Raw genomic sequence first — 56969 nt, 5'->3', positions numbered from 1 at the left:
ATCAACTCCATCTGCCACGCGATCGGCTCCCGCCCGTTCAGGTCCCGCGACCGCTCCGGGAACGTCTGGTGGCTGGCGGTGCTCTCCTGCGGCGAGTCCTGGCACAACCTGCACCACGCCGACCCCACCTCCGCCCGGCACGGTGTGCTGCGCGGGCAGCTCGACTCCTCCGCCCGGCTGATCCGCTGGTTCGAGCGGGCCGGCTGGGTCCACGACGTGCGCTGGCCCGATCCGGAGCGGATCGCCGCGCGCCGTGCCGCATGAGCGGGCGCCTGGGACCGGGCCGACGAATCGAGCTGGGGCATGAGCCGCTCCCTGCAGCATGATGTAGGGGTGAACGGGAGCAACGGAGACAGCGCAGGCGGCCAGCACCGGACCTCAGGAGCGGGGGCCGCGAGCCCCGAGGCCCCCCGGAACCGCTCCACTGCCCCCACCCGCGCGGCGAAGGGCGGCCGGGTCCGGATGACCGGCAAGCAGCGCCGCGAGCAGCTGCTGGACATCGGCCGCTCGGTCTTCGCGGAGCGCGGCTACGACGGCACCTCGGTCGAGGAGATCGCCGAACGGGCCGGGGTGTCCAAGCCGGTGGTCTACGAGCACTTCGGGGGCAAGGAGGGGCTGTACGCGGTCGTGGTCGACCGCGAGATGCAGCTGCTGCTCGACATGGTCACCGGGGCGCTCACCGGCGGGCACTCCCGCGAACTGCTGGAGCAGGCCGCCTTCGCGCTGATGGACTACATCGACACCTCCACCGACGGCTTCAAGATCCTGGTCCGGGACTCCCCGGTGGCCCAGTCCACCGGCACCTTCGCCTCGCTGATCAGCGACATCGCCACCCAGGTCGAGGACATCCTGGGCCTGGAGTTCAAGGCCCGAGGTTTCGACCCCCGGCTGGCGCCGATGTACTCCCAGATGCTGGTCGGCATGGTCGCGCTGACCGGGCAGTGGTGGCTGGAGGTGCGCAAGCCGCAGAAGGCCGAGGTCGCCGCCCACCTGGTCAACCTCGCCTGGCACGGGCTGGAGGGGCTGGAGCGCCACCCCAAACTGGTCGGCGAGCGGAAGCAGTAGTTCCCGGCGGGGCTCCCGACCGGGGGACGGGTGGGTGATTGGCAGGGAAACGGGGGGTTTGTCGATACCCGGAGCGTTCATCTTGATGTCAAGAGGCTTCATATCGACACACCCACCGATACACTGATCCACATGGAGGACGAGGTCGACCGGCTGGTCGCAGCATGGCGCCGCGAGCGCCCCGACCTCGATGTCGGGCCGCTGGAGGTGCTCAGCCGGGTCAGCCGGCTCGCACGCCACCTCGACCGCGCCCGCCGCACCGCCTTCGCCGAGCACGGTCTCGAACCCTGGGAGTTCGACGTGCTGACCGCCCTCCGCCGAGCCGGCTCCCCCTACCAGCTCTCCCCCGGCCAGCTGCTCACCCAGACCCTGGTGACCTCCGGCACGATGACCAACCGGATCGACCGGCTCACCGGAAAGGGCCTGGTCAAGCGACTGCCCGACCCGGACGACCGGCGCGGTGTGCTGGTCCGACTCACCGACGACGGCCGCGACCGCGCCGACCAGGCGCTCGCCGGGCTGCTCGCCCACGAGCGCGCCCTGCTCGCCGAGCTCAGCCCCGACCAGCAGCACGACCTGGCCGCCCTGCTCCGGCAGTTGGTCGCCCCCTTCGACAGCGCGGGGTGAGGCTCCGCCATCGGCGGCGAAGGCCGGGCCCCGGAGGTGTCGCCTACGGCGTGGCCGAGTGGGCCGGGAGCGGCGGCTCGGAGGGGCTGACGCCCGCTCGGCGGGCCACCGCGACGGCGGCGAGGGTGGAGTGGACGCCCAGCTTGCCCAGGACGTTCTGCATGTGGGTGCGGACGGTGTGCGGCGAGAGGTACAACCGCTCCGCCACCGCCTGCCGCCCGAGCCCGGCCACCATGCAGCGGAGCACCTCCTCCTCGCGGGGCGTCAGCGTCTCCACCAGCCGTTCGCTCTCCGTGCGGTCCCGCCGCGCTGAGGTCAACTCCCGTACCACGCCGGTCAGCAGGGCCGGCGGCAGGTGCGTCTCGCCCCGCAGCACCCCCCGGATCACCGCCATCAGCCGGGGCAGCGAACTGTCCTTGGCCACCCAGCCGCAGGCCCCCGCCTGCAGCGCACGCACCGCCCGCCCCGTGTCGTCCTCGGTGGCGAGCACGATCGCCCGCAGCGCCGGGTGGGCGCGGCAGGCCCGGGCGAGCAGGGCCAGCCCGTCCCCGGCCGGGGCTGCGGGGCTGGTCGCCGAGGGGGGCGGGACGCGGTGCGGCGCGCCCGTCGACGGGCCGGGCTGGCGGCGGCCGGCCGGTGCGGCGGGGAGCCGTCTGGTGCCGGGCTGCGGCTCGGACTCGGCGAGCGGACGGGGACGGCACGGCGGCGGGCCGGCCGGGGCCAGGTCGGCGTCGATCAGGACCACGTCGAAGGCCCGGCCCTCGGCGGCGGCCCGCTCCAGCGCGCGTTCGGCCGCGAGCGTGCTGCCGGCCGCGCCGACCTCGACATCGGGTTCGGCGGCGAGCGTGGCCGCCAGCGCTTCGGCGAAGATGCGGTGGTCGTCGACCACCAGGACCCGGATCCGCCCCATCGTCGTACCCTCCTGCTCAGGCGCCCGACCCCCACCGGTACCGCACTCAGCGTACGGCGCGCGGGGCGACTCGGCGGAGGTTTGGTGAACTTTCGGACCTGGCCCCGCGCGACGTCAGGATGTACCGAACCAGACTACGCGCACACCTTCCTGATGCAGCGCCAGGACAGCCGCGCGCCCCCTTCGGCCGCCCCCGACCGGTGTGTCCGCCGATCAGGTCACCCCCGCCGGGGCGGCGCCGCACCCGCTGCGGACGCCGGTCACGGTTCCCCGCGTTCCCGGGTCAGGAGGCCGCGCCGTCCAGCGCCAGGGTGAAGTTCCAGGCGTCTGCCACGATGTCGTCCAGCTGCGGGCGGCTGGGGCGCCAGCCGAGCACCTCCTGGGCCCGCTGCGCGGAGGCGACCAGCACGGCGGGGTCGCCGGGACGGCGCTCGGCGGTGACGACCGGGATCTCCCGGCCGGTGACCCGGCGGACCGACTCGATCACCTCGCGGACCGAGAAGCCGCTGCCGTTGCCGAGGTTGCAGACCAGGTGCTCGCCCGGCCTGGCGGCGTCCAGGGCCAGCAGGTGGGCCTCGGCGAGGTCGGCGACGTGGATGTAGTCGCGGATGCAGGTGCCGTCGGGGGTCGGGTAGTCGTCGCCGAACACGGCGATGTGCGGACGCTTGCCGAGGGCGGCCTGGAAGACCAGCGGGATCAGGTGCGACTCGGGCTCGTGCCGCTCGCCGTAGGAGCCGTACGCCCCGGCCACGTTGAAGTACCGCAGGCTGACGGCGGCGAGGCCGTGGGCGGCGCACTCACTGGCGATCAGGTGGTCCACGGCGAGCTTGGTGGCGCCGTAGGTGTTGGTCGGGGAGGTGCGGGAGGTCTCGGCGATCGGGACGCTCTCGGGCTCGCCGTAGACGGCGGCGGTGGAGGAGAAGACCAGCTTGCGCACCCCCGCCTTGCGCATCGCGCTGACCAGTTCGAGCGAACCGGCCACGTTGTTGCGCCAGTACTTCTCCGGGTCGGCGACCGACTCGCCGACCTGCGAGGAGGCGGCGAAGTGCAGCACCGCGTCGTAGGAGCCGTCCAGCACCTCGACGGCGTCCTGGATCCGCCCCCGGACGAACTCGGCGCCGGACGGCACACCGGCAGGGAACCCGGTGGAGAGGTCGTCGAGCACGGTGACCTGGTGGCCGGCCTCCAGCAGGTGGGCGGCGACCACACTGCCGACGTAGCCGGCTCCGCCGGTGACCAGGTACTTGCTCACGATGCGACCTCCCGCAGGCGCTGTGCCGCCGCCTCGGGCGACACGTCGTTGACGAACGCGTCCATGCCGGATTCCACCCCGGCCAGGAACTTGAGCTTGCCCACCGTACGCCGGATCGTGAACAGCTCCAGGTGAAGCGCGAGTTCGTCACCCCCAAGGGTGGGTGCCTGGTGCCAGGCCGCGATGTACGGCGTCGGTGCGATCGGGGCAGTCTGGCCCGCTTGGATGAAGAGCCGGTCAAAACGACGCAGCAATTCCAGGTAGAGCTTGGGAAACTCTGAGCGTTCGGGCTCGCTCAGCCAGGTCAGGTCGGCGACCCGGCGGTTGGGGTAGAGGTGCACCTCGTACGGCCAGCGGGCCGCGTACGGGACGAAGGCCGTCCAGTGCTCGCCCGCCAGCACCACCCGGGCGGGATCGCCGAGTTCGGCGGCGAGCAGGTCCTCGAAGAGGTTGCGGCCGGTGCGGGCGCGGTGGGCGGCGGCCTGCCCGGCCATCCGGGCGGTGCGCGGGGTGGTGAACGGGAAGGCGTAGATCTGACCGTGCGGATGGGCCAGGGTCACGCCGATCTCGGCACCCCGGTTCTCGAAGCAGAACACCTGCCGGACGCCCGGGAGGGCGGAGAGCTCGGCAGTCCGGTCGGTCCAGGCGTCCAGCACCAGGCGGGCTCTGGCCTCGGTGAGGTCGGCGAACGAGAGGTCGTGGCCGGCGGTGAAGCAGACCACCTCGCAGCGGCCGGCGCCGGGGAAGGCGAGGTGCAGCGGGTCCGCGCCGCCGCTGTCGGCGACCGCCGGGTGCAGGGCCAGCGCGGGGAAGCGGTTCTCGAAGACCACGACGTCGTAGTCGGCGGCGGGGATCTCACTCAGGCGGCCGTCCCTGGAGGGGCAGAGCGGGCACTCGTCCGCCGGCGGGTGGTACGTGCGGGCCTGGCGGTGTGCGGCGATGGTGACGTGGTCACCGGTCACCGGATCGCGGCGGATCTCGGAGAGCGGGGTGACGGCGGCGAGCGGGCGCAGGTCGCGGTCGTCCCGGGACGCGGTGTCGTCCGCGTCGAAGTAGATGAGCTCGCGGCCGTCCGCGAGCTTGGTCGTGGTCTTCTTCACGGCCTCGCCCTCCTCATCGCAGGATCGGAAACACATTCCAACAAGACCGATCACAAGTCAACAAGTCCGGGGTGCGAAAACGGAGCCGCGGGGCTCCGGACGTCAACCGCGGGTCCGTGAGACCCAGCCGCTCGCGCAGCGGTGGGCAGCGGTGGGCACCCGGGCGGCCGGATACCGCCCGAGGATGCGGGGAGCCGCCCTCCGGCGCTTCACGGGGCCAGGGGCGGCCGTGCTGCCCGGGCGCCCCTCGGTTCGCCTACGCGCCCGACACCCGGTCGAGAAGCCCCGTACGGGCGGCGACCGCGGTGGCCTCCAGGCGGGTGCGCGCGCCGAGCTTCATCAGGACCCGCTGGACGTGGGTACGGGCGGTGCTGGGGGCGATGCCCATGCCGGCGGCGATGCCGGCGGTGTCCTCGCCCTCGGCGATCCTGAGCAGCACCTGGACCTCACGCCGGGTCAGCAACCTGAGCAGCCGCAGCGCATCGTCGTCCGGCTCCACCGCGGGCCTGAGCAGCCGTTCGAAGGCGCCTTGCAGGACGTCCGCGGCGACCGCCGCCTCCCCGGCCCGGACCCGGGCGATGGCCCGCTCCACGACCTCGATCCGCTCGTCGCTGCGGACGTACCCGGCGGCCCCGGCGGCGAAGGCGGCGGCCACCCGCCCGGGCTCGCCGACCGGCCCGAGGACCACGACGGAGATCTCGGGACGCTCCCGGCGCAGCCGCCGTACGGGATCGAACGTGTCCGGCTCGCCCGACCCGGACACGCCGAGCAGACAGACCTCGGGGCGGCGCCCGACGATCAGTTCGCCGACCGTCCGGGACGGCGAGCCGATCGCGAGCACCCGGTGCCCGCGCAGCTGCAGGGCCGCCGCCAGCGCCTCCGCCAGCAGCCGGTGGTCGTCGACCACCACGAGTCGAACGCCCATGGCGCCCTCCCAGTCCCCGTCCGGCCTGCCGCGGCATCCGTCCGCACGGCCGACCGCCAATGACGCACCATCACAGCGCATACCCGGCCGGGACCGCTAGGCCGCGTACTCGCCGCAAGCCATGTGGCGGACCCCGGACGGAACGGGCCGCGCGGAACAGGCGACACGAAACGACGAAGGCCCCCGCCTTACGGCGAGGGCCTCGTTCTACTGAGCCCCCAAACGGAATCGAACCGTTGACCTTCTCCTTACCATGGAGACGCTCTACCGACTGAGCTATAGGGGCCTGTCCTGCGGGGCTTTTCCGTCCCGCTCGAACGAGGAAGACATTACCCGGTCAGCGGCCCGAAAGTGAAATCGACCCCGGTCGCCACCCCGCGGCCACCCCCGCCACCTCGCGGCCACCCCGCCGCCCCGCGGCCACGCCCCCTCGACTGCGACCTCAGTCCGCGACGGAGGAGCAGCGCGAGCCGTCGAACACCCTCCGGGCCTCCAGCACGGAGCCGCTGTTCTCCTCGACCCACTCCGCGACCGGGACCAGCCGCTCGGCGAGCGAGCGCCCCAGCGGCAGCAGGCCGTAGACGACCCGCGGCGGGGTCTCGGGGTGGACGGTGCGGCGCACCAGCCCGCTCCGCTCGAGCTCGCGCAGGGTCTGGGTGAGCATCTTGCGGCTCACTCCGGTGACGGACCGCTGCAGTTCGGAGAACCTCTGCTCACCCAGCTCGTGCAGGCTGAGCAGGAGGAGCAGCGACCACTTGTCGGCGAGCTCGGCGAAGACGTTCCGACTGGGACAGAAGGCGGCGAAGACGTCGTACTCGGAGTGCTGCTGCGGATGGGCCATGTGATCCAGGGTACGCGCGCAGGTCTCTATTCCATACTTGGTATCTGATGGAGACCTGGTCTACATTAGAGACCGCAGGGGTCGGGGAGCGCCAGAGCGCCCTCCCCGACCCTCCCGTTCATCCCGACGCCACAGGAGTCATCGCGCCATGACCACCGCCACCCCCACCGTCGCCATCGCCTACCACTCCGGCTACGGCCACACCGCCGTGCTCGCCGAGGCCGTTGCCCGCGGTGCCGCCGCCGGTGGGGCCGAGGTCGTCCGGATAGCCGTTGACACCATCACCGAGGAGCAGTGGGCCCAGCTGGACGCCGCCGACGCGATCGTCTTCGGTTCGCCGACCTACATGGGCACCGCCTCGGCCGCCTTCCACACCTTCGCCGAGAACTCCTCGAAGCGCTGGTTCACCAATGCCTGGAAGGACAAGCTGGCGGCCGGCTTCACCAACTCCGCCTCGAAGAGCGGCGACAAGCTGCACACCCTGCAGTTCTTCACCGTGCTGGCCGCCCAGCACGGCATGCAGTGGGTCAACCTGGGCCTGCACCCGGGCTGGAACAGCTCCACCGCCTCCGAGGAGGACATCAACCGCCTCGGCTTCTTCCTCGGCGCCGCCGCCCAGAGCAACAACGACCAGGGCCCGGAGGGCGTCCACAAGGCCGACATCGCCACCGCCGAGCACCTGGGCGAGCGCGTCGCCAAGCAGGCCGTCGTCCTGGTCGCCGGCCGTACCGCGCTGGGCCTCTGACCGACCGGCAGACCAGGTCCCGGGGCGCGGGGACCGCACGATCAGCCCTCCACCGAGGTGCTCGGCTGGTCGGACGGCTCCCCGCGCCCCTGGCGCACCACCCTCGCGCCGAGAGCGGGCCCACGCGTCTCCGGCAGCGCGTACAGGCACAGCAGCGACGCCACCCCGATCCCGGCCAGGTACCAGCCGACCGGCTCGGCCGTCCCGTACATCCCGGTGAGCCGGGCCGCCACCAGCGGCGCCGTCGCCCCGCCGACCACCCCGCCGAGGTTGAAGGCGAGCGAGGCGCCCGTGTAGCGCACCCGGGTCGGGAACAGCTCCGGCAGATACGCCGCCACCGGCCCGAACAGGCAGCCGAGCACCGCCATCGCACCGATCACCCCCAGCGCCACCAGCGGCGTACGCGCCGTCTGCAGCAGCGGGAAGAGCAGCAGCGACCAGCCGACCGCGAGCGCGCTGGCCAGCCGCAGCGTCCGGCGCCGACCCCAGCGGTCGCTGAGCCCGGCGCAGTACCAGGCGGCCGCGCCCTTCGGCACCGCGCCCGCCAGCAGCAGGGCCAGCATCAGCCCCCGCCCGATGCCCAACTGCTCGGTGGCGTAGGCCAGCGCGTAGGTGGTGGTCAGGTAGAACAGCGCGTACCCGATCATGATCGCGCCGCCCGCGGACAGCACCGTGCGGCCGTGCCCGCGCAGCACCTCGGCGGCCGGCGCCTTGGCGCGCTCGGTCTGCCGCGCGAAGACCGGCGTCTCGCCGATCCGCAGCCGGACGAACAGACCGGTCGCGACCAGCCCGACCGAGGCGAGGAACGGCACCCGCCAGCCCCAGTCGGCGAAGGCACGCTCGCTCAGCACCTCCGAGAGCAGCAGGAACACCCCGGTGGCGGCGAAGAAACCCAGACAGGGCCCGAGTTGGAGGTAGCCGCCGTACCGGCCGCGCCGCTCCGCCGGAGCGTTCTCGGCCAACAGCAGCGCCGCGCCGCCCCACTCCCCGCCCAACCCGAAGCCCTGCAGCGCCCGCAGCGCCACCAGCGCCACCGGCGCCCAGATCCCCCAGGACCCGTACCCGGGCAGCACGCCGACGGCCACCGTGGAGACGCCCATCAGCAACAGCGAGACCACCAGGGTCGTCTTGCGGCCCAGCCGGTCGCCGAAGTGCCCGAACACCAGGGCACCCAGCGGACGCCCGACGAAGGCCACCGAGTACACCGAGAATGATGCCAGCAACCCACCGGCGCGCCCGAGTTCGGGGAAGAAGACCTTGCCGAAGACCAGCGCGACGGCCGTCCCGTAGATGAAGAAGTCGTAGTACTCGATCGTGGTGCCGATCAGCGCCGAGACGGCGATCGGGCGCAGGTCCGGTACCGCTGTCGGCGACTGTTCGGACGATGCGTCAGAAGTGCTCTCTGGTGCAGGAGTCATGCAACCCACAGTGACGGCGCGACAGTCAGTGGTGACAGCGCGCACACGGGTGAACCGGGAGCATACGAACCGTCACCCGCCGGGGTGGTGCGCCGATCCGCCACACCCGTCCGGTACGGGGAGGCCACGCCGATAGACTGAGCCCGAACCGGATTCGCCCGGTCCGGTCCCATCTGCCGCGCAACGTCGCACAGCAGCGACGTCCCGACGCCCTCCCGGCGGACCGGGGCATCAGCGGAAGGCACACGACCCTTGTCAGCCCCTGGATCCTCCGGACCCGACAGTCCCGGCCCCGACCGCTCGCCCGCCTGGTGGGCCCGGGCCGCCCGGCCGGTCAGACCGCCGATGCCCCGGACGCTGATGCTCCGGGCCGCCCTCGGGATGGCGACCCCGCTCTTCCTCGGCCTGCTGTTCGGCCGGCTCGACCTGGGCGTCTTCGCCGGCCTCGGCGCGATGCACGCGACCATGAACGACCGCGTCGAACCGGCCCGGCTGCGCGCCCCGAGGATCGCCGCCGCCCTGTTCGCCTCCTCCCTCGGCATGCTGATCGGCACCGCCCTCCAGTACGAGGGCGGCGACCCGCTCACGGTCGGCCTCGCGCTCACCGCCGTCGCCTTCGCCTCCGGAGCGATCAGCGCCACCGGTCCGCGCGGCTCGTCCTCCGGCATGCTGCTGCTGGTCTCGGCCTCCCTCGGCAGCGGCATGGCGCTGCCGCGCCCCTGGTGGGCGGCGCCGCTGATGATGCTTGCCGGCGCCGCGTTCGTGGTCCTGCTCGGGCTGCCGCACCGCGCCCACCGCAGCTTCCCCCGCTCCGACCCCCGCCGCCGGGCCCTGGCGGCCGCGTACGAGGCGCTCGGCGACACCCTCGCCGCACTCGGCACGCCGCAGGGCGCCGCCCGCCGCCAGGTGCTGACCGCCCGGCTGAACCAGCTTCAGGACCTGCTCCCGCACGCCCGCCCCGGCCGTCAGGAACCGGATCACGTCCAGCGGCTGCGCCGGATGTACGAAGCCGGACTCGCCGCCACCGAGACCGCCACCGGGCTGCTCTGGGCCTGGCGCCCGGTCCCGCCCGCGGTGGCCGAACTGCCCGGCCGGCTGGCCCGCGCGGTACTCGGCGGCCCGCAGCCCGAGTACCCCGGCTGGGAGCCGGACACCCCGGCCCTCAAGGCCCTGGACATCGCCCTGCGCGCCGCCACCGACACCGTCGCGGGCCGCCCGGCCGAACCCGGCACCGCGCCCGCGCCGCCCCCGGACCCCTGGCGGCTGCGCGTCCGTCTGCTCTCCGGGGGCTCGGTCCGGTACGGCCTGCGGGTGGCGCTCTGCATCGCGGTCGCCGAACTGGCCGGCGCCCTGCTGCCGCCGGGCCGCACCTACTGGGTGCCGATGACGGTGGCCTTCGTCCTCAAGCCGGACCTCGGCTCGGTCTTCCTGCGGGCGGTCAGCCGCTCGGTCGGCACCGTGCTCGGCGTGGCGGTGACGGCGGCGCTGCTCCTGGCCACCACCGACAAGTGGGCGTTGGCGCTGATCGCCTCGGGCTGCGTCGCGCTGCTGCCGTACTCGGCGGCCGCGCACTACGGGCTGAACACGGCCGTGATGACCCCGATGGCCCTGGTCCTGGTCCAGCTCGGCGGGGAGAGCGGGATGGCCGAGTTCTGGCCCCGGGTCCTGGACACCGCCCTGGCCAGCGCGATCGTGCTGGTCTTCGGCTACCTGCTCTGGCCCGAGCGACCCCCGCACCGGATCGAACCCCGGCTGGTCACCGCCGCCACCGCGCTGCGCGAGTACCTGGCCTCGGTGGCCGGGTCCCCACAGGCACCGGTCGCCGAGGTCTGGCTGCGCCGAACCGCCTACCGGGCCCTGGCCGACGCCCGCCAGGAGGTGCAGCAGGGGCTCACCGAACCCCCGCCCGCCGGCCGGCTCGCCAGCCAGTGGCTGCCCGCGACCGCCGCCCTGGAACGCCTCAGCGGTGCGGTCGCCGCCTACGCCGCCCAGATCCGCTACGGCGGCCGAACCCCCGAACCCGCCGAGATCCAGCGGGTGTTCGACGCCCTCGACCACCTCACCGCCGCTGCCCGTGCCCACCAGCCGCCGACCGGAAGGGCCGCCCGGCCGACCGGACCGCACGATCCCTCGCGCAGCGCGATCGGCCGGGCGGCCGACGAACTCGACGTCCTACTGGGCTGACGGCCGCTCAGCTGCAACTCCCGCCGGTGGAGCCGTCCTTGTGGACAGCCGGCACCCCGGCGGCAGCGGAAGTCGGGGCACCACGAACCACCCGGACCCCGACGACCGGCCGACCGGATCGAACCCGGCCGGCCCGGGCCGCCGACGGCACGGTCCGGTCAGACCTGCTCGGCCAGCTCCAGCCAGGCCATCTCCAGCTCCTCCTTCTCCTCCCGGACCTTGCGCAGCTGGGCGTCCAGCTCCGCGACCTTGGAGAAGTCGGCGGCGTGCTCCGCGAGTTGGGTGTGCAGCTTGGACTCCTGCTGGTCCAGTTTGGCGATCTGCCGCTCCAGCTTCTGCATCTCCTTCTTGGCGACCCGCACGTCCGCGGCGGACTTCTCCGCCACCGGAGCCGCCACCGTCGCGGCGGCGACCGCCGCCGTCGCCGACACCGCCTCAGCCAGCTTCGCCCGCCGGTCCAGGTACTCGTCCACCCCGCCCGGCAGCATCCGCATCCGCCGGTCCCCGAGCAGCGCGTACACGGTGTCCGTGGTCCGCTCGATGAAGAACCGGTCGTGGCTGATCACCACCATCGACCCGGGCCACCCGTCCAGCACGTCCTCCAGCTGGTTCAGGGTCTCGATGTCCAGGTCGTTCGTCGGCTCGTCCAGGAACAGCACGTTCGGCTCGTCCATCAGCAGCCGCAGCAGCTGCAGCCGCCGGCGCTCGCCACCGGACAGGTCCCCGACCGGCGTCCACTGCTTGTCCTTGCCGAAGCCGAACTGCTCGCACAGCTGACCGGCGCTCATCTCCCGGCCCTTGCCGAGGTCGACCCGCCCGCGCACCTGCTCCACGGCCTGCAGCACCCGGGTGGCCGGGTCCAGCTCGTGCACCTCCTGCGAGAGGTACGCCAGCCGTACGGTCTTGCCGACCTTGATCACGCCACCCGACGGCTGCACGTCGCCGTCGGTGGCGTAGGCGGCCTGCATGGCCCGCAGCAGCGAGGTCTTGCCGGCGCCGTTGACGCCGAGCAGGCCGATCCGGTCGCCGGGGCCGAGCTGCCAGGTGAGCCGCTCCAGCAGCAGCTTCTCGCCGGCCTTGACGGTGATGTCCTCGAGGTCGAAGACGGTACGGCCCAGCCGGGCGTTGGCGAACTTCATCAGCTCGCTCTTGTCGCGAGGCTCCGGCACGTCGGCGATCAGCGCGTTGGCGGCCTCGATCCGGTAGCGCGGCTTGGAGGTCCGGGCGGGGGCGCCGCGGCGCAGCCAGGCCAGTTCCTTGCGGGCCAGGTTCTGCCGCTTCTGCTCCTCGGTGGCCTCGATCCTGGCGCGCTCGGCGCGGGCGAACACGTAGTCGGAGTAGCCGCCCTCGTACTCGCGGACCCCACCGCGCTGGACGTCCCACATCCGGGTGCAGACCTGGTCCAGGAACCAGCGGTCGTGGGTCACGCAGACCAGCGCGGAGCGGCGCTTCTGCAGGTGCTGGGCGAGCCAGGCGATGCCCTCGACGTCCAGGTGGTTGGTGGGCTCGTCCAGCACGATCAGGTCCGGCTCGCCGAGCAACAGCTTGGCCAGCGCGATCCGGCGGCGCTCGCCACCGGAGAGCGGACCGATCACGGTGTCCAGGCCGTCCTTGAACCCGGGCAGGTCGAGGCCGCCGAACAGGCCCTGGATGATGTCGCGGATCCGGCTGTCGCCGAGCCACTCGTGGTCGGCGCGGTCGGCGATCACCTCGTGCCGGATGGTGGCCTTCGGGTCGAGCGAGTCGTGCTGGGTGAGTACCGCCAGCTGCAGCCCGCCGGACCAGGTGATCCGGCCGCTGTCCGGCTCCTCCAGCTTGGCGAGCATCCGGATCAGGGTGGTCTTGCCGTCGCCGTTGCGGCCGACGACGCCGATCCGGTCCCCCTCGCTGACGCCGAGGCTCACGCCGTCGAGCAGGGCCCGCGTGCCGTAGACCTTGGTGACGGACTCGATGGTGGCGAGGTTGACGGCCACTGCTGCTGCGCTCCTGGGAGGGGTCGGGGAATGTTCTCCGCCGTACCAGCCTAGTGGTCGCCGTCCCCCGGGTGGACTAGAAGAAGATCGCCCCGATCACACCCAGCACCACCGCCCCGAAGAGGGTCAGCATCGCCGCCGCCCCGAAGAACACGAACAGGCCGAGGAGCAGCGGTACCAGCGTCCCCCAGGGCTGCGGGTTGGCCCGCAGCGGAACGCCCGTCTCTACCTTGACCCTCCGCGGCCCGGCTGCCGGGAACATCAGCAGGAACGCGGCCCCGCAGAAGATGCCGAAGACCCCCGCCAGGTCCATCCCGGCGTTCAGCACCCCGGGCTGGACGTAGCCGCCGCCGTCCGTGCGGCGCAGCTCGGCGGGCTTGCCGACGTCCACCCGGGCGTTGGTGATGTGCGCGGCCGGGTCGGTGGGCGAACCGTTGTGCGGGACGAAGGGGCCCTCGCACTGGCGGGTGCGGCTCTTCCCCGCGCCCTCGTTGTGGCAGTGCGCGGCCGTGAAGGTGCCGGGCGTGCCGGCCATGTCGGACGTGTAGCGGAACTCGTCCGCCGGGAAGCGCACCAGCCAGCCCGCCAGCGCCAGCACCCCGATCGCGAACAGCGTGCCGACCGCCGTCAGCGCCCAGTTGGGCCCCGGGTCCCGCGCCGGCACGCCCTCCGCCCCGGCACCGTCCTCCGCACCTGCGACCTGCTGTTCCATCCCCCGTACCTCCCGCGTCTCGGCGGGAGCGTACCGGGGCTTCCTGACAGCCCCGACGCGGCCGGGGTCGAAGTGATGCCGCGATCAGGAAACCGCACGGAACAACCGTCCGCGCGCGGGCGTTCCCCGCTCATGGTGCGCTTACTGACCGGCCCGTTCGCCGTCCTGCTGATCGTGGTCCCGCTCTTCCTGGCCGCCGCCCTGAAGACGGCCGTCGCCCGCGCCCAGCGCCACGGGCTGTTCCCCGGCCGGCTGCAGGTGCACGCCGATCCCGGGACGCGCGGCGCCGGGGCGACCGCCACCGAGGAGTTGCACGCCCTGCTCTACCCGGGCAAGCGGGTCCAGCTGGAGGAACGACGGATCGCCCTGGTACTGCGCGACGACGAGCACGACGGCGCCCCGAAACGCACCGGCATCGACCTCGCAGCGGGCACCGCCAGGATCAGCAGGCCGCCCCGCCCCGAGCAGTCCTGAGCCGCCTGCGGGACGGCTCCCCGGCGAACCCCTTCGTCAGCTGACCCGGGCGCCCGGCACCGGACCGTACGTCGCGTGGGCGGCCCGGCAAGTCCCGGACTCCTCAAGGGACTTGGCGATGGCAGCCGCCGCCTCCGCGTCCTTCGCCAGGAACGCGCAGGTCGGTCCGGAGCCGGAGACCAGGGCGCCGATCGCGCCGGCCTCGGTGCCGGCCCGCAGGGTCTCCGCCAGCGCGGGACGCAGCGAGATCGCCGGGGCCTGCAGGTCGTTGGTGAGCGCGGCGGCCAGTGCCACCGGGTCGCCGTCGGCGAGTGCGGCGAGCAGCGCCGGGTCGGCGTCCGGGGTGGGGACGTCGGCGTCCGAGGAGCCGGTGCCCGCCTCCTCGCGCAGCCGGTCGCACTCGCGGAAGACGGCCGGGGTGGAGAGCCCGCCGTCGGCGACCGCGAAGACCCAGTGGAAGGTGCCGGCGACCGGCAGCGGCTCCAGGATCTCGCCTCGTCCGCGCCCCAGCGCGACCCCGCCGACCAGCGCGAACGGCACGTCCGAGCCGAGCTCCGCCGCCAGCTCCAGCAGCGTCTCGAACGGGGTGTCCAGACCCCACAGCGCGTCGCAGGCCACCAGTGCCGCGGCGCCGTCCGCGCTGCCGCCCGCCATGCCGCCCGCGACCGGGATGGCCTTGGCGATGTGCAGCCGGACGTTCGGTGTGACGCCGTGGTGGGCGGCCAGCAGCCGGGCCGCCCGGGCTGCGAGGTTGCTGTCGTCCAGCGGGACGCTCGCGGCGTCGGGGCCGGTGCAGGTGAGCGTCACGCCCTCGCCGGGTTCGGCCGTCACCTCGTCGCCCAGGGCCACGGCGAAGAAGACGTTGGCCAGGTCGTGGAAGCCGTCGGCGCGCAGGCCGCCGACCCCCAGCTGGACGTTGACCTTGGCGGGCACGCGTACGGTGACGGTCACTCGGAGTCCTTCACGGGCTTGTGCTCGGCGATGGCCGCGAACTGTTCCACCGTCAGCATCTCGCCGCGCAGCCGGTGGTCGATCCCGGCGGCGGCCAACGCCTGCTCGGCGGCGGCCGGCGAGCCGGCCCAGCCGGCCAGCGCGGCGCGCAGGGTCTTGCGGCGCTGGGCGAAGGCGGCGTCCACCACGGCGAAGACCTCCTCGCGGCTGGCGGCGGTCTTCGGGGGCTCCCGGCGGATCAGCGAGACCAGGCCGGAGTCCACGTTCGGCGCGGGCCAGAAGACGTTGCGGCCGATCGCGCCGGCGCGCTTCACGTCCGCGTACCAGTTGGCCTTCACCGACGGCACGCCGTACACCTTGTTGCCGGGCTTGGCGGCGAGCCGGTCGGCGACCTCGGACTGCACCATCACCAGGGTGCGCTCGATGCTCGGGAAGGTGGCCAGCATGTGCAGCAGCACCGGGACGGCCACGTTGTAGGGCAGGTTGGCGACCAGCGCGGTCGGCGCCGGCCCCGGCAGCTCGGTGACCTCCATCGCGTCGGAGAGCACCAGGTTGAAGTTCTCGGCCTTCTCGGGCATCCGGGCCGCGACCGTGGTCGGCAGGTGCTGGGCCAGCAGCGGGTCGATCTCCACCGCCGTGACGTGCCTGGCGACCTCCAGCAGCGCAAGGGTCAGCGACCCGAGCCCGGGCCCGACCTCGACCACCGCGTCCTCGGGCGTCACCTCGGCGGCCCGGACGATCCGCCGCACCGTGTTGCCGTCGATGACGAAGTTCTGCCCGCGCTGCTTGGTCGGCTTCACGCCGAACGCCTCCGCCAGCTCGCGGATGTCGGAGGCGCCGAGGAGGTGACTGTCGGAGGGGGTGGGGTCAGTGCTGCTCACGCGCCAAGGATACGGGCGTGGGGGTGGTCAGAGTTCGACGGCCTTCCTGAGGTCGATCTCGACGGGGTAGGGCAGCTCGGTGCGGAGCACGTGCTCGTGCTGGGCGACCGGGAGGTAGACGCCCTTCTCCTCGTCGCGGTGGAACTCGTGGACGATCGGGAGGTCGTCGATGCCGCGCTCGACCCGCCAGTAGTACGGGATCTTCTTCTCGGCGTACTGGCCGGGCTTGCGGAAGCGGTCGGTAGCCCGCGTACCGTGCGAGACGACCTCGACCGCCAGGACCACGGACTCCGGCGGAAGGCATTCCAGCTCGAAGACATCGATGCCGGTCTTGTCGAACACCACGACATCCGGCTTGGTCGTATTGGCCTCGTCGAGCAGGACGCGGCGCTCGACGTTCGTCGCGTAGGGCGCGACCCGCGCGGTGCGGAGAGCCGAGTACAGCTCATCGCGCACCTGGTCATGCCACTGATTCGTCTGCCCCCGGACCACGATGACTCCGTCCACCAGATCCCATTCGAACGGCAGATCGACGTCCTTGACCTGCTCGTACGTCCAGCCCTGGGACGGCGCGTTCATCCAGTCGATCGGCTCGGCGGTCATCGCCACCTCCCTCACTGCACTCATGCTAGCCAGCATGGCAGCGCGGCAAGAGTGCCGAATCGTTTCTCCACGACCCGATCTTCGCGCGAGTCGCACCCGTGCGTCAGTACCCGAACGCCCGCGCCGTGTTCGCCGCGATCGCCGTGGCCAGCTCGTCCTCGTGCAGGTCGAGCGTCGCCGCCATCGAGCGGACCGTGACCGGGATCAGGTACGGCGCGTTGGGGCGGCCCCGGTACGGGTGCGGAGTGAGGAAGGGGGCGTCGGTCTCGACCAGGATCCGGTCCAGCGGGGTGGCGGCCAGGGCGTCCCGCAGCGGCTGGTTGGCCTTGAAGGTGACCGGGCCCGCGAAGGAGAGGTACCAACCGTGCTCGGCGCAGGTCTTGGCCATCGCGGCGTCGCCGGAGTAGCAGTGGAAGACCGTCCGCTCGGGCGCGCCCTCCTCCAGCAGGACGGCGATGACGTCCTCGTGGGCGTCCCGGTCGTGGATGACCAGCGCCTTGCCGTGCCGCTTGGCGATCTCGATGTGCCGCCGGAAGGACTCCTTCTGCAGGTCCACGCCCTCGGGCCCGGTACGGAAGTAGTCCAGCCCGGTCTCGCCGACGGCCTTCACCTGCGGCAGCGCCGCCAGCGCGTCTATCTCGGCGAGCGCCGCGTCCAGCGCCGTCATCCCGCCGGCCGGGCGCTGCTGCCCGGACCAGCCGTCGGGGTCGCCGAGGAAGATCCTCGGCGCCTCGTTGGGGTGCAGCGCCACCGCGGCGTGCACCTGCTCGAACTCCTCGGCCAGGGACGCCGCCCAGCGCGAACCGGGCACGTCGCAGCCCACCTGGACGACCGTGGTCACCCCGACCGAAGCGGCCTTGGCCAGGCCCTCGGCGGGGGTGCCGGACTGCATGTCCAGGTGGGTGTGCGAATCGGCCACCGCCACCGCCAACGGCTCGGGCAGCGGCGGCGGGGTCGACCGGTCGGCGTCCTTGGCCATCAGGCGGCGGGCTTCTCTTCGAGACGGGGGAACAGGATGTCGCCCTTGGTGACGGTGGTCCCGGCGGGCAGCCGGCCCCAGTCGGCGACGGTGGCGATGGTCTGCTCGCCCAGCGCGCCCAGCGACTCCTCCGCGCCGAGCGAGTCCCACAGCTTCTGCGAGGCGACCGGCATCAGCGGGTTGAGGAGCACCGCGGTGGCCCGCAGCGCCTCGGCCGCGGTGTAGAGGATGGTGGCCAGACGGGCCTGGCCCTCCTCGGACTCGTCCTTGGCGACCTTCCACGGCTCCTGCTCGGTCAGGTAGCCGTTGACCAGCTTGATGAAGTCGAAGACCGCCGCGATGCCGCCCGCGAAGTCCAGCTCCTCGCCGATCTTGCGATCGGCCAGCTCGGCGGCCTTGGCCAGCCCGTCACGGACGGCCTGCTCGGCCGCACCGGCGGCGGTCGCCGCCGGCAGCGTGCCCTCGAAGTACTTGCCGACCATGGCCGCCACCCGCGAGGCCAGGTTGCCGAAGTCGTTGGCCAGCTCGGAGGTGTACCGGGCGGTGAAGTCCTCCCAGGAGAACGAGCCGTCGGTGCCGAACGGGATCGCCCGCAGGAAGTAGTAGCGGTACGCGTCCACGCCGAAGTGCGAGGTCAGGTCGGTCGGCGCGATACCGGTCAGGTTGGACTTGGACATCTTCTCGCCGCCGACCATCAGCCAACCGTTGGCGACGACCCGCTTGGGCAGCGGCAGACCGGCGGCCATCAGCATCGCGGGCCAGATCACCGCGTGGAATCGCAGGATGTCCTTGCCGACCAGGTGTACCGAGGCCGGCCACAGCTGCTCGAAGCGCGCCTGGTCCGCGCCGTAACCGGCGGCGGTGATGTAGTTCTGCAGCGCGTCCACCCACACGTACAGCACGTGCTTCTCGTCCCAGGGCAGCGGCACGCCCCAGTTGAAGGTGGACCGGGAGATCGACAGGTCCTTGAGGTCCTGCTCGACGAAGCGCAGCACCTCGTTGCGGGCGGAGGCGGGCGCGATGAAGTCGGGGTTCTGGGCGTAGAACTCCAGCAGCTTCGGACCGTAGGCGGACAGCCGGAAGAAGTAGTTCTCCTCCTCCAGCCACTCGACCGGCCTCTTGTGCACGGCGCAGAGCTTCTCGTCGTCGCTCGCGCCCGGCAGCAGCTCACCGGGGAGCTTGTACTCCTCGCAGGCCACGCAGTACGGGCCGGAGTAGCCGCCCTTGTAGATCTCGCCCTTGTCGTACAGGTCCTGGACGAACTCCTGGACGCGGTCGGTGTGCCGCTTCTGGGTGGTCCGGATGAAGTCGTCGTTGGCGATGTTCAGGTGCTGCCAGAGCGGCTTCCACGCCTCCTCGACCAGCTTGTCGCACCACTCCTGCGGGGTGACGCCGTTGGCCTCCGCCGTGCGCAGGATCTTCTGACCGTGCTCGTCCGTACCGGTCAGGTACCACACCTGCTCGCCGCGCTGGCGGTGCCAGCGGGTGAGTACGTCGCCCGCGACGGTCGTGTACGCGTGGCCCAGGTGCGGGCGATCGTTCACGTAGTAGATCGGGGTGGTGACGTAGTACGCCGAGTCGGAGCGCTCGGTGGTGCTGTGGTCTTCAGTGGCCGCCATGCTCCGAAATCTTAGCCGCGCGAAGGAACCGCCCTCGACCGACTTACTCGGGGGTGGCCCCTTCGGTTGCGCGTTTCCCGCTACCGCCCTCCGCTGCGCGGATCCGCTCAGGCGGCGCGGCCGAACATGCCCCGCAACCACGCTCGGAACCCGCGCCGCACCCGGACGGGGCGGTCGATCGGCGCGTCCTCCGGCTCGGCGTGCCTGGCGTAACCGGGACCGTGGTGCCAGGGCTGCTCGGCGGTGGCGACCCGGCCCGCCCGCATGATCCGCACCTTGTGCCCGCCACATCCCGGGCAGGTCGGCTGGCGCAGCGGCGACGGCACCCGGACACCGTTCGCGTGGTACTCGAACACCGTGTGTCCGTCCTTGGCCACGTGGTGCTCGATCTCGTAGGCCTGCTCCCACCCGTAACCGCAGCTCAGGCAGGCGAAGGAGTACGCCTCCCGGACGGTCTCCACGGGGGTGGGCGGCCTGCTCGTCAGGCCGAGACCGGCCGACGCGGTGTCGCGCACTGCACTGCCACTCAGAGGGCTACCGATCGTCTCGCTCATAGCCGTCTCCCAGCGCCCGCCGGACGTCCGTCCGGCTCGGGTCTTTCCCTCTCAGGGAATGCCCGGGACATGCCTTTCGCTACCCGGCTTGCCAAGTCTTGGCGCCGAATTGGAGAGGGCTGTAGAAAGCCGTCGACGACTGGTAGCTCGGGGGCGTGTCCCGGGTCTTCCTTCCAGGGTAGGACCGGGTGAACACCTCGGCACCCGCATCCTGAGCTGCGGCGTTCGGGTGAAGTCGGCCGCCGCCGGTCAGGCGCCGTGCTTGGCCGCCACCACCGCGTCGAAGACCTCCCGCTTCGGTAGCCCGAGCTCCGCCGCCACCGCTGCGATGGCCTCCTTGCGGCGCTCCCCGGCCTCCTCGCGGGCCGCCACCAGCTCGGCCAGCTGCGCCGGGCCGTACTCCTTCGGCGCGGCCGGCGGCGCGCCCGCGACCACCACGGTGATCTCGCCCTTGACGCCGTCCGCCGCCCACTCGGCCAGCTCGCCCAGCGGGCCGCGCCTGACCTCCTCGTACGTCTTGGTCAGCTCGCGGCAGACCGCGGCCGGACGGTCCTCGCCGAAGGCCGCCGCCATCGCCTCCAGGGTCTCGGCGATCCGGTGCGGTGCCTCGAAGAACACCATGGTGCGCGGCTCGGCCGCGATCTCCGCCAGCTGCCGGGAGCGGTCGCCTGCCTTGCGCGGCAGGAAGCCCTCGAAGGTGAACCGGTCCACCGGCAGGCCGGACAGCGCCAGGGCGGTGAGCACCGCGGACGGCCCCGGCACCGCGGTCACCTTGATCTCGGCGTTCACCGCGGCGTCCACCAGCCGGTAGCCCGGGTCGGAGACCGAGGGCATCCCGGCGTCCGTCACCAGCAGCACCCGCGCGCCGCCGCGCAGCGCCTCCACCAGCTCGGGTGTCCGGGCCACCTCGTTGCCCTCGAAGTACGAGACCACCCGCCCGACCGGGGTCACCCCCAGTGCCTGGGTGAGCCTCCGCAGCCGCCGGGTGTCCTCGGCGGCGATCACGTCCGCCGTCGCCAGCTCCGTCAGCAGTCTGGGCGGCGCGTCCGAAACATCACCGATGGGCGTCCCTGCGAGAACCAGTACTCCTGTCACACCCCCATCCTCCCAGAGCGGCGGCCCGGCCCTTCCCGGTGAACGGCGACGCCCGGGGGCGCGCGCGGCCGGGCCGGCGCAACCGTACGGCCTGCGGCCCCGCGGCCCGGACAGTCGCCCCCGTCCCGGGGCACCGACCCGGCCGACCGCCGTGGAAAGCCGCCCGTGCCGCCCCCTCACCGGCCGAGTACCCCTTGCCTGATCATGCCCCGCCCCTACGATGTGGCGGGTGAGCGGCGAGAAGGCACCCGAGAGGCCCATGGGCGTGGACCACCCCGAGCAGGGCGGCCTCGCCGTACTGCCCGCGCCCGACCACCGACCGCCCGCGGCGGGCGTCCCGGCCCCGCGCGCGGCGGCCGGTCCGCGCTCGGTCTGGGCGCGCCGGCTGGCCGGGTACGGCTACCGTGCCCCGGTCCGCCCAGAACCCGCCGAACAGCTGGTCCCCCCGATGCCGGACGGCCCCGGGGTCACCCCGCACCGGGTCGAGCCCTCACCGCTCCTGGCGAGGTTCGGCGTCACTCTTCCGGCCCCGCTCTGGTCCTGGCTCTGCCGCTGGTCGGGCTGGCTCGGCCCGCTCGCGGTGGCCCTGTTCGGCGGAGTGCTGCGGTTCTGGGGCCTCGGCGAACCGAACTCCCTGATCTTCGACGAGACGTACTACGCCAAGGACGCGTACGCGCTCTGGCACGTCGGCTACGAGACCAGCTGGCCGGACGACGCCAACGCGCAGATCGTGGCCGCGCACCCGAGCGTCCCGTTCCGCACCGACGCGGCGTACATCGTGCACCCGCCGGTCGGGAAGTGGTTGATCGGCATCGGGGAGCAGCTGTTCGGGATGCACCCGTTCGGCTGGCGGTTCATGGTGGCGGTGCTCGGGACGCTCTCGATCCTGATGCTGGCCCGGATCGCCCGCCGGCTGCTGCGCTCGACCCTGCTGGGCTGCGTCGCGGGCCTGCTGCTGAGCGTCGACGGCCTGCACTTCGTGATGAGCCGCTCCGCGCTGCTCGACCTGATCGTCATGTTCTGGATGCTGGCGGCCTTCGGCTGCCTGCTGCTGGACCGTGACCGCACCCGGGCCCTGATCGCCCGACGCCTGGAGACCCGGCCGGGCGGCGAGTGGCTGAGCCTGGGCTGGCGTCCGTGGCGGCTGGCGGCCGCCGTCTGCATCGGCCTGACCTGCGCCACCAAGTGGAGCGGGATGTACGTGCTGCTGGCGTTCTGGCTGCTCGGCGCCGGCTGGGACATCGGCGCCCGGCGACTGGCCGGGGCCCGGCACTGGCTGCGGCTCGGCCTGTGGGACGCGACGATCGCGCTGCCGGTGCTCACCCTGATCTCGATCGGGGTGTACCTGGCCTCCTGGACCGGCTGGTTCCTCAGCAGCGACGTCCCCGGCCAGGGCGGTTACGGCCGGGACTGGGCGGTGCACCGCGCCGGGCTGTCGCCGGAGTACGTGTTCGGCGTGAAGATGCCCTTCCAGTTCGACATGACCTGGGTGCCGGACGCGCTGCGCAGCCTGTGGCACTACCACGCGACGATGTACAGCTTCCACGTCAACCTGCGCGACCCGCACACCTACCAGTCGAACCCGTGGAGCTGGCTGTTCCTGGGCCGGCCGGTCTCGTACTTCTACGACTCCCCGAAGTACGGCCAGTCCGGCTGCACCGCCAACGAGTGCGCCCGCGAGGTGCTCGGCATCGGCACCCCGCTGCTGTGGTGGGCGGGCATCGCCGCACTGGCGTACTGCCTGTACCGCTGGGCGCTGCGGCGGGACTGGCGGGCCGGCGCGGTGCTCTGCGGCGTGGCGGCGGGCTACCTGCCCTGGTTCATGTACCAGCAGCGGACCATCTTCCTCTTCTACGCGGTCGCCTTCGTCCCGTTCCTGGTGCTGGCCGTGACGATGCTGGTCGGCGCGCTGATCGGCCCGCCGGACGCCACCCACGACCGCCGGGTGATCGGCACCACGGCGGCGGCGCTGCTGGTGCTCGCGATCATGTGGAACTTCCTGTACTTCCTGCCGCTGTACACCGGCGAGATGATCCCGATGAGCGACTGGCGCGCCAGGATGTGGTTCACCAGCTGGATCTGACACCGGATCCGCCGCAGAGGTCGAGACCTCCGGTACCGAATGCGTCACGAGCGCGGACGCTCCGTGGGGCTGCCGAGACCGCCCGCCTAGGGTAGGTCGGACACCGTCTGAACGCGGGGGGAACCGCAGCATGCACAAGGGCGTGAAGATAGGGATCGGCGTCGTCTGCACCGGGATGCTCTCGGTCGCCGGCTACGGCGTGTACAACGTCGCCGATGCGCTGATGGACGGGAGGACCGGTCAGTCGGACGCGCAGCCGCAGGTCCGTACGGTGGTCACCAAACCCCCGAGCCCCCAGCAGGCCGAGGACGCGGCGAACGCCTTCCTAGCCGCCTGGGCGAAGGGCGACTTCCAGGCCGCGGCCGCGCTGACCGACCAGCCCGAAAGCGCCACCGCCGCGCTGGCGGCCTTCCGGGAGAAGGTGCGGCCGAGCTCGATCACGCTGGCCGTCACCGGCCCGGACCCGGCGGTCGGGGCCCCGTCGCCGAGGCCGTCCGCACCGGCGGGACAGCTCTCGCTGGGCTTCAAGGCCACCTTGCACTTCGCGGGTTCGGAGGCGGCCTGGAGCTACGACAGTACGCTCGGGATGGTCCGGATGAGCGACGGCAAGAGCGCCGTGCACTGGACCCCGACCGTGATCCACCCGCAGTTGACCGCGGGCAGGAGCATCGCCGTCCGGCCGCTGCCCGCCTCGTCCGCCGACTCGCTGACGGACCGCGACGGCCAGTCCCTGGCCGGCTACCCCTCGCTCCAGCCGCTGCTGGGTGAACTGGGCGATCGGGTACCGGCGGGCGCGTCCGGCACGGCCGGCAGCGCCGTGATGATCACCGACGACAGCGGTGAGGGCAGCTCCGAGAAACTCTTCACCGTCACCGAGCCGAAGGCCGGGCAGAAGTCCAGACTGACTATCGACGGCAAGCTCCAGGCGGCCGCCGAGCAGGCCGTACGGGATGCCTCCGCCGACGGCAGCAGGCCCGCCTCGCTGGTGGCCGTCGAGCCCAGCAGCGGGAAGATCCTGGCCTTCGCCAACGCCCCGGCCAGCGGCCAGAACCGGGCCTTCCTCGGCGCGATCGCGCCCGGCTCCACCATGAAGGTGATCACCGCCGCGGCCCTGCTGGAGAGCGGCGTCCCGGCCGACTCGGCCATGCCGTGCAAGCAGAACTACTCGGTGAACGGCTTCAGTTTCAAGAACGACGACGACGAGTCGGGCGAGGACTGGAGCTTCAGCAAGGACTTCGCCCAGTCCTGCAACACCGCCTTCATCCAGCAGGGCATGACCACCCTCACCGGCAGCCAACTCCAGGACACCGCACGGAAGTTCTTCAACATCGGACCGACCTGGAAGACCGGCCTCAAGCTGTCCCCGGCCAAGGTCCCGGCACCGGGCAGCGCCACCGAGCGGGCCGCCCAGCTGATCGGCCAGGGCCAGATCACCATGAACTCCCTCACCATGGCCTCGGTCGCCGCCACCGTCCAGAACGGCACCTTCCACCAGCCGATCCTCATCCCCGGCTACGACCAGATCCCGGCCGAGCGCAAGCTCTCCGCGTCCACCCTGAAGTCGCTGCGCCGGATGATGCACCTGACCGTCACCAGCGGCACCGCCCGCTCCGCGATGTCCGGGATCGGCGGGGACACCGGCGCCAAGACCGGCACCGCCCAGGTCGGCGGCCAGTCCTCGGACAACAGCTGGTTCACCGCCTACCGCGACGACCTCGCGGTGGCCGCCGAGGTCCAGGGCGGCGGCCACGGCTCCGAGGCCGCCGGACCGGCCGCCGCCCAGGTGCTCCGCGTCGGCAACCAGGACTGACCGGCTCTCCGCCCGGTACGCGCCGTCAGCCCTCCCCGGCCGCTCAGCTCTTCCCGTAGACGGCCTCGACGTTGTCACTGGCCGGGTGGCTGCGCCCGGCCGGGCCGGCGGCGAACGCCCGCAGCAGGTTCTCGGTGACCCGCCGGGTCATCGCTCCGGTCCTGCCGTCCATCCCGTGGTCGGCCCGGCCGCCGCCGGGCCCGTCGGCGTCCAGCGACTCCACCCAGCGCATCGTTCCGCTGGCGAACACCCCGGCACCGCTGGGCACCGTGTAGTACGCGGAGTCCGCGAAGCTGCGCCGCCCGTCGCAGACCACCGGCGAGTGCGCCAGGATCTCGATCGGCCGGGGCGTCGGAAAGCCGGTGAGCACCCGGTCGTACTCGACCCCGACCAGGTGCGCGAAGCTGTCGCCCGCTCCGACCCCCGTCCCGGCGAACAGCCAGTGGCCCGGGTTGGTCACCACGTAGGGGGCGTCCACCGGGTAGCCGTCGTAGATCACCCCGAGCAGCGAGCTCTCCGGGTCGGGATCCGGCTGCTCCCGGTAGTCGGTGGTCGCGGGCTTCCCCGCCCGGTAGCCGGGGTCCTCCTGCCAGGCACTCTTGTAGCAGACCACGGTGCGGTCCGGACCGAGGGCCGAGGGCTCGAAGCGGATCCGGCGGAAGCAGCAGTTGGCGCCCAGGATCGCGAGGTTGGTCCCGGCGTCCCGGGCTGCGGTGAAGTGCTGCCGCTGCTCCGGCGACCAGTACTCGTCATGTCCCAGCGACAGCACGGCGGTTGCCCCGTGCAACAGCTCCGGCTCACGGGCCACGTCCACCCCGGTGGTGTACGCCAGCGGCAGGTCGAGCCGCTCCGCCAGCGCGACCAGCGGCGCCTCGTACACCAGGAACAGTCCGGCGCCGTTGTCGTACAGGTACGGCCGGTCGAAGGTCACCTCCAGCGAACGGGTCGCCAGCCCGCCGGTCGGACCGTTGTAGAGGCTGTAGCCGCCCCACTCGTTGTACGCCTGCCAGGTGGCCGGGGCGTTGACGATCACCGTCTTCCCCGCGGTCGTGGCCGACCGCACGGTGACCGGGACGAACCGCTGCCCCGAGCCGTCCTCGGCGTCCAGCCGGAGCAGATAACTGCCCTCCGGCCAGCCCTCGGTGTCCACCGTGGTGCTCCTGGCCCAGTCGGTGCGGACCGTCCTGGTCCGCCCGTCGACCGTCGGATCGCCCTGCCTGCTGCCCGGAAGCCGCTCGGACCGCCACACCAGCCGGCCCCGCGCACCCCCGTACCAGCCCATCCGGTACGCCGACACGGTGAAATGCGGCGCGGTGGTCGACACGTACAGACCGAACCGCTCACCCGGCAGCACACTCACCCGGTCGGCGTACCCCTCGATCGCCCGCGCCGGACCGGCCTTCGTCACCCCCCAGTCGGCGTTGCCCGGCCGGGCGTTCTCGGCCGAGGTCGCGGACGGGCTCGGCGACGGCGTGCCCGTCGGCCTTCCCGCGACCGCCGCGCTCGCGGCGGCGGCCCCACCCGGCGTACCGGCGGCGTCGCAGGCACTCAGCCCGGCCGCGGCCCCCACCGCCATTCCCAGAAACCGCCGCCGCCCAGTGCCCATGCCCGACTCCCGTACCACCCGTGACTCCCCCGCCGGCACCGCACCGCGCGGCCTGTCGATACGCATCCAACCTCCGATCGCGCCCGGGAGCATCCCCGACGGCCCACCAACGTGCCGTCGGCGCGTGCGTGGCGAACGCCGAGGGGCCGCCGGGGAGAGATCCTCCCCGACGGCCCCTCAACCCGGCACGCGGGCGGCTCCGGCCGACGCTCAGCCGGTCGTGCTGAGCTCGGTCTCGGCCCGGTTGAGCTTGGAGTGCCTGACGCTGTAACCGAAGTAGACGGCGGCCGCCAGCACGAGGGCGATCCCGAAGAACAGGAAGGTCAGCGGGTGCAGCCCGTAGATCAGGTAGACGCAGAAGCCGACGCTGAGCAGCGGGACCACCGGGTAGCCGGGCACCCTGAAGCCGCGCGGCAGGTGCGGCTGGGTGCGGCGCAGGATGATCACGCCGATCGAGACCACCGAGAAGGCGACCAGGGTGCCGAGGCTGGTCAGGTCGGTGAGGATGTCCAGCGGCACGAAGGCGGCCAGGGCGGCGACGCCGATGCCGACCACCAGGGTGTTCCAGACCGGGGTGCCGGTCTTCGGGGAGATCTCGGCGAACTTCTTCGGCAGCATGCCGTCGCGGCCCATCGAATACAGGATGCGGGTCTGGCCGTAGATCACCACCAGGGTGACGCTGAAGATCGAGATGATCGCGCCGAGCGCGAACATCAGGCCCGGCCAGCTCTGCCCGGTGATGTCCTGGAGGATCTGCGCGAGCCCGGCCTCCTGGCCGTCGAACTTCTGCCACGACTGGGCGCCGAGGGCGGCGATGGCCACGCCGATGTACAGCAGGGTGACCACCACCAGCGAAATGATGATCGCCAGCGGCAGGGTGCGGCGGGGGTTCTTCACCTCCTCACCCGCCGTGGAGACCGCGTCCAGGCCGATGAACGAGAAGAAGATGCTGGACGCCGCCACCTGGACGCCGCCGAAGCCGAGCGGCATGAAGGGGCTCAGGTTGCCGGAGTGGAAGCCGGTCAGGCCGATCGCGATGAAGAGCAGCAAGATCACGATCTTGATGCCGACCATGGTCGCGTTGACCTTGGCCGACTCGCTGACCCCGCGGATCAGCAGCACGACCACCATGGCCACCAGGATCACGGCGGGCAGGTTGAAGTACCCGCCGTCGCCGGGCGGCTGCGCCATCCACTCGGGGATCCGGAAACCGAAGGCCAGGTCGGAGAACTTGTTCAGGTACTGGCCCCAGCTCACCGCGATCGCGGAGGCCGAGACCCCGTACTCCAGCAGCAGGCAGACGCCCACCCCGAAGGCCACGATCTCGCCGAGCGTCGCGTAGGCGTAGCTGTACGAGGAGCCCGACACCGGGATGGCGGAGGCCATCTCGGCGTAGCAGAGCGCCGTCAGGCCGGCCGTGACCGCCGCGAGCACGAAGGACACGATCACCGCAGGGCCCGCCTCGGGAACCGCGCTGCTCAGCACGAAGAAGATGCCGGTTCCGACGGTCGCCCCGATGCCGATCGAGGACAGCTGCCACAGCCCGATCGAGCGGCGCAGGTGGATCCCGGAACGGCCGCCCTCCTCGGGCGCCCCGGCGGGCAGGCCCTCGGGCGAACCGGCTTCGGCGATCAGGGTGTCGATGGGCTTCCGTCTGAACAGACGCGCGCTGGTGGGGCTATGGGTGGTCAACGCGTGGTTCCTTCTAGGCGGTGGAGGGTGTCCTAGCTGGCTGTGCCGCGGCCGCTCCGTGGGGAGAGTGGGCGGACCAACCGCACAAAGATGGGACAGTACCCCGCGAATCCACCAGTGGCGCAAACGGTGAACGGCGAGGTCCGCCTTATACGAATCGTCGCATGTGCTCCAACAAACCGGACAGAAAGCAGGCGGCGCGGCGGGACCCCTGCGTCGGTCCGGCAGGTCACACGGGGTGCCGGTACGCCGAAACGCACAGGTCGGCGCCGGTCGGGGCGCCACAGACCCCCGAATGTGTCCACAGGCTGTGGATCCACCGCGGGGCGCGTCGGCCGGATCCGAACCACCCAGCACCGGCTTTTCCCGACGCAGCGTCGGAAGCCCGACGGCAGGAGGCGCCCACAGGATCCTGACGAACTCTCCCCGCGCAAAACCCCGGGACCACCGTTTCTCCTTCTCCGGCAAGGCAGTTCGGGCACCCGTGGAGCATTGGTCTTTCCCAACTGATGATCCATAGGATCGAGTCCGTGACGACCATGAGACGACGATTGCCGGTCAGGCGGCCGCTGGGCCTGCTGGCCGCGCTGGCGATATCCGCCGGGGCCCTGCTCAGCGGGCTGCCCGCGCAGGCGGACGAGACCACCCCCAGCAGCCCCACCAGTTCCGAGGCCCCACGGGTCGACCTGATCCTGGATGTCAGCGGCTCGATGCGGACCGCCGACATCCAGGGCAAGAGCCGGATCTCGGTCGCCCAGCAGTCCATCGACGAGGTGATCGACGCACTGCCGGCCGAGACCGAGTTCGGCATCCGCACGCTCGGCGCGACCTACCCCGGCAACGAGCAGGCCATGGGCTGCAAGGACACCCAGCAGCTGTTCCCGATCGGCAAGACCAACAAGGTCGAGGCCAAGACCGCCGTGGCCACCCTCCGCCCCACCGGCTGGACGCCGATCGGGCTCGCCCTGCGCGAAGCCGCCAAGGACCTCGGCAGCGGCCAGACCACCCGCCGGGTGGTGCTGATCACCGACGGCGAGGACACCTGCGCCCCGCCCGACCCCTGCGACGTGGCCCGCGAACTCGCCGCCCAGGGCACCCACCTGGTGGTGGACACCCTCGGCCTGGCCCACGACGACAAGACGCGCCAGCAACTGCTCTGCATCGCGGGCGCGACCGGCGGTACCTACACCGACGTCCGCAGCCAGGAACAGCTCACCGGCAAGGTGAAGCAGATCGTCCAGCAGAACGCCGACACCTACAAGGTGACGCCCGCCAAGACCGCCGGCACCGACAAGTGCGAGACCGCACCGCTGCTGACCCCCGGCGTCTACAGCGACCGGGAGAAGTTCTCCGAGCACCGCGTCTACCGGGTGCCGGTCAAGGCGGGCCAGGAGCTGCGGGCCTCGGTCAGCGTCGCGATGGACCGCGCCGTCGCCCGTGACTACGGCGTGCTGCTGCAGGCCACCGACCCGACGGGACAGGAACTGGTCCGCGGCACGGACGCGGGCAGCGGTCGCACCGACGTCGTCTCGACCGGTGTGCGCTGGTCCGCGTCCGGGACGACCGCCGCGAAGGCCACCGCGACCGGCAGCTCGGCGGCCACCAACGCCGACCACACGGTCTGCCTGGTCGTCAGCAACTCCTTCGCCCCGCAGCCGGGCGTGTCCGCCGATCCCGGACTGCCGCTGGAGCTGACCGTGGACGTGGCCGCCGCCTCCCCCGCCCCCGACGGCCCGGCCGCCGGGCTCGGCCGTGGCTGGGTGCTGCTGCTGGTGCTCACCGGCGCCGGTCTGCTGACCGGTCTGGTCTTCGGCTGGCTGGCACGCTGGCGGATCGCCATCTGGCAGGAGAACTGACGATGCGCACGAGACTCACCACCACGCCGCACCGCCTCGCCGCGGGCGCGCTGCTCGCGCTCGGACTGCTGCCGGCCCTGGCCCCGGCCGCCTCGGCGGCCTCGCCCTCGGCGAGCCCGGCCGGCAGGAACCAGGCCCCCGCCACCACCTCGGGCACCTCCTTCCTGACCGCGACCACCCTGGCAGCCGGCCAGGAGGCCAACGTGTCGGCCTCCACCGGCGACTACCTCTACTGGGCGTTCCCCGCCTCCGAGGGCCAGACCGACACCGTGCAGGTGACCGTCGCCCTGCCTTCCGGCACGGACCGGCACGGACCGCAGACCTGGGCGGTGGAGCTCTTCGACGGGCTGCGCCGGCGCCAGTCCTGCACCGCCGGACCGCAGAACGCCACGGCAACGCCCAAGGACACCTCGCTCTCGGTCAGCTGCACCCTGCGGCAGATCCGCTCCTGGGCCGAGCCCTGGTCCGGTGACCCGCTGCCGGGTACGTACTACATCCGGCTCACCACCAGCGACGTGGACCAGCAGGACCTCGGCCTCGCGGCCCAGGTCAAGCTGCACATCACCGCCAAGGGCGGGGCGGACGACGCCCAGCCCGAGGGCGGCGAGCTGAAGGCGCCGCTGGCGCCCCCGGTCAACGCCGGCTCGCCCTCCGCCGGTGCCTCCACCGCGCCCACCGCGGCGGCGGACGGCTCCGACGCCACCCGGGCCGCCGCACCGGCCCAGCCGAAGACCCACTGGTACTCCGACCTGTTCTCCGGCTGGAACACCCGGTGGTTCTGGACCCTCGGCGGTGGCGCCCTGGCCGCCCTGGCCGGCGTCGCGGGCTACAAGCTGACCCGTCATCCGCGCGGCAGCCGGCTCACCCGGCACCCCGGCCCGCAGGGCTGACCCGGACCGGACCGACGACGGGCCCGGAGCCGCATCCCGGCTCCGGGCCCGTCGTGCTGTCCGGACGGCTGGCCGAAATCCATTCCTCCGCTTAGCCGTACCCGGGCACTCGATTGACGGATCGTCATCCGATCGGATTGCCTATGCGACGCCCCCGGCACGGAGGGTGACCGCTCTCCCTCCGAGCCGACCCGCCCTCCCGCTCCGGAGACGACGTGCGCCTTCGCCTGTTCCTCGCGCCGGTCCTGGCAGCCGCCGCACTCCTCACCCCCGCCGTACCGGCCGCGGCCGCCACCGGCCCGACGGCCGCCCGCTCCACCACCCCCGCGGACGAGTGCTCGACCGACTTCCACGGCGGCGATGCCCGGCTCGGCCCGCAGGACCTACCCGGGACCGGCCCGGTCGGCCGCGAACTGATCGGCTACCGGCGCACCGGCGGCCTGACCGAGGAGAAGTTCCTCGCCACCTACTACAGCCCCACCGCCAACTCCGGCTCCCCTGGCTGGATCTACCCGCCGTCCGACGGCTACCTGCTGCACGCCGACGGCACCCCGGTCGAGTTCACCGTCCACCTGCTCCCCGGTCAGGACATCGACCGCTACGGCAGCGAGCACGGCGGCTTCCTCGCCCCCGAGGGCCTCCCCTACGCCTCCCGCTCCATCCCCCCGCAGAGCCTCGACGGCAGCCCAGCCGCCGCCTGCAACTACCACGACTACCGTGTCCTCAAGCCCTTCGCCGTCCACGCCGGCCCGATCGCCCCGTGGTTCGGCCAGCCCGGCTACGGCCTCCAGTACCAGCTCGACGCCGCCCTCGTCGCCGGCTCCCCGGCCCGCCTCAACGTCCTCTGGTTGGTCGACAACGGCTACCTGGCCCGCCTGAACTGACGCAGCCGCACCACTGGCACCGGCAGCGCCCAGGCACCGGACACCGGACACCGGACACCCCAAGCAAACCCGAAGGCCCTCCCGGGATCCCGCGAGCGCCTTCCGCGTCGAGCGGGATGCCGGCCCGCGCCGCGCCCCCGGGTTCCCGGGGGCACGCCCCCGGGAACGGCCGTCCACCCGCCGTCGGCGCCGTGAACCGGCCGAAGTCCATGCGATCCGCCCCCGCGACAGCCGGGGCGTCCGCGTGCCACCCGAGGCGGCCCGTCAGGCACTGGGGAAAATCACCTCGGGTGATGTGGATCACGCACCACAGAACTCTGAACAGCCGCTGCACTTCACTGCCGCACATACGGCCAGAGGCCCTCCCGGTTAATCCCGGAAGGGCCTCTGACGTTGGGTGGAGCTGAGGGGATTCGAACCCCTGACCCCCTCGATGCGAACGAGGTGCGCTACCGGACTGCGCCACAGCCCCAACGAGAAAGAACTCTAGCACCTTTTCGAGGTGGCTCGTGACCACCCCCTGACAGCCGGACGCCCCGCCGCAGGTCACTGACCGGCGGCGGGGCGCGAGGGGTCGGGGCGGGCTACTCGTTGGCAGCCCGGGGGCGGGCGAGGTAGTCCTCCCCCGATGGAGGCGGGACGGCCTCGGCGTACTGGTCGAAGAGGGGCGTCCTGCGGGGTTCGGCGGGGCGGCCGGAGTCCCAGGCGTCGCGGGCGTTGAGATCGAGGCCGCGGGTGACCCGGGGGGCCACCGGAGCGGTCACGTACGTCGGCAGCGGAACCGGGACCGGCTCCCACGACTCCGGACCGGCGGCGGCGTTCTCGCGCATGCCGTCCACCCACTCCTCGTGGTCGGTCGCCTCCGCCAGCACCGCGGCCGAGCTCTCCGCGGGCTCGCGCCGCCCGCCCGGCTCGGCCACCCGCAGGTGCGGACGGTCGGAGTCGACAGGACGCTCGAAGACCCGCTCCCCCGCCCGGTCGGCCGGCCGCTCCGCCGCGAGCTCCACCGTCGGCTCGTCCGCCCGCTCCGCAGCCGGCTCAACCCCCCGCTCAGTAGGGAACGCGTCGTCCCCCGCCGCCTCGGGGCGGCCCGCACGGGCCCGCTCCCGCTCGCGTAGGCGCTCGGCGGCCTGGGCGGCACGGGCGCGGTCCAGCTTGACCTCGTACCGCTGGTGCTCCAGCCGCCTGAGGTAGCCGATGTAGAGGGTGAGGAGGATCGCCGGAACGGCCGGGACCCAGAGGAAGGCCACGCCCGCCACCGCGGCGGTCACCGCGCCCGCCGCGAAGGCGAGGAAGAGCGTGGTGACCATCCGCCGCCGCCGGGCCAGCAGCCGGGCCCGCCGGTCGCCCGGGTCGGTCTGCGCACCCCGCTGCGGCGAAGGCCCCGAGGCCGCCTGGGAAGGGGCGTCCACCTCGCTCCGGTCGGCGGAGGCCGAAGCGCCCGATGATCCCGAGGACGCGGAAGCCCCCGGGGACCGAGGGGACCCCGAGTCGGGAACCGGCTCCGAAGCCGGACTGTCGCCGTCGTCACCGAGGGACCGGGCCGCCCGCCGCTCCAGTGCCGATCGGCCGGCCAGCAGGCGGATCGCGGTACTGAAGCGTTCCGTCGGACGAGCCTCGTTCAGCTCGTCCTGCCTGCGGAGCCACATCGGCACCAGATAGGCAGCCCAGGCCCCTACGATGACCGCGTAGATAAGGCCGCTGCTGCTCACCTTTCACACGGTACGGGGGTCGGTGAAGGCCCGGCGGCAATTCGGCACGGCGTGTCGTGCGATCAAGCTGATTCTCCGACTATTTTGCCGGCATTTGTGACCACTCGCGGGGGCGTCGATGCCATATCGATATCATCTATTCGAACATATATTCAATTACCGCACCGACCTCGGGAACTGACCGCACGCCAGCGGTTCAGCAGGCCCTCCGGCACCTCCTCGGCGGTCAGCGCATAGACCAGGTGATCCCGCCAGTCCCCGTCGATGTGCAGATATCGTGGACGCATTCCCTCCGAGCGGAAGCCGAGCTTTTCGACGACCCGGCGGCTCGGCCCGTTCTCCGGTCGGATGCAGACCTCGATCCGGTGCAGGCCGAGAACCGCGAAGCAATAGTCCACCGAAAGCGCCACGGCGGTCGGCATGATGCCCCGGCCGGCCACCGCCTCGTCGATCCAGTAACCGACGTTGGCCGAGCACATCGAGCCCCAGGTGATGCTGCCGACCGTCAACTGGCCGACCAGTTCGCCCCGGTAGAGCACCACGAAGGGCAGGATCCGCCCGGCCGCCGCCTCGCCGCGCAGGTAGCGGACCATCTGCCGGTACGTCGGCCGGGAGCCGGACATCCGGCCCGGCTGCGCGGGCGGAACGGTCGCCTCCCAGCGGCGCAGCCAGTCCCGGTTCCGCCGGTTGGCCTCCTGCCAGGCGCGCTGGTCACGGACCCTGATCGGGCGCAGCGTCACGTCCCCCAGGTGCAGCTCCACCTGCCAGCCGCTGTTCAGTTCGCGCCTCCCTCGGAACCCGCGGCGGGCCCGGCCGGCCCGCCCTCGTCCGCGGCCGGCCGGGGGTGGTCGCCGCCGCCGAGCTGGTCCACAGCGTGGGCGAGCAGCGGTTCGAGGACGGCCAGGCCGTCCCTGACGCCGCCGGTGGAGCCGGGCAGGTTGACGATCAGGGTGCGTCCGGCCAGGCCCGCCAGGCCCCGGGAGAGCGCCGAGGCGGGCACCTTCTCGCGCCCGTACGCCCGGATCGACTCGGCGATGCCGGGGACCTGACGGTCGATGACCCGGGCGGTCATCTCGGGGGTCAGGTCCATCGGCGAGATTCCGGTGCCGCCGGTGGTGAGCACGACGTCGTAGCCGGCGGCGACGGCCTCGCGAAGGGCGGCCTCGACCGGGTCGCCGTCGGGGACGACCCGCGGGCCGTCCGCCTCGAAGCCCATCCGGCGCAGGCCGGCGACCAGCAGCGGGCCGCCCTTGTCCTCGTACACCCCCGCGGCGGCGCGGTTGGAGACGGTGACCGCCAGTGCCCTCATCGCGAGGCCTCCGGCGCGTACCAGTCGCCGCTCTTGCCGCCGGTCTTGGCGAGCACCCGGACGTCCTCGATCGCGGCGCCCTTGTCGACCGCCTTGACCATGTCGATCACGGTGAGGCCGGCCACGGCGACCGCGGTGAGGGCCTCCATCTCGACGCCGGTCCGGTCGGCGGTCCTCACGGTCGCCGTGATCTCGACGGCCTCGTCGGCGACGGTCAGGTCGACCTTGACTCCGGAGATGGCGATCGGGTGGCAGAGCGGGATCAGCTCGGGGGTCCGCTTGGCGCCCATGATCCCGGCGATCCGCGCCACGGAGAGCGCGTCGCCCTTGGGCACCCCCTCGCCACGCAGCAGTTCGATCACACGCGGGGCCACCCGCACCCGTCCGGCGGCCACGGCCGTCCGTACGGTGGTCGCCTTCTCGGAGACGTCGACCATGCGGGCGGCGCCGGTGTCATCGACGTGCGTGAGACGGTCGCCGGGTCGCTCGCCGGAGGGTGCGGTCACGGGGAAACTCCAGGGGTACGGCAGACAGGCGCGGCGCGAACTCCGCGCTGTGGGTACGAATACCGCGCTACCGTACCTCCCCGCCCCGCTCAGTCCGTGAGAAGGACCACATCCACGGTGCCGCCCGGGGCCAGCGCAGTGGTCTCCTCGGGGACGATGATCAGGCAGTTGGCCCTGGCCAGCGCACCGACCAGGTGCGAGCTCTCGCCACCGACCGGGCGCACCTCGCCGTCCTGGTACCAGCCGCGGAGGTACTGCCGCCGTCCCGCCGGGGAGCGCAGCTCGTCCGGGCAGAGGGCCCGGACCACCGGGCGGTGGATGTCCGCGGCACCGAGCATGGTGCGGATCACCGGGCGGACGAAGAGCTCGAAGGAGATGTACGCGCTGACCGGGTTGCCGGGCAGCGCCAGCAGCGGCACTCCGGCACCGGCCCCGATCCGGCCGAAGCCCTGCGGCTTGCCCGGTTGCATCCTCAGCCGGCGGAAGTCGACCCCGGCGCCCTCGCCGCCCTCGACCGACTGGAGGGCCTCCTTGACCACGTCGTACGCGCCGACGCTGACTCCGCCGCTGGTGATGATCAGGTCGGCCAGGCCCAGCTGGTCCTCCAGGACGGAGCGCAGGGTGGCGGTGTCGTCCGGGACGCCGCCGACCCGGTAGGCGATGGCGCCCGCGTCCCGGGCGGCGGCGGTGAGGGTGAAGCTGTTGGAGTCGGAGATCTGTCCGGGGCCCACCCTCTCCCCTGGCTGGACCAGTTCGCTGCCGGTGGAGAGCACCACCACGCGCGGCCGCGGCCGGGCCCTGACCGTACCGCGGCCGATGGCGGCCAGCAGGCCGAGTTGGGCCGGGCCGAGCATGGCCCCGGCCGGGAGCACCCGGTCGCCGGCGGCGATGTCACTGCCGCGGCGGCGGATGTGCGCGCCCTCGTCCACCGGGCGCAGGACGCGCACCTCCTCACCCTCGACCGGGGCGGCCATGCTGTCGGCGGCCCGCCCGGTGCCGGTGCCGCCGTCGGTCCACTCGACCGGGGCGACGCCCTCGGCACCGGGGGGCATCGGGGCACCGGTCATGATCCGGGCGGCCTGGCCGGGGCCGACCTTGGGCAGCTCGTCCGCGCCCGCCGCGACGTCGCCGACCACGGTGAGCACCGCCGGGTGCTGCTCGGTGGCCCCGGCGGTGTCGGCGGTGCGCAGCGCGTAGCCGTCCATCGAGCTGTTGTCGAAGGGCGGCAGGTCGGTGGCGGCGACCACGTCCTCGGCGAGGGTGCAGCCCTGGGCGTCCAGCAGCTGGAGTTCGATCGGCGGGAGCGGGGCGATCTGCCCGAGGATGTCGGCGAGGTGCTCGTCGACCGTCCACATCCGGGGCGTAGCCGGGGTCGAACTCTCTTCGCAGCAGGGGTCGTTCGTCCCGGTCATCGCCTCACGCTCGCTTCCTCGCAGCTCGGTCGCACCCCGGCGGCCGGTCGGCCGCGGCTCAGTCCTGCATCTCGGTGGTCACGAACTCCCTGAGCCAGGAACGGAACTCCGCGCCCAGGTCCTCGCGCTCACACGCAAGTCGGACGATAGCGCGAAGGTAGTCCGCGCGGTCGCCCGTGTCGTAGCGACGCCCCTTGAAGATCACACCGTGCACCGGTCCGCCCGCGGACTCGTCCCGCTGGGCCAGCTCGCGCAGCGCGTCGGTCAGTTGGATCTCGCCGCCGCGGCCCGGCTCGGTCTCGCGCAGCACGTCGAAGACCGCCGGGTCCAGGATGTAGCGGCCGATCACCGCGTAGTTGGACGGCGCGTCGGCGGTGTCCGGCTTCTCCACCAGGTCGGTGACCCGGAACACGTCCTCGCCGAAGCCGTTGGGCTTCACGGCGGCGCAGCCGTAGAGGTGGATCTGCGAGGGGTCGACCTCCATCAGCGCCACCACCGAGCCCCCGAGCTCCTGCTGCACCTCGATCATCCGGGACAGCAGCGGGTCGCGCGGGTCGATCAGGTCGTCACCGAGCAGGACGGCGAACGGCTGGCCCGCGATGTGCTGTTCGGCGACGGAGACGGCGTGGCCGAGGCCCTTGGGGTCGCCCTGGCGGACGTAGTGCATGTTGGCCAGGCGGGCGGACTCCTGGACCCGGGTGAGCCGGTCCTTGTCACCCTTGCGGGCGAGCAGCTCCTCCAGCTCGTAGGCCCGGTCGAAGTGGTCCTCCAGGGCCCGCTTGTTGCGCCCCGTGACCACCAGTATGTCGGAGAGCCCGGCGGCGGCGGCCTCTTCGACGACGTACTGGATGGCCGGCTTGTCGACAACCGGCAGCATCTCCTTCGGGGTCGCCTTGGTCGCGGGCAGGAAGCGGGTCCCCAGCCCTGCGGCGGGAACGACCGCCTTCGTGACGGGCGTTCGGGAGTGCGTCTTCGTCATGGCGTCGACCTTACTAAGGCATGGTTCCGCTGACCTGAGATCCGGGTTAACCGAACGTAAACCCGAGATCACTTTCAGATCCCGTCGTGTCCGGCGGTTGTGGCCGGGTGGGATGGGCAGCACCGATGGAGGTGAGAGGTGCCGCCCCTTCGGTGCAGGGCGCCAGATTACCGGTGCTTTCAGCGTTTTCGGGCTGATTGTTCCGATCTTCCGGTCCGTCCCGGGGGACGTCGGGCCCGGCGCCGTCGGCGCCGCGGGCGAGGGCGGCCTCGTGCGAGCGCCGCACCGGGTCGGCCCGGTGCACCGGGTCCACGGGTCTGGTGTGGCTGACCGGGCCCTCGTCACCGGTGTGCTCGGACTGCTGCGCGGAGCGCCAGCAGTCGCCCCCCGCGCTACGGGCGCGGGCGAGCGCGCGGTCGGCGGCGCGCAGCAGGACGGCCGCGTGCATGCCGTCTGCGGGCAGCACCGCGATACCGATGGCGGCGGTCAGGCCGTTGCCGCCGACCGGTCGGCGGGTCTGCGGGCCGGCGGGCGACCAGTCCAGCAGCTGGTGCCGGCGCACCGACCAGCAGAGCCGCTCGGCCACGTGCGCCGCACCCTCGGCGCCGGTGTCCGGCAGGAGCACCAGGAACTCCTCACCGCCGTACCGGCCGAGGGTGTCGGAGCGGCGGATCTCCACGCTCAGCCGCTGGGCCAGGTCGCGCAGCACCGCGTTGGCCCGGCGCCGCCCGTGCTCGGCGACCACCGCCTCGAAGCCCGTGATCTCCATCATCAGCAGCGCCAGCCGGCGCGGGCCGGTACCCGCCCCGGCCCGGCGGCAGCGCTCCACCTCGCGGTCCAGGGTCAGTTGGAGATGGCGGTAGTTCCAGACACCGGTCTGCGGGTCGTAGGACGCGGTCCGTTGCAGCGCGTCCCGCTCGGCCTCCAGCTCGGCGATCCGCTGCCGCAGCCCCGACTCCCGCTCGGCGGCGCCCGCGGCGAGCCGGCGCAGCCGCAGCCCGGACAGCGCGGCCGCGGCCAGCCCGGTGGCGCTCAGCCCGGCCAGGGCGCCGGTCAGCAGCTGGGTGGACATCCATCGCCTTCCGCATGTCAGGCTCTGAACGCCGACCGGCACAGGACAGACCCGTGGCGTCGGCGGGAGCGGAACCCAGGAGGATCCATTGCACAACGAGAAGGCCGAGCTGAGGTCACGGCTGCTCGCGGACCGACGTGCGCTGTCGCCCGAATGGCGCGAAACCGCCGCCGCCGCGCTGTCGGAACACGCCGTGGAGCTGGCCGGTCCGGGGCAGACCGTCGCCGCGTACGTGTCGGTCGGGACGGAGCCCGGGACCAGGCCCCTGCTGGACGCCCTGCGGGGACGGGGAGTTCGGGTGCTGCTGCCGGTACTGCTCCCCGACAACGACCTGGACTGGGCCGAGTACCAGGGCCCCGAGCGACTCGCCCCCGCCGGGCGCGGCCTGCTGGAGCCGACCGGGCAGCGGCTCGGCCCGGACGCGGTCTGCGGCGCCGCGCTGGTCCTGCTGCCCGGGCTCGCGGTGGACCGGCGGGGCCTGCGGCTCGGCCGCGGCGGCGGCTCGTACGACCGGGTGCTGGCCCGGCTGGCCCGCGCCCGGGCGCACCCGCTGCTGGCCACGCTGCTGTACGACGCCGAACTCCTCGAAGCCGTCCCCGCCGAGCCCCACGACCGCCCGGTCCACGCCGTGGTCACGCCCAGCGCCGTGCACCGCTTCGGCCCCCGATGACGCGAAAGGGGCGGCGCGTCCCGGAGGACCGCGCCGCCCCCCTACGGGGTTACTCCATGGGCCTACTGCGCGCTGAGGACCAGCTTGTGCTTGGTGGCCTTCTCCACCGCGTCCGCCGACCAGGCCCAGGGCAGCAGGTCACCCTTGGCCCACAGGGCGGTCTGGTCGTTGTAGTTGGCGTGGAAGGCGTGGCCCGAGGCGCCGCCGACGTTGATCCAGTGTGAGGCGTTGAAGTCGCTGAGGTCGACGACCATCCGCATCGAGGGGATCCAGTCCACGTCGTACCCCGCCGCGGCGTTCCACCCGGAGGCGTTGACCGCCGCGCTGCCGCCGGAGAGCTGGTACGGGCCTCGGTTGAGCAGCGCGTGGACCAGCCCGGAGGCGATCGAGGAGTCGTCGGTGCCGAGCGTCTGCTCCTTGAGGCTCAGCGAGTGCAGCCGGCCCCAGTTCCAGGTCTTGATGTCCTTGCCCATCTGCGCGGTGAGGTCCTGACGGGCGTCCTTGAGGGCCTCGGCGAGCAGGTTGTTCAGGCCGTGCTGCTGGATGTGGTTGGAGTCGACGTAGTCCCACCACGGGCTCTTGGGGTTGGCCAGCTGCTGCCGGACCACCTCGGTCCAGCGGTCGCCGCCGTCCGGCTGGGCGAAGTGGGCGTCGCGGGTGCCGCACTCGGTGACCGGGTGCGTGTCCGCGCCGACCGCGCCGTCGGGCAGCGTGCTGTTGCTCTTCTGGCGGACCAGCAGGCAGTCGCCCTTGGCCCGGAGGTCGGCCGGGAACTTCTGGCCGAACGCGAGGGTGAGCAGCTGGCGCCAGACGCCGTTGTAGTACGCGGCGGCGGCGGAGTCGGCGTCCTGGCGGTAGTTCCAGGTCTTCAGCAGGTCCTGCGCCTCGCGGACGTACGGGTCGGTGATGTTGACCTTGAGCAGCAGCGGGACCAGCGTCTCCGCCATCACGTTGGTGTTGTCCAGCTGCATCGACTGCATGTCGTCCGGCGAGATCTTGCCGCCGTTCTTCAGCTTGCCCTCGATCAGGTCGGTGATCTGCTTGGCCCGGGTGCCGTACTCCCAGTCCTTGGTGAGCGTGTACTGGTAAGTGGGGCCCACCACGGCCTGGTTGGCGGTGACGATGTAGCCGTTCTTGGGATTGAAGCTGTACGGCAGGGCCTGGAAGGGCACGAAGTCCTTCTGCCAGCCGTAGCCGGAGTCCCAGCCCGGGACCGGGTAGGTGCCGTCGCCCTTGGTGCGCTGCGGGATCATGCCCGGCGCCTGGTAGCCGATGTTGTTGCTGGTGTCGGCGTAGATCAGGTTCTGCGCCGGGACCGCGAAGTCGGCTGCGGCGTTGCGGAACTCGTTCCAGTTGGTGGCGCGGTCGAGCATGAAGACCGCGTCCATGGTCTTGCCCGGGGTGAGGGCGGTCCACTGGAGTGCCACGCCGTAGCCCTGGGCGCGGTCGGGTGCGGCATTGCCCGCGGGGGCGTACTTGCCGACGCTCTGCTCCTCGGAGCTCTGGTCCGAGATGAGCGGGCCGCGGTTGGTGGTGCGGACGGTGATGGTCCGGTCGGCTCCGCCGGCGACCTTGATGGTCTCCTTGCGGGTCTGGAACTTCACCTGCTGGCCGTCGACCAGGTAGGTGTCGGGGCCGGTCACCTTCTCCAGGTAGAGGTCCTGGACGTCGGCGCCGAGGTTGGTGAAGCCCCAGGAGACCTTCTGGTTGTGGCCGATCACCACACCGGGCATGCCGGCGAAGGTGAAGCCCGAGGTGTCGAAGGCGCACTTGGCGCTGACGGTCCGGCAGTGCAGGCCCATCTGGTACCAGACCGAGGGCAGGCCGGGGCCGAGGTGCGGGTCGTTGGCGAGCAACGGCTTGCCGGTGGTGGTGTGGTCACCGCTGACCACCCAGGAGTTGGAGCCGATGCCCTGGCCCTGCGGGCCGAGCAGTTGCGGCAGCGCGGCCATCTTGTCGGAGATGTCGGTGAACAGCGACTTGGTCGTCGCCCGGCCCTGGGCGGCGGCGGTGGCGGCGGCCGGAGCGGTGGAGCCGTCGGCGGGCTGGTAGTTGCCGTCCTTGCCGATCGTGCCGGTCTTCACGATGGTGCCGTTGCGGTCGTACGGGTAGTCCGGGTACAGCTGGGCGATCTGCTCCGTCGAGAAGTCCTGGGAGAGCAGCGACCGGTCGATCTCCTCCTGCAGGTTGCCGGAGAGGTTCCAGGCCATCGCCTTCAGCCAGGCCACCGAGTCCACCGGGTCCCAGGCCTCGGGCTTGTAACCGCTGTTGACCGCGCCGAGCACGGCGTACTCCAGCGAGGCGCTCTGGCCGCCGGGGTGCTGGTTCAGCCAGGCGTTGACGCCGTCCGAGTAGGCCTTCAGGTACTTCTTGGTGTCGGCGGAGAGCTGGGTGTCGTACTCCTGCTGCGCGACCTGGCGCCAGCCCATGGTGCGCAGGAAGGTGTCGGTCTCGACCTGGCTGGACCCGAACATCTCGGAGAGCCGCCCCGAGGTGATGTGCCGTCGAACGTCCATCTCCCAGAACCGGTCCTGGGCCTGGACGTAGCCCTGGGCGCGGAACAGGTCCTCGGGGGTGTCGGCGTACAGCTGCGGAATGCCGTTGGCATCGCGCTTGACGTCGACCGGCGCTGACATGCCGGCCACCGAGACGCTGCCGTCGACGTCGGGGAAGGAAGCGCGGACGGCGCTCACCGCCCAGTAACCACCGCCTCCGACGGCGGCCACGAGCAGCACGACCAGCACGAGCACAAGCAGCCGGGCGCGCCGGAACTTCTTCGAGCGGGGCATCTGGGTCCTTGGCTGGGTTGCGTTGACGGCCGTGACAGGTCACCACATTAGGGCGACTCGGTTGGCGGACATGCACTGGGGACGTCCACGGTCGGCCGAGGTGGACCCTATCCGGTCTCGATGGGCGGAATCAGACAATCAAAGATCAGGTAAAATGTTAGACTGAGTAACAAGTCGTCGAGCGAGCCAATCGTTTCCGGCCACTCTCTGCCCCCGACCGCCCCCTTGACGTGCCGAGGTGCTACTGCGTGACTGTCGACCACCTGAACCGCTTCCTGCTCGAGTTCTCCGCGATACTCCTATTCGCGGTGGTGGCCGTGCGATTCTCGACCCGATCAGGGCTGCCCAGTCTGCTGATCTACCTGGGCATCGGCGTCGCCATGGGCCAGGACGGCCTCGGAGTCACCTTCAACAACGCCGAACTCACCCAGGTCCTCGGCTACGCGGCCCTGGTGGTGATCCTCGCCGAGGGCGGCCTCAAGACCAGTTGGCAGGCGATAAAGCCGGTCCTGCCGGCCGCCTCGGTACTGGCCACCCTGGGCGTGGCGGTCAGCGTCTTCGTCACCGCGGCCGGCGCGCACTGGCTGGCCGGATTCGACTGGCGGGTCTCGATGCTGCTCGGCGCGATCGTCTCCTCCACCGACGCCGCAGCGGTCTTCTCGGTGCTGCGGATGGTGCCGCTGCCGTCCCGGCTGACCGGTCTGCTGGAGGCCGAGTCCGGCTTCAACGACGCCCCCGTGGTCATCCTGGTGGTCGCCTTCGCCACCACGGGGCCGCTGGACTCCTGGTACGCACTGGTCGCCACGATCGTCGCCGAGCTGGCCATCGGCGCCGTCGTCGGCCTGGTCGTCGGCAAGCTGGGCGCGTACGCGGTCAAGCACGTCGCGCTGCCCTCCTCCGGCCTCTACCCGATCGCCGTGATGTCGCTGGCCGTCCTGGCCTACGCGGGCGGCTCACTGCTGCACGGCTCCGGCTTCCTGGCCGTCTACACCGCCTCGGTGATCCTCGGCAACGCCAAACTGCCGCACGGCCCCGCCGTCCGGGGTTTCGCGGACGGACTGGCCTGGATCGGGCAGATCGGCATGTTCGTGGTGCTCGGCCTGCTGTGCACCCCGGAGACCATGGGCTCGGCGTTCGTCCCCGCGCTGGTGATCGGCGCGGTGCTGGTCTTCGTCGCCAGGCCGGCCTCGGTCTTCGCCACCCTGACGCCGTTCCGGCTGCCCTGGCGCGAGCAGGCCCTGCTGAGCTGGGCCGGACTGCGCGGGGCGGTGCCCATCGTGCTGGCGACCATCCCGCTGGTGGCCGAGGTGCCGCAGGCGCAGCAGGTCTTCAACATCGTCTTCATCCTGGTCGTGGTCTTCACCCTGGTCCAGGGCCCGACCCTGCCGCTGGTCGCCCGCGGCCTGCGGATCTCCGAGGGTGCGATGGGCCAGGACCTGGGCATCGAGTCCGCGCCGCTGGAGCACCTGCACGGCCGGCTGCTCTCCGTCGCGCTCGCCGCGGAGTCGAAGATGTCCGGCGTCGAGGTCGGCGAGCTGCGGCTGCCCGCCGGGTCCGCGGTCACCCTGGTGGTCCGGGACAACAGCAGCTTCGTGCCCGACAAGGCCACCGTGCTGCGAGGCGGCGACGAACTCCTGGTGGTCACCACCGAGGAGGTCAGCGAGGCCGCCGAGCGCAGGCTGCGGGCGGTAGACCGGGGCGGAAAGCTTGCCGGCTGGCTGCACGGCCGCTAGATTCCTACCTTTTCCACGCTGTTCACCATGCATTGATCGCGTGGAACCGGTCCGCAATGCGTACTATGGACCGACATACCTGTTTCGATCACCGAAAATCCGCAACATCTGTCTGATGCAGAGTTGGCGCGACCGCTCGGCGGCCGTGGTCCCTCCTCTGCCGGCCCGCTTCCGCGATTCCCCCGGCCGGCGTGGACCCGGTATCTACCCCGGTCAACGCACGAGAGGACAACTCTCGGCGCTACCGGGCCGCCCCATGCCCGGTGAGTGCTACCAGGCAGCAGGAAGGACCGACCGTGACGGCGCGCCGAACGGTCGCAGAGCCCACTCCCACCCGCGTCGGCTACGGCACCCTGCTCCGCACCCCCGGAGCCTGGACCTTCCTGGTCCCCGCCTTCGCGGCCCGACTCCCCTACGCGATGCTCAGCGCGGGCATCGTCCTGCTCATCCAGAGCGCCTACGGCTCGTACGGCACGGCCGGCCTGGTGGTGGCCTTCGCCGCCGCGACCCAGGCGCTGATCGGCCCCCAGACCGGCCGGCTCTCCGACCGGTACGGCCAGGCCGCCGTGCTGCTGCCCACCGTCGCGGTGCACGCGGTCTCGGTGGGCGCGCTGCTCGCGCTGGCCCTGGGCCACGCCCCGACCTGGACGCTCTTCGTCTCCGCGGGCGTGGCCGGTGCCAGCGTGCCGCAGATCGGCGCGATGGTCCGGGCCCGCTGGGTGACCAGACTCTCCGACTCGCCCAAGACGCTGAACACCGCGTTCGCCTTCGAGTCCGTGACCGACGAGTTCACCTTCGCGATCGGACCGGTGCTGGCCACCGGCATCGCCACCCTGGTCTCGCCCTCGGTGTCGCTGATCACCGAGGCCGCGCTGACCGTGATCGGCGGCCTGGCCTTCGCCGCGCAGCGCGGCACCGCGCCCGCTCCGCACCCGTCCGTACCCGGCGCCGAGCAGGCCTCGGCGCTCTCATCGCCCGGTGTCCGGCTACTGGCGGGCTCCTTCCTGGGCGTGGGCTCCGTCTTCGGCGCCATGACCGTCACGGTGGCGGCCTTCGCCAGGGCCGAGGGCCAGCCCGGCCTCAACGGCGTGGTGTACGGCATCTTCGCGGGCGGCAGCATGCTGGCCGGCGTGCTGTACGGCATGATCGCCTGGCGCCGCTCGGTCAGGCAGCGGATGCTCGGCAGCTACACGCTGCTGGTCCTGGGCTGCTCGACGCTCTGGGCGATGCCCAACCTGACCGCGCTGGCGATCGCCGGCCTGTGCTGCGGTCTGGCCATCGCACCGACCCTGATCAGCGGCTACACCCTGGTTGAGACGCTGGTCTCGGCCGGCGCGAAGACCGAGGCGTTCACCTGGCTGACCGGTGCGATCGGCCTCGGCCTGGCCGCGGGTTCGATCGTGGCCGGACTACTGGTGGACTCGCACGGTGCCAGGGCGGGCTTCGTGGTACCGGTCGTCGGGGCCGGGATCGGCCTGGTCGCACTGGTGTCGCTGCGGCGGCTGCTGGACACTCCCGCCGGGCCCGGCCGCATCGCGGCGCAGGGCGGGGCCAAGGTGCAACTGGCCGGCGCTTCCAAGGGCTGAGACGCGTCCGCTGCCCCGGCCCGAACCGGGCCGGGGCAGCGATATCTCACACCCGATGTCGCTGGACTGATCCAGCGGAATGCCGCATCATTGACCGTCGTTAGCACTCATCAGGCGAGAGTGCCAGGAGGAAGACAAGTGCCCACGTACCAGTACCAGTGCACCGAGTGCGGCAACGGCCTGGAGGCGGTGCAGAAGTTCACCGACGAGGCGCTGACCACGTGCCCCGACTGCCAGGGGAAGCTCCGCAAGGTCTTCTCCGCCGTCGGCGTGGTCTTCAAGGGCTCGGGCTTCTACCGCACCGACAGCCGGTCCTCCTCGAGCAGCTCGGTGAGCTCCTCGTCGTCGTCCGCCTCGTCCTCGTCGTCCGCCTCGTCGGCTCCGGCCGCCTCCCCGGCTCCGGCGGCGAGCACCAGCACCGCGAGCTGACGCCGGCACCGCCGTCCGCGGCATCCGCACGAAAGGCCCGGGTTCGGTTCCGAACCCGGGCCTTTCGTATGACCGCACCAGCCTTGCGGGTGAACGAAGTTGTCCACACGGCCGGGTTTTCCACAGGAATTCGAGGGGGCATTCCGCGGCAGGTGCGGTGCGCTCACCCTGATGCGCATGACGACGTACCTGGCGAACCAGCCGCACTGCCACCCGACCGCCACCACGACCGCCACGGCACCCTCGGCCGTACCACCACGGCGCACCGTTCCGCCCTTCCCACCGATCCGGCGCGGGGGCGGGGGGCGACACCGGCTCCAGCAGGCCGTCCGGCACCGGCCCGGGCTGCTGGCGACAGGGCTGCTGGCCGCCGCCACCGCGATCACCGCCGGTCCGCTGCGGCCCGGCCCACCGCCGCCCGCCGCCCCTTCGACGGCCTCGGCAGCGGCCGGGCCGACCGCCACCCCGCGCTGCACCGGAACGGCGCCGCCCGACGGCTGAGATCCGCGCAGCCCCGGCGCGGGGCCTCGGTCAGCGGTCAGTCACCGTGGTGCGGCGGCCGCTGGCTCAGATACCAGTCCAGGCCGCGCCCGCCGCTCTCCCCCGACTCCGGGCGCTCGCCCCAGCCCCGGTCGGTATCGTCCCCCGTCTGGCGGTCCAGCGGGTCGCCGAAGACCAGCTTCGCCTTCGGCCGGGTCGGTTCTTCCTGCTCGGCCATCTCTGCTCCGATCCTTGTCAACTGCATCCAGCGTAGGCGGCACGGCAGCAGCGGCTTCGGACAGCGGGGCCCCGGTCCGGCCGGCACCGGACCGGGGCCCCGGGAGAACCGGGTGTCAGGCTGCCTCGAAGCCCGCGTGGTCGGCGATCTTCTTCAGCTCGGCGAGCGCGTGCTTCTCGATCTGGCGGATTCGCTCCCGGGTGAGTCCGTGCTGCTTGCCCACCTCCGTCAGCGTGCGCTCGCGGCCGTCCTCCATTCCGTACCGGGAGCGGATGATGGAGGCCGTCCGGTCGTCGAGCCGGCCGATCAGGTCGTCCAGCTCCTCGCGGCGGAGCATGACCATCACGGCGTCCTCCGGGGAGACCGCGCCGGTGTCCTCGACCAGGTCACCGAACTGGGTCTCGCCCTCGTCGTCCACGGACATGTTGAGGCTGACCGGGTCACGGGCCCAGTCGAGCACGTCCTTGATCCGGTCCTCGGTGGTGTCGAGTTCGGCCGCGATCTCGGCGGGCTCGGGCTCACGGCCCAGCTCCTTGGCCTTTTCACGCTGCACCCGGCGGATCCGGCCGAGCTCCTCGACCAGATGCACGGGCAGCCGGATGGTGCGCGACTGGTCGGCGATCGAGCGGGTGATCGCCTGGCGGATCCACCAGGTCGCGTAGGTGGAGAACTTGAACCCCTTCGCGTAGTCGAACTTCTCGACCGCTCGGACCAGGCCGGCGTTGCCCTCCTGGATCAGGTCGAGCAGGGGCAGGCCGCTGCGGGGGTACCGCCGGGCGACCGCGACCACCAGGCGGAGGTTCGAGCGGATGAAGACGTCCTTCGCGCGCTCGGCGTCGTCGGCTATCGCCTCCAGCTCCTTGCGCGTGGTGCTCTCGGGAATGGCGTCCTCGTCCAGCAGGTGCTGGGCGTAGACACCCGCCTCGATGCGCAGCGAGAGCTCGACCTCCTCGGCGGCATCGAGCAGTGGCGTCCGGGCGATCTCGTCGAGGTACATGCCGACAAGGTCGCGGTCGGCCTCAAGGTTGTTCGGGCGAGCCGAACGAGGGTGGTCGGCACTGCCGCGAACGACGGCACGAGTGGCCATGCTTGCTCCCTTGCTGCTGGTGCCGGTCTGCCTTGGTCTTCACCCCCGACGGGGCGAGCTAGGGCCGAAGAGAGGAGGCAGAGAGATGAAGGCAAAGAGATGCGGGCCCCTGAAGGCTCACACGTAACGATCCAACGCACAGATTTCGGACAACATTCCCAACTAGCCCAGATTCTTCGCGCGATGCAGTATCCTGCGCAATCTGGCCCATGATCGCGCACATTATGCGATCGAGCAGGTGCGGACAGTGTCGGCAATCACCCCGTCCACCGGATCAACGAACGAGATCCGACATCCGCAGCTTCTCCTCACAAAAGATGCAAAATTGCTATCGGTACGGTGCGGGGCCATCTCGACCCCTGGGAAGGTGTCAGCCATGCACCTGTCCATCGACGGCGCCACCGCCGCCACCGCACGGCACCGCCGTGGCCGATTGATCGAGTCCGCAGCGCTGACTCTCGGCTGCGCCGCCCTCCTGGGGTTGCTCCTGGCCCTGGTGGAGAGCCACTGGGGCCCGCTGGCCCGGCTGGATCGCGACTGGGTGGATTCGCTACACGACTACGCCCGCGACCACACCGCCTGGACGGCATCCATGCAGATGGTCTCCGACCTCGGCGGCCCGACCGTCACCCGTGCCCTGCTGGGCGTGACGGCGGTCTGGCTCTGGGCGATCGGCGCGCGGATCCTGGCTGGCTGGGCGGCGGCCCAGATCCTGCTCGGCTGGCTGGCCAACTGGGGTGGCAAGGCGCTGGTCGGCCGCGCCCGGCCACACTTCGTCGACCCGGTCTCGTCCGCCACGGGTGCGGCCTTCCCCTCCGGGCACGCGATGGCCTCGGCTATCACCGCCGCCGCCCTGGTGATCCTGGTCTGGCCGCACGCCAACCGGGCCGGACGGGCGGTCGCCTGCACCATCGCCGCACTCGCCGTCCTGACCATCGGCTGGACCAGGATCGCCCTCGGCGTGCACTGGCCCAGCGACGTCCTGGCCGGATGGCTGACGGCGGGCCTGGTGGTCGGCGGGGTGACGGTCGCGGTCGAGCTGTGGCGGCCCCGTGCACTGAGCCGGGACGTGCGCCGGGTCGACTGGCGGACCAGGCCGAGGGTGCAGCGCGTCCTGGCCTCCGGAGCGGGGGCCGGAACCCGTCGCGAAAGTGGATCCGCCGCCACTCCTGACAGTCAGTGAGAAAGGTCACATCTCATTGGGGTGACCTTCGGGGAGGAATCGGTAGAGTGCCGCGCCCGCCGAAGTCCCTCGCATCAGAGCCGGGAAAAACCGCTGCAAATCCGGTCATTAGGGACCGACTTCCGCCGGGTTCGTTCGGAATACGGGCCAATCAGTGCCACTGGGAGATCTCGGGCACGCGGCACACCGCTCCCCATCGGGTACCGAGTTAAGGCAGACTTCTCCGGCTGGGTGCACCCGCGCCCAGCCCGGGGGAACCAAGCACGACGGCGCGGACCGAGCCGGTCGTACGAGGCAGTACCGGCTCCGTACACCAAGGGACCGCCGGACAGCGGTCTGCGGAAGCCCCGTGACCGCGCACTGCCCAGGCACCGAGTGACGGGGGTCCGATGACCATGCACACGACGGGCGAGCCCTCCGGCTCGTACGGCGACCCGCCCACCATGCCGCTGCGTCAGATCACTGACGAGCAGTTCATGTCGCCCGAGCAGTACCTGCCACCCGTGTCTCAACAGCAGCACGGCTCACATCCGACCATGCAGCTGGGCACCCAGCTGCCGCCGCCGCGCCAGCCGGTGGAGCAGCCCCCGGCGGAGGCCGAGAAGGCGCCGGAGGGCAAGGAGTCCTCCGCCGCCCGCAACGGGCTGATCATGGCTCTGGGCTCGCTCACCTCGCGCGCGCTGGGCTTCGTGCGGGCCGGCGTCATCGCCGCCGCGCTGGGCACCCAGCAGCTCGCCGACGGCTACGGCGTGGCGACCCTGCTGCCGACCACCGTCTACATGATGCTGATCGGCGGTGTGCTCAACTCGGTCTTCGTCCCCGAGTTGGTCCGGGCCGCGCAGACCCACAAGGACCGCGGCGTCGCCTACACCAACCGTCTGCTGACGGCCTGCGGTGTGGCGCTGATCGCCATCACCCTGGTTGCCTGGCTGTTCGCGCCGCAGATCGTGGACTCCTACACGAACTACACCCCCAAGGACCACGTCCAGCGGGATCTGACCATCGCGCTGGCCCAGTACTGCCTCCCGGCCATCTTGTTCTACGGCGTCTTCGGCCTGCTCAGCCAGGTGCTCAACGCGCGTGACCGCTTCGGTGCGATGACCTGGGCGCCGGTGATGAACAACGTCGTGGTGATCGGCGTCTTCAGCCTCTACATCGGGGTCTGCAAGCACGCGGAATCCGCCGACCAGATGACCAGCGGCGCCACCATGCTGCTGGGCGCGGGCACGGCGTTCGGAATCCTGGTGCAGGCGCTCTCCGTGCTGCCCTCGCTGCGCGCCTCGGGATTCCGCTTCCGGCCGCGCTTCGACTGGAAGGGCGCCGGTCTCACCACCCCGCTGCGGGCCGCCGGCTGGGCGCTGATGCTGGTCGTGGTGACCCAGCTGTCCTTCAACGCGATCACCAACATGGCGACCGGCGCCGGCACGCAGGCCCACAACCTGCATCTGCAGGCGGGGCTGGGCTACACCCCGTACAACAACGCGTACCTGCTCTTCGTCGTCCCCCAGGGCATCATCACGGTCTCGATGGTGACGGCGATCCTGCCGATCATGTCCCGTGCGGTGAGCTCGGGCCGGTTCGAGGACGTCGGCCGGGAGCTGGCCCAGACGCTGCGCAGCTCGGCCGGGATGATCGTCCCGGCCATGGCGGTCTTCCTCTCGATGGCCAACCCGATCATCGGCCTCGCCTACGGGCACGGCAGCCAGGTCCGGCCCGCGGACGTCGATGTCATGGCCCAGGTCCTGATCGCCTTCGCGATCGGCCTGCCGGCCTTCTGCGCCCAGTACGCACTGGCACGCGGGTTCTACGCGATGAGCGACGCCCGGACCCCGTTCTGGCTGACCACGGCGATCGCGGGTAGCAACGTCGCCTTCTCTGCCGTCGCGTACTACACCCTGCCGGTGCGCTGGATCATCATCGGGATGGCTTTCGCCCAGACGCTGGCCACCACGCTCGGCGTGATCATCACCGGTCGGGCGCTGGGCAAGCGGCTCCGCCGGGAGGCGGCGGCCGTCGTATCCGCCGACGCCACGCTCGAGATCGGCGGCGGGCGGCGCGGCCGGATCCGCAGCGGCCTGGACGGTGTCCGGGTGACCACCCTGCACCTGGGCCTGGCACTCGCCTGCGCCCCCGGCGCCCTGGCGGCGCACTGGATCGCCGGTCAGGTGGGCGGTGCGCTCGGCCACGGCATCGTGGGCAACTTCGCGGCACTGGGCGCCGGCGCACCGGCGGTGCTGCTCTCCGTCCTGGTGCTCGCCAAGCCGCTCGGTGCCGCGGGCGCCGTGGCCCCGCTGGCCCGCAAGCTCCGGATCCCGTACCCGGAGCCGACGCCCGCCAACAGCGGCAAGCACCGGCGGTAGCCCGCACCCGCCCGCCGGGCGGGGCGGTCTCCTCGGACGGTGCCGGTCTCCTCCGGCCGTAGCGGTCAGACGCTCTCCGCCCCGGGCAGCACCTCGCGCAGCAGCCCGCGGGGGAAGCCCCGGCGGCGGTACTCCCTCGGGTAGCCGATCGAGACCTCCTCGAAGCGGACGCCGTCGTAGACCGTCGTCCGGGGGATGTGGAGGTGGCCGTAGACCACCGCGGCGGCCCGGAACCGGCGGTGCCAGTCGGCTGTCCGCTCGGTGCCGCACCACTGGGCGAACTGCGGATAGCGCAGGACCGCGGTGTCCTCGCGGACCAGCGGGAAGTGGTTGACCAGCACGGTCGGCAGCCCTGGGTCGACGGCGGCGAGCCGCTGACCCGTCCAGGACAGACGCGCCTCGCACCAGGCGGCGGCGTCCGGGTAGGGCTCCGGGTGCAGCATGAACTCGTCCGAGCACACCACGCCCGACTCGTAGGCCCGCTCCATCGCCTCCTTACGACTCAGGCCCGGCTCGCGGAACGAGTAGTCGTAGAGCAGGAAGAGCGGTGCGACGGCCACCGGACCGCCCTGGCCGCGCCAGACGGCGTACGGGTCCTCCGGCGTCAGCACGCCGAGGCGGCGGCAGATCTCCACCAGGTGCCGGTAGCGTGCCTCACCGCGCAGCTGTACCGGGTCCGTCGGCGGCGTCCACAGCTCGTGGTTTCCGGGGGCCCAGATCACTTGGGCGAAACGCTCCTTGAGCAGGCCGAGCGCCCACTCGATCTGGCTGACGGTCTCGCTGACGTCCCCGGCCACGATCAGCCAGTCCTCGGGCGAGGTCGCGAGGAGCTCCTCCGCCAGGATGCGGCGGTTGTCCGCATGGTGGACGTGCAGGTCGGAGACGGCCAGCAGACGGCCGGGCCGTTCGGTGCTCTCGCTCATCGCGCCATCATCTCGCTCGGGAACTGACCTGTGGATCAACGAATGTGAGTGGCGGTCAATTCCCGGGCCCCGCCCGTCTCGCAGCGCCCGAGGGCGCGGGGAGCCGTGGCGGACGGGCTTCGCGGCTGGCGATCCGGCCGGGAGCGCCGAGTCGACGGTCTCGGCACCCCCGGCAGAACGGCGGGCGGGGGCGGCGCGGCGACTACATGTTGATCATGTGCCCGGCCAGGCCGTGGATCGCCTCCTTGACGGCCTCACCCAGCGTCGGGTGGGCGTGGACGTTGCGGGCGATCTCGGTGACGGTGAGGTCCCACTGCTGGGCCAGGGTCAGCTCGGGCAGCAGCTCGGTGACCTCGGGGCCGATCATGTGGGCGCCGAGCAGCTCACCGTACTTGGCGTCGCTGATGATCTTGACGAAGCCGACCGTGTCCCCGAGACCGTGGGCCTTGCCGTTCGCCATGAACGGGAACTTCGCGACCTTGACGTCGAAGCCCTGGCTGCGGGCCTGCTCCTCGGTCCAGCCGAAGCTGGCGATCTGCGGCTGGCAGTAGGTGGCGCGGGGGATCATCACGTAGTCGAGTTCCATGGTCTCGGCGCCCGCGATGGTCTCGGCGGCGATGACGCCCATCGACTCGGCGGCGTGGGCCAGCATCAGCTTGGCGGTCACGTCGCCGATGGCGAAGATGTGCGGCGCCGAGGTGCGGCAGCGGCCGTCCACCTCGACCGCGCCACGCTCGGTCAGCCGGACACCGGTGTTCTCCAGGCCGTAGCCGGTGACCCGGGGAGCGAAGCCGATCGCCTGCAGGACCTTGTCGGCCTCCAGCACGCGCTGCTCGCCGCCCGCGGTGACGGTGACCTTGACCTTCTCACCGGAGTCGTCGATCGCGTCGACCCGGGTGGAGGTCAGCACCTCGATTCCCAGGCGCTTGTAGCGCTTGAACAGCTCGGCCGAGACCTCGGCGTCCTCCAGCGGGGCCATCCGGTCCAGGAACTCGACGATGGTCACCTTCACGCCGTAGTTGTGCATCACGTACGCGAACTCGACGCCGATCGCGCCGGCACCCGCGATGATGATGCTCTCCGGCAGCTGGTCGGCCAGGATCTGCTCCTCGTACGTCACCACGCGCGGGCTCAGCGAGGTGCCGGGCAGCAGCCTCGGGGTGGCGCCGGTGGCCAGGATGCAGTGGTCGAAGGTGACGGTCTGCACGGAGCCGTCGGCACCGGCCACCTGGAGGGTGTTGGCGTCCGTGAAGTGCCCCCGGCCCTCGAACTGGGTGATCTTGTTCTTCTTCATCAGGTAGTGGACGCCCTTGACCCGGCCGTCGGCGACCTGGCGGCTGCGCTGGAAGGCTTCCTTGTAGTCGAAGGTGATCCGACCCTCGACCTGGATGCCGTAGGTCTTCGTCTCGTGCGTCAGGATGTGCGCGAGCTCGGCGTTCCGCAGCAGCGCCTTGGAGGGGATGCACCCGACGTTGAGGCAGACCCCGCCCCAGTAGCGCTCCTCCACGATGCCGACGCTCAGGCCGAGCTGCGCGCTGCGGATGGCAGCGACGTACCCGCCAGGGCCGGCACCGAGGACAACGACATCAAAGTGGTTGGTCATTTTCGCCTTCGATTCGGTTGGTGACCGTGTCCGTGTTCATCCGGACAGCCGGCTCCGGAGAGACCGACCGCCCCCAAGCCTGGCCTATGCGGGCGCGGCAGGCACCGGGGACCCCAGAATCGGCCGGCGAGTCCCGGGGAGGGACGGTCAGGATCGGAGAACGCTAATAGGAGACAGGAATATTTCTCATTAGCAACGCCTGGCGTGGCCGGGGCCGGCGGCCAGGCATGATGGAGCCATGAGCAGTCCCACGGCATCGGCGGTCGACGACCTGCCCCTCACCGGCGAGTCCCTCGCGCTCGACCTGGTGAACACCACGTTCATCCAGGGCGGCGCCCGCGGCGCCCTGGTGGACGCCCTGCGGGAACCCGCCGATCTGGACCACTGGCTGCGGACCCGGTCGGCCGACTTCGGCGAGCCGCTGCGTCCGCTGCTCGACGACGGCGCCCCGGCCACCCGGTTCCACCTCGACCGCTACCGCGAGTTGCGCGCCGCGCTGCGCGACCTGGCCGCCGCGACGGTCTCCGGTACGACTCCGCCGCCCGGCACGGTGGCCGCCGTCAATGCTGCCGCCCGACTCTCGACCGGCTGGCTGGAGCTGGACCCGGACCGTCCCGGCGTCCGGATACCCCGCTGGACCGAGCCCGATCTGCACCTGGTCGCGCTCGGTGAGGTCGCGGCGGCGGCCGTCGCCCTGTTCACCGGACCGTCGGCCGGACAGGTGCGGGCATGCCCGGCTCCCGACTGCATCCTGTACTTCGTCAAGAGCCACGCCCGCCGCGAGTGGTGCACCAGCGCCTGCGGCAACCGGGTGCGGGTCGCGCGGCACAGCCGCCGCCACCGCGAACCGGGGGCGGGGGAACCGCCGGCGGAACCCGCCACCGGGCGGCGAACCGAACCCGCGGCCTAGCAGGACTGACCGGCGACCGGGCGGACTCCCGAGCCCCGGGGGGCGCCCAACCGGGAACGGCTCAGCGCCCGGCGCCTCCGAAACGGTGCTTCAGATTGGGGTCGTCCAGCCACCACGGGCGCGTGCCCTCCGGCTCGTCCTCCTCGACGGCGGCTCGCGCGGCGACGGGCACCGCCTCTCCCGCAGCCGTCTCCCCCGTGGCCGTATCCGCCGCAGCTGCCTCTGCCGCAGCTGCCTCCCCCTCGGCCGCCTCCCCCTCGGCCGCCTTCGCCGCCCGCCGCTCGGCCATCTGCGCCTCGTACTCGGCGTCCAGTGCGGCGTCCACCGCCGCCGTCTCGGCCCGGCCGGTCACGATCATGCGGCGGATCAGCGCACAGAGGAAGGGCAGGCCGATCAGGTCGCCCAGTACCCAGATCACGTTGCCGCCCCAGGTCTGGTCCTGCAGCAGGGTCGGTCCCCAGGTGCGGCCGAGGCCGGCGTAGTGGGGCTCGGCGATCAGGTGGTGGCCGTAGATGAGGATCAGGGCGAGGCCCGCGTCGAAGATGACCTCGGCGAAGGTGATGACCAGGCTGACCAGCAGCGGGTACTCGTGCGCGACCGGGTCGAGCTGCAGTCGCGGCCAGTAGTAGAGCAGGCCGAGGGCGACCAGTGAGAGATGCAGGCCGATGTTCCAGGCACCGCTGGTGAGGGTCTTCTCGTACCAGGGCGTGAAGTAGAGCAGCCACGGCGGCGCCATCAGCAGCACCGTGGACACCGCGGGGAACATCAGCACCCGGGAGGGTCGGCTGCGCAGCACTCGCATGATCCGCGCGCGACGGGCCTCGGACGCGGTCTCGACCAGCAGCGAGACCGGAGCACCGAGGACCAGGAGGAACGGCACCAGCATCAGCAGCAGCACGACCTGGACGGCCCGGTCGGTGAACAGGATCCGCTCGTACACCCCGAGGCCCGAGCAGGTCACCCAGACCCAGACCAGCAGGCCGCCGAGGAACGCGGCCGTGCGATGCAGGGGCCAGCGCGCAGCGCCGCTCGCACCACCGCCTCCGCTGCCGCTCACAGCACCGCTGCCGTTCCCGCCGTCACTCCCGCCGCCGCGGTGGAACGCCCGTACGCCCAGCAGGTAGGCGCCCGCGAGCAGTACGGCGAGTGCCAGGACGACGGGCTCGGCGGTCCAGTTGGTGGCCAGGTCGGCCCAGTGCCAGGGTGGCGGGCCGTCGTGCCCGAGGGCGAGTGCTGCGGTCGGCATCCGGTGGTTCTCCTGTTCCGGCTGGTGCGGGCAGCCGGTCGGTGCAGGGCAGCCGGCCGTCGCGCGGCCGGTCGCCGTGCTGCGGCGCTTGCGGCTCCTCGGACATGATGACCGACGCCCGGACGATCACCGGAGCTGGGTCCGGAACCCCCTGCGCTCCCACCGACGTCACTCTCGTGCGAGGATTCGTCGTCTACTACATCACTGTCGAAGCCGCCGAGGTGGGGAATCCGTGACAGACAGCCCACGAAGCTCCGGGCGCAGGCTGGCCACCCGGCGCCGCAACCTCGAACTCTTCATGCTGGCTGCGGCGGTCCTGGTCTGCCTGGTGGGCTACGTGACCGCCAACGAGGCGATGAACCACGCGCTGCCCAAGGGCCTGCTGGTCTACGGCCTCAGCCTGCCGCTGCTGGCCCTGGGGTTGCACCTGGCGGTCCGGCGCTTCGCCCCGTACGCGGACCCGCTGATCCTGCCGCTGGCCGTCTTCCTGACCGGCTTCGGACTGGTGCTGCTCAACCGGCTGGACCAGTCCTACGCGCTCTTCCACGCCGCCAAGGGCGACTACCAGAAGATCCCGGCGGCCCCGAACCAGGTGATGTGGGTGTGGATCGCCTTGGCGGTGGCGGCCGGGTTGATCATCCTGGTGAAGCACCACCGGTTCTTCCAGCGCTACGTCTACCTGCTCATGACCGGAGCGATGATCCTGCTGGCGGCACCGGCCTTCTTCCCCTCCAGCCCGGAGGACTTCGGTGCCAAGCGCTGGATCAAGTTCCCCGGGATCCAGCTCGAGCCGGACGAGTTCGTCAAGGTCGCCATCACCGTCTTCTTCGCCGGCTACCTGATGGCCAACCGCGACGCGCTCGCGCTGACCGGGCGGAAGGTCTGGGGCATGAACCTGCCGCGCGGCCGCAACGTCGGCCCGGTGCTCGCCATCTGGGTGGTCAGCCTGCTGGTGCTGATCTTCGAGCGCGACCTCGGCACCTCGCTGATCTTCTTCGGCATCTTCGTCGTGA

General features: G+C 71.9%; 50 protein-coding genes and 2 tRNA genes (1 of these 52 running past the window's edge). 20 read left to right on the top strand and 32 right to left on the bottom strand.

What is annotated here, in order from left to right:
* From ABD369_RS32540 to ABD369_RS32530, 3 genes are all read left to right on the top strand, one after another.
* A protein-coding gene (locus ABD369_RS32540; RefSeq protein ID WP_344640205.1) for an acyl-CoA desaturase crosses the window boundary here: on the top strand, positions 1–264 show its 3' end. The gene continues 699 nt to the left of window position 1, outside the view; the window shows 264 of its 963 coding nt (coding positions 700–963); its start codon lies beyond the left edge, outside the window; the stop codon is at positions 262–264.
* 198 nt (positions 265–462) lie between these two features.
* Positions 463–1065 carry a TetR family transcriptional regulator gene (locus tag ABD369_RS32535; RefSeq protein ID WP_280701072.1) on the top strand — a complete coding sequence of 201 codons (603 nt, stop codon included), beginning with the start codon at positions 463–465 and terminating at the stop codon, positions 1063–1065.
* A gap of 132 nt (positions 1066–1197) precedes the next feature.
* Positions 1198–1692, top strand: coding sequence for a MarR family winged helix-turn-helix transcriptional regulator (locus tag ABD369_RS32530; protein WP_344640204.1), 495 nt, complete (start codon positions 1198–1200; stop codon positions 1690–1692).
* 43 nt (positions 1693–1735) lie between these two features.
* On the opposite strand, the gene ABD369_RS32525 is transcribed toward ABD369_RS32530, so the two are convergent.
* From ABD369_RS32525 to ABD369_RS32500, 6 genes are all read right to left on the bottom strand, one after another.
* Complete coding sequence (locus tag ABD369_RS32525; protein ID WP_344640203.1) at positions 1736–2602, bottom strand: LuxR C-terminal-related transcriptional regulator; 867 nt, start codon at positions 2600–2602, stop codon at positions 1736–1738.
* A gap of 283 nt (positions 2603–2885) precedes the next feature.
* On the bottom strand, positions 2886–3854 hold the full coding sequence (galE, locus tag ABD369_RS32520; RefSeq protein WP_344640202.1) for a UDP-glucose 4-epimerase GalE: 969 nt from the start codon (positions 3852–3854) through the stop codon (positions 2886–2888).
* Positions 3851–4954: a galactose-1-phosphate uridylyltransferase gene (gene galT / locus ABD369_RS32515; RefSeq protein ID WP_344640201.1), complete on the bottom strand. Its 1104-nt coding sequence runs from the start codon at positions 4952–4954 to the stop codon at positions 3851–3853. The genes galE and galT overlap by 4 nt, the downstream gene beginning before the upstream one ends.
* 256 nt (positions 4955–5210) lie before the next feature.
* On the bottom strand, positions 5211–5879 hold the full coding sequence (locus ABD369_RS32510) for a helix-turn-helix transcriptional regulator (protein WP_344640200.1): 669 nt from the start codon (positions 5877–5879) through the stop codon (positions 5211–5213).
* 213 nt (positions 5880–6092) lie between these two features.
* Positions 6093–6165: transfer RNA gene (locus ABD369_RS32505), tRNA-Thr, on the bottom strand.
* Positions 6166–6321: 156 nt separating this feature from the next.
* Positions 6322–6720, bottom strand: coding sequence for a winged helix-turn-helix transcriptional regulator (locus ABD369_RS32500; protein WP_344640199.1), 399 nt, complete (start codon positions 6718–6720; stop codon positions 6322–6324).
* Positions 6721–6868: 148 nt separating this feature from the next.
* On the opposite strand from ABD369_RS32500, the gene ABD369_RS32495 reads away from it, so the two are divergent.
* Positions 6869–7465 carry a flavodoxin family protein gene (locus ABD369_RS32495; protein ID WP_344640198.1) on the top strand — a complete coding sequence of 199 codons (597 nt, stop codon included), beginning with the start codon at positions 6869–6871 and terminating at the stop codon, positions 7463–7465.
* A 41-nt stretch (positions 7466–7506) separates the two neighbouring features.
* Here the strand turns inward: ABD369_RS32495 and ABD369_RS32490 are convergent, their stop codons facing one another.
* Positions 7507–8883, bottom strand: coding sequence for an MFS transporter (locus ABD369_RS32490; RefSeq protein WP_344640197.1), 1377 nt, complete (start codon positions 8881–8883; stop codon positions 7507–7509).
* Positions 8884–9228: 345 nt separating this feature from the next.
* On the opposite strand from ABD369_RS32490, the gene ABD369_RS32485 reads away from it, so the two are divergent.
* On the top strand, positions 9229–11067 hold the full coding sequence (locus ABD369_RS32485) for an FUSC family protein (RefSeq protein WP_344640196.1): 1839 nt from the start codon (positions 9229–9231) through the stop codon (positions 11065–11067).
* Between the two features lie 158 nt (positions 11068–11225).
* Here ABD369_RS32485 and ABD369_RS32480 read toward each other — a convergent pair whose 3' ends face one another.
* A complete protein-coding gene (locus tag ABD369_RS32480; RefSeq protein WP_344640195.1) occupies positions 11226–13040 on the bottom strand; it encodes an ABC-F family ATP-binding cassette domain-containing protein in 1815 nt (604 codons plus the stop codon).
* Positions 13041–13116: 76 nt separating this feature from the next.
* Entirely contained in the window at positions 13117–13752 is a 636-nt protein-coding gene (locus ABD369_RS32475) for a hypothetical protein (RefSeq protein WP_344640194.1), read from the bottom strand.
* Positions 13753–13884: 132 nt separating this feature from the next.
* On the opposite strand from ABD369_RS32475, the gene ABD369_RS32470 reads away from it, so the two are divergent.
* Complete coding sequence (locus tag ABD369_RS32470) at positions 13885–14226, top strand: DUF6191 domain-containing protein (protein ID WP_344640193.1); 342 nt, start codon at positions 13885–13887, stop codon at positions 14224–14226.
* Between the two features lie 36 nt (positions 14227–14262).
* On the opposite strand, the gene ABD369_RS32465 is transcribed toward ABD369_RS32470, so the two are convergent.
* The 7 genes from ABD369_RS32465 to rsmI form a co-directional block, all read right to left on the bottom strand.
* Positions 14263–15177 (bottom strand): 4-(cytidine 5'-diphospho)-2-C-methyl-D-erythritol kinase, encoded by a 915-nt coding sequence (locus tag ABD369_RS32465; RefSeq protein WP_344640192.1) that lies wholly within the window; start codon positions 15175–15177, stop codon positions 14263–14265.
* The gene (gene rsmA / locus ABD369_RS32460) at positions 15174–16058 is read right to left on the bottom strand and encodes a 16S rRNA (adenine(1518)-N(6)/adenine(1519)-N(6))-dimethyltransferase RsmA (protein WP_344640191.1); all 885 of its coding nucleotides are present in this window, start codon (positions 16056–16058) and stop codon (positions 15174–15176) included. Before rsmA ends, ABD369_RS32465 begins: the two co-directional genes overlap by 4 nt.
* Positions 16059–16085: 27 nt before the next feature.
* A complete protein-coding gene (locus ABD369_RS32455) occupies positions 16086–16685 on the bottom strand; it encodes a Uma2 family endonuclease (RefSeq protein ID WP_344640190.1) in 600 nt (199 codons plus the stop codon).
* A 79-nt stretch (positions 16686–16764) separates the two neighbouring features.
* Positions 16765–17640, bottom strand: a complete 876-nt coding sequence (locus tag ABD369_RS32450; RefSeq protein ID WP_344640189.1) for a TatD family hydrolase — start codon at positions 17638–17640, stop codon at positions 16765–16767.
* Positions 17640–19259 (bottom strand): methionine--tRNA ligase, encoded by a 1620-nt coding sequence (gene metG, locus ABD369_RS32445; protein WP_344640188.1) that lies wholly within the window; start codon positions 19257–19259, stop codon positions 17640–17642. The genes ABD369_RS32450 and metG overlap by 1 nt, the downstream gene beginning before the upstream one ends.
* Before the next feature lie 107 nt (positions 19260–19366).
* Positions 19367–19813 carry a hypothetical protein gene (locus tag ABD369_RS32440; protein WP_344640187.1) on the bottom strand — a complete coding sequence of 149 codons (447 nt, stop codon included), beginning with the start codon at positions 19811–19813 and terminating at the stop codon, positions 19367–19369.
* A gap of 249 nt (positions 19814–20062) precedes the next feature.
* Positions 20063–20908 carry a 16S rRNA (cytidine(1402)-2'-O)-methyltransferase gene (gene rsmI, locus ABD369_RS32435; RefSeq protein ID WP_344640186.1) on the bottom strand — a complete coding sequence of 282 codons (846 nt, stop codon included), beginning with the start codon at positions 20906–20908 and terminating at the stop codon, positions 20063–20065.
* 259 nt (positions 20909–21167) lie between these two features.
* Between rsmI and ABD369_RS32430 the strand changes: the two genes are divergently transcribed.
* Together ABD369_RS32430 and ABD369_RS32425 are read left to right on the top strand one after the other, a co-directional pair.
* Positions 21168–22991, top strand: coding sequence for a dolichyl-phosphate-mannose--protein mannosyltransferase (locus tag ABD369_RS32430; RefSeq protein ID WP_344640228.1), 1824 nt, complete (start codon positions 21168–21170; stop codon positions 22989–22991).
* Between the two features lie 142 nt (positions 22992–23133).
* Positions 23134–24801 carry a penicillin-binding transpeptidase domain-containing protein gene (locus ABD369_RS32425; protein WP_344640185.1) on the top strand — a complete coding sequence of 556 codons (1668 nt, stop codon included), beginning with the start codon at positions 23134–23136 and terminating at the stop codon, positions 24799–24801.
* A 43-nt stretch (positions 24802–24844) separates the two neighbouring features.
* On the opposite strand, the gene ABD369_RS32420 is transcribed toward ABD369_RS32425, so the two are convergent.
* Both ABD369_RS32420 and ABD369_RS32415 read right to left on the bottom strand, forming a co-directional pair.
* Positions 24845–26473, bottom strand: coding sequence for a N,N-dimethylformamidase beta subunit family domain-containing protein (locus tag ABD369_RS32420; protein WP_425557827.1), 1629 nt, complete (start codon positions 26471–26473; stop codon positions 24845–24847).
* Between the two features lie 144 nt (positions 26474–26617).
* Complete coding sequence (locus tag ABD369_RS32415; protein ID WP_344640184.1) at positions 26618–28099, bottom strand: amino acid permease; 1482 nt, start codon at positions 28097–28099, stop codon at positions 26618–26620.
* A 539-nt stretch (positions 28100–28638) separates the two neighbouring features.
* Between ABD369_RS32415 and ABD369_RS32410 the strand changes: the two genes are divergently transcribed.
* The 3 genes from ABD369_RS32410 (at position 28639) to ABD369_RS32400 (ending at position 31729) form a co-directional block, all read left to right on the top strand.
* Positions 28639–29955 (top strand): VWA domain-containing protein, encoded by a 1317-nt coding sequence (locus ABD369_RS32410; protein WP_344640226.1) that lies wholly within the window; start codon positions 28639–28641, stop codon positions 29953–29955.
* 2 nt (positions 29956–29957) lie between these two features.
* A complete protein-coding gene (locus ABD369_RS32405; RefSeq protein WP_344640183.1) occupies positions 29958–30845 on the top strand; it encodes a peptidase in 888 nt (295 codons plus the stop codon).
* Between the two features lie 215 nt (positions 30846–31060).
* Positions 31061–31729: a TNT domain-containing protein gene (locus ABD369_RS32400; RefSeq protein ID WP_344640182.1), complete on the top strand. Its 669-nt coding sequence runs from the start codon at positions 31061–31063 to the stop codon at positions 31727–31729.
* Between the two features lie 398 nt (positions 31730–32127).
* Here ABD369_RS32400 and ABD369_RS32395 read toward each other — a convergent pair.
* The 8 genes from ABD369_RS32395 to ABD369_RS32360 all read right to left on the bottom strand — a co-directional run bounded on the left by ABD369_RS32395 (position 32128) and on the right by ABD369_RS32360 (position 38719).
* A tRNA-Ala gene (locus ABD369_RS32395) sits at positions 32128–32201 on the bottom strand.
* 112 nt (positions 32202–32313) lie between these two features.
* Positions 32314–33441 carry a divisome protein SepX/GlpR gene (sepX, locus tag ABD369_RS32390; protein ID WP_344640181.1) on the bottom strand — a complete coding sequence of 376 codons (1128 nt, stop codon included), beginning with the start codon at positions 33439–33441 and terminating at the stop codon, positions 32314–32316.
* 152 nt (positions 33442–33593) lie between these two features.
* The gene (locus ABD369_RS32385; RefSeq protein WP_344640180.1) at positions 33594–34202 is read right to left on the bottom strand and encodes a GNAT family N-acetyltransferase; all 609 of its coding nucleotides are present in this window, start codon (positions 34200–34202) and stop codon (positions 33594–33596) included.
* Between the two features lie 14 nt (positions 34203–34216).
* A complete protein-coding gene (locus ABD369_RS32380) occupies positions 34217–34750 on the bottom strand; it encodes a MogA/MoaB family molybdenum cofactor biosynthesis protein (RefSeq protein WP_344640179.1) in 534 nt (177 codons plus the stop codon).
* Complete coding sequence (gene moaC, locus ABD369_RS32375; RefSeq protein WP_425557829.1) at positions 34747–35187, bottom strand: cyclic pyranopterin monophosphate synthase MoaC; 441 nt, start codon at positions 35185–35187, stop codon at positions 34747–34749. The genes ABD369_RS32380 and moaC overlap by 4 nt, the downstream gene beginning before the upstream one ends.
* 158 nt (positions 35188–35345) lie before the next feature.
* The gene (gene glp, locus ABD369_RS32370) at positions 35346–36668 is read right to left on the bottom strand and encodes a molybdotransferase-like divisome protein Glp (RefSeq protein WP_344640177.1); all 1323 of its coding nucleotides are present in this window, start codon (positions 36666–36668) and stop codon (positions 35346–35348) included.
* Between the two features lie 58 nt (positions 36669–36726).
* Entirely contained in the window at positions 36727–37647 is a 921-nt protein-coding gene (gene galU, locus ABD369_RS32365) for a UTP--glucose-1-phosphate uridylyltransferase GalU (RefSeq protein WP_344640176.1), read from the bottom strand.
* Between the two features lie 46 nt (positions 37648–37693).
* A complete protein-coding gene (locus ABD369_RS32360) occupies positions 37694–38719 on the bottom strand; it encodes a GGDEF domain-containing protein (RefSeq protein ID WP_344640175.1) in 1026 nt (341 codons plus the stop codon).
* Positions 38720–38807: 88 nt separating this feature from the next.
* Here ABD369_RS32360 and ABD369_RS32355 point away from each other — a divergent pair, with 88 nt between their 5' ends.
* Entirely contained in the window at positions 38808–39389 is a 582-nt protein-coding gene (locus ABD369_RS32355) for a 5-formyltetrahydrofolate cyclo-ligase (protein ID WP_344640174.1), read from the top strand.
* 62 nt (positions 39390–39451) lie between these two features.
* On the opposite strand, the gene ABD369_RS32350 is transcribed toward ABD369_RS32355, so the two are convergent.
* Positions 39452–42178: a penicillin acylase family protein gene (locus ABD369_RS32350; protein WP_344640173.1), complete on the bottom strand. Its 2727-nt coding sequence runs from the start codon at positions 42176–42178 to the stop codon at positions 39452–39454.
* Between the two features lie 248 nt (positions 42179–42426).
* Between ABD369_RS32350 and ABD369_RS32345 the strand changes: the two genes are divergently transcribed.
* From ABD369_RS32345 to ABD369_RS32330, 4 genes are all read left to right on the top strand, one after another.
* Positions 42427–43911 carry a potassium/proton antiporter gene (locus tag ABD369_RS32345; protein WP_344640172.1) on the top strand — a complete coding sequence of 495 codons (1485 nt, stop codon included), beginning with the start codon at positions 42427–42429 and terminating at the stop codon, positions 43909–43911.
* A gap of 296 nt (positions 43912–44207) precedes the next feature.
* Entirely contained in the window at positions 44208–45497 is a 1290-nt protein-coding gene (locus ABD369_RS32340) for an MFS transporter (protein ID WP_344640171.1), read from the top strand.
* A 138-nt stretch (positions 45498–45635) separates the two neighbouring features.
* The gene (locus tag ABD369_RS32335) at positions 45636–45926 is read left to right on the top strand and encodes an FmdB family zinc ribbon protein (RefSeq protein WP_344640170.1); all 291 of its coding nucleotides are present in this window, start codon (positions 45636–45638) and stop codon (positions 45924–45926) included.
* A 177-nt stretch (positions 45927–46103) separates the two neighbouring features.
* Positions 46104–46427, top strand: a complete 324-nt coding sequence (locus ABD369_RS32330; protein ID WP_344640169.1) for a hypothetical protein — start codon at positions 46104–46106, stop codon at positions 46425–46427.
* A 37-nt stretch (positions 46428–46464) separates the two neighbouring features.
* On the opposite strand, the gene ABD369_RS32325 is transcribed toward ABD369_RS32330, so the two are convergent.
* Positions 46465–46644, bottom strand: a complete 180-nt coding sequence (locus ABD369_RS32325) for a hypothetical protein (RefSeq protein WP_344640168.1) — start codon at positions 46642–46644, stop codon at positions 46465–46467.
* 115 nt (positions 46645–46759) lie between these two features.
* Positions 46760–47731: a sigma-70 family RNA polymerase sigma factor gene (locus tag ABD369_RS32320; protein WP_344640167.1), complete on the bottom strand. Its 972-nt coding sequence runs from the start codon at positions 47729–47731 to the stop codon at positions 46760–46762.
* A 376-nt stretch (positions 47732–48107) separates the two neighbouring features.
* On the opposite strand from ABD369_RS32320, the gene ABD369_RS32315 reads away from it, so the two are divergent.
* Positions 48108–48914: a phosphatase PAP2 family protein gene (locus ABD369_RS32315; protein WP_344640166.1), complete on the top strand. Its 807-nt coding sequence runs from the start codon at positions 48108–48110 to the stop codon at positions 48912–48914.
* A gap of 389 nt (positions 48915–49303) precedes the next feature.
* Positions 49304–51274 (top strand): murein biosynthesis integral membrane protein MurJ, encoded by a 1971-nt coding sequence (gene murJ / locus ABD369_RS32310; RefSeq protein ID WP_344640165.1) that lies wholly within the window; start codon positions 49304–49306, stop codon positions 51272–51274.
* A gap of 65 nt (positions 51275–51339) precedes the next feature.
* Here the strand turns inward: murJ and ABD369_RS32305 are convergent, their stop codons facing one another.
* Positions 51340–52197, bottom strand: a complete 858-nt coding sequence (locus ABD369_RS32305) for a metallophosphoesterase family protein (RefSeq protein ID WP_344640164.1) — start codon at positions 52195–52197, stop codon at positions 51340–51342.
* A 202-nt stretch (positions 52198–52399) separates the two neighbouring features.
* Positions 52400–53800 (bottom strand): dihydrolipoyl dehydrogenase, encoded by a 1401-nt coding sequence (lpdA, locus tag ABD369_RS32300; RefSeq protein WP_344640163.1) that lies wholly within the window; start codon positions 53798–53800, stop codon positions 52400–52402.
* Between the two features lie 238 nt (positions 53801–54038).
* Here lpdA and ABD369_RS32295 point away from each other — a divergent pair, with 238 nt between their 5' ends.
* On the top strand, positions 54039–54710 hold the full coding sequence (locus tag ABD369_RS32295) for a CGNR zinc finger domain-containing protein (protein ID WP_344640162.1): 672 nt from the start codon (positions 54039–54041) through the stop codon (positions 54708–54710).
* 61 nt (positions 54711–54771) lie between these two features.
* Here ABD369_RS32295 and ABD369_RS32290 read toward each other — a convergent pair whose 3' ends face one another.
* Complete coding sequence (locus ABD369_RS32290) at positions 54772–55956, bottom strand: cytochrome c oxidase assembly protein (RefSeq protein ID WP_344640161.1); 1185 nt, start codon at positions 55954–55956, stop codon at positions 54772–54774.
* 232 nt (positions 55957–56188) lie between these two features.
* On the opposite strand from ABD369_RS32290, the gene ABD369_RS32285 reads away from it, so the two are divergent.
* A partial coding sequence (locus tag ABD369_RS32285; protein WP_344640160.1) for an FtsW/RodA/SpoVE family cell cycle protein occupies positions 56189–56969 on the top strand: 781 nt, incomplete at its 3' end.

This window comes from Kitasatospora cystarginea, assembly GCF_039533515.1.
Taxonomy (GTDB): Bacteria; Actinomycetota; Actinomycetes; order Streptomycetales; family Streptomycetaceae; genus Kitasatospora; species Kitasatospora cystarginea.
This window is presented reverse-complemented; position numbering and strand designations above follow the sequence as displayed.

Coding starts and splice junctions, on each gene's coding strand:
- ABD369_RS32535 (WP_280701072.1), top strand. CDS start 463: ATGACCGGCAAGCAGCGCCGCGAGCAGCTGCTGGACATCGGCCGCTCG.
- ABD369_RS32530 (WP_344640204.1), top strand. CDS start 1,198: ATGGAGGACGAGGTCGACCGGCTGGTCGCAGCATGGCGCCGCGAGCGC.
- ABD369_RS32525 (WP_344640203.1), bottom strand. CDS start 2,602: ATGGGGCGGATCCGGGTCCTGGTGGTCGACGACCACCGCATCTTCGCC.
- ABD369_RS32510 (WP_344640200.1), bottom strand. CDS start 5,879: ATGGGCGTTCGACTCGTGGTGGTCGACGACCACCGGCTGCTGGCGGAG.
- ABD369_RS32500 (WP_344640199.1), bottom strand. CDS start 6,720: ATGGCCCATCCGCAGCAGCACTCCGAGTACGACGTCTTCGCCGCCTTC.
- ABD369_RS32495 (WP_344640198.1), top strand. CDS start 6,869: ATGACCACCGCCACCCCCACCGTCGCCATCGCCTACCACTCCGGCTAC.
- ABD369_RS32490 (WP_344640197.1), bottom strand. CDS start 8,883: ATGACTCCTGCACCAGAGAGCACTTCTGACGCATCGTCCGAACAGTCG.
- ABD369_RS32485 (WP_344640196.1), top strand. CDS start 9,229: ATGCCCCGGACGCTGATGCTCCGGGCCGCCCTCGGGATGGCGACCCCG.
- ABD369_RS32475 (WP_344640194.1), bottom strand. CDS start 13,752: ATGGAACAGCAGGTCGCAGGTGCGGAGGACGGTGCCGGGGCGGAGGGC.
- ABD369_RS32470 (WP_344640193.1), top strand. CDS start 13,885: ATGGTGCGCTTACTGACCGGCCCGTTCGCCGTCCTGCTGATCGTGGTC.
- ABD369_RS32455 (WP_344640190.1), bottom strand. CDS start 16,685: ATGAGTGCAGTGAGGGAGGTGGCGATGACCGCCGAGCCGATCGACTGG.
- ABD369_RS32450 (WP_344640189.1), bottom strand. CDS start 17,640: ATGGCCAAGGACGCCGACCGGTCGACCCCGCCGCCGCTGCCCGAGCCG.
- metG (WP_344640188.1), bottom strand. CDS start 19,259: ATGGCGGCCACTGAAGACCACAGCACCACCGAGCGCTCCGACTCGGCG.
- ABD369_RS32440 (WP_344640187.1), bottom strand. CDS start 19,813: ATGAGCGAGACGATCGGTAGCCCTCTGAGTGGCAGTGCAGTGCGCGAC.
- ABD369_RS32430 (WP_344640228.1), top strand. CDS start 21,168: ATGGGCGTGGACCACCCCGAGCAGGGCGGCCTCGCCGTACTGCCCGCG.
- ABD369_RS32420 (WP_425557827.1), bottom strand. CDS start 26,473: ATGCGTATCGACAGGCCGCGCGGTGCGGTGCCGGCGGGGGAGTCACGG.
- ABD369_RS32410 (WP_344640226.1), top strand. CDS start 28,639: ATGAGACGACGATTGCCGGTCAGGCGGCCGCTGGGCCTGCTGGCCGCG.
- ABD369_RS32405 (WP_344640183.1), top strand. CDS start 29,958: ATGCGCACGAGACTCACCACCACGCCGCACCGCCTCGCCGCGGGCGCG.
- ABD369_RS32380 (WP_344640179.1), bottom strand. CDS start 34,750: ATGAGGGCACTGGCGGTCACCGTCTCCAACCGCGCCGCCGCGGGGGTG.
- moaC (WP_425557829.1), bottom strand. CDS start 35,187: ATGGTCGACGTCTCCGAGAAGGCGACCACCGTACGGACGGCCGTGGCC.
- glp (WP_344640177.1), bottom strand. CDS start 36,668: ATGACCGGGACGAACGACCCCTGCTGCGAAGAGAGTTCGACCCCGGCT.
- galU (WP_344640176.1), bottom strand. CDS start 37,647: ATGACGAAGACGCACTCCCGAACGCCCGTCACGAAGGCGGTCGTTCCC.
- ABD369_RS32360 (WP_344640175.1), bottom strand. CDS start 38,719: ATGTCCACCCAGCTGCTGACCGGCGCCCTGGCCGGGCTGAGCGCCACC.
- ABD369_RS32350 (WP_344640173.1), bottom strand. CDS start 42,178: ATGCCCCGCTCGAAGAAGTTCCGGCGCGCCCGGCTGCTTGTGCTCGTG.
- ABD369_RS32330 (WP_344640169.1), top strand. CDS start 46,104: ATGACGACGTACCTGGCGAACCAGCCGCACTGCCACCCGACCGCCACC.
- ABD369_RS32325 (WP_344640168.1), bottom strand. CDS start 46,644: ATGGCCGAGCAGGAAGAACCGACCCGGCCGAAGGCGAAGCTGGTCTTC.
- ABD369_RS32320 (WP_344640167.1), bottom strand. CDS start 47,731: ATGGCCACTCGTGCCGTCGTTCGCGGCAGTGCCGACCACCCTCGTTCG.
- ABD369_RS32315 (WP_344640166.1), top strand. CDS start 48,108: ATGCACCTGTCCATCGACGGCGCCACCGCCGCCACCGCACGGCACCGC.
- murJ (WP_344640165.1), top strand. CDS start 49,304: ATGACCATGCACACGACGGGCGAGCCCTCCGGCTCGTACGGCGACCCG.
- ABD369_RS32305 (WP_344640164.1), bottom strand. CDS start 52,197: ATGAGCGAGAGCACCGAACGGCCCGGCCGTCTGCTGGCCGTCTCCGAC.
- lpdA (WP_344640163.1), bottom strand. CDS start 53,800: ATGACCAACCACTTTGATGTCGTTGTCCTCGGTGCCGGCCCTGGCGGG.
- ABD369_RS32295 (WP_344640162.1), top strand. CDS start 54,039: ATGAGCAGTCCCACGGCATCGGCGGTCGACGACCTGCCCCTCACCGGC.
- ABD369_RS32290 (WP_344640161.1), bottom strand. CDS start 55,956: ATGCCGACCGCAGCACTCGCCCTCGGGCACGACGGCCCGCCACCCTGG.